This is a genomic window from Enterococcus plantarum (assembly GCF_001730295.1).
Taxonomy (GTDB): domain Bacteria; phylum Bacillota; class Bacilli; order Lactobacillales; family Enterococcaceae; genus Enterococcus_L; species Enterococcus_L plantarum.
Window position 1 is genome coordinate 1 of record NZ_MIKA01000015.1, and the last position, 41,333, is coordinate 41,333.

Here is a 41,333-nt window from a genome sequence, read left to right on the forward strand (position 1 = left end):
GGATGTGGGTGACCGATCCAAGTAAAGTCACACAAGCAGACGTTCAATTCAATGAAAAATATAAAGAATACCTAGATATATTGACGAAGCCAGAAAAGGGTTTGGTTGACGAGTATTTTCAAACAATTACAGAAGAATTGAAAACAGGGATCAATCAAAAAACAGGGAAACCATTAACGGATTTAGAAAAAGCGCAACGATGGTCGACCATCGCAAGTGCGATCGCAGCCGTAGCAATTGGTGCTTATTATGGAGGAAAAGGGTTCACTGGTAAAGAGGCAAACGTACCTAAGACGCCTACTTTAAAGGAAAATAAAGGCGGTAAGAATTATACACTGGATCGAGGGAAGAATAAAGGGAAAACTGGGTATAAGAAAGCCAGTGGGGCTAATCAAAAAGTAGTAGAGGAAATAACCAATCCTGTTTTAGAAGCTCCTAGATCTGGAAGCGGACTGAAAGTTGATGATATTAAACCAGTTAAAGGGAAAGGTTCTGTTTATGATATTGACCCGTTAACAGGAAAACCACCTACAAAACAAACTCAAATTATTATAGATGAATTTCCTAATGTTCCAAAAGCACATGGTTTCTCTGATATTATTGATAATTATGCTGGTTTAGCAGAAGTCACGGATTTAGGTAATGCTAAATTATATCAAATTCAAGGAAGCCAAAATGGTGTTATGGGACGTTTTGAGTGGATAATTCAAGACGGAAAAGTTACGCACAGAATGTTTGTCAGAAATCCAGAATTGAATGGAGTGCCTATAAAATAATGAATTATATCAATGAATTTAAAAAAAATAATATTCCTTTTTCTTGGAATGAGCTTAAAATAGGTAGATTTGGTTATTCAGAAAACGAATTTTATTTACAGGGTATACTTGATGATGAATTTGTAATGAAATACACCTTAGATTATCTATCTAAAAATGAAAATGAGGAAAATTCGTATGTGTGGGAGCTTGGAAGTCTATTTTCACCATATGACGAGAACGAAATATATAAGCTTCTTGATTTAATTGAAGATTCTAATGAAAAAGATTTGATGTCCTATTATAGATGGCGGTGGATTTTAGTCAATAATCTATTGAAGAAAATCTTAGATAAAGACTATGTAAATGCTTTGTTAGAAATTAGTGAATTCTGGCTTGATCTGAAATCCCCTTTCGATATGCCTTATCAATATCAAGGTGTGGAAAATGAATTAACCCCACAAGAATTTTATACTGAGGAACACTTATCTAAAGTTATTTATGACCATAAAAAATGGTTGGAAGATGAAAAAGAGAAGTTAAATTAATAGTTATCAAAATAAAAAAGGCACTCTACTATCTGATTGGAGTCGGATAGTAAAGCCTTGAATAGTAAGCGTGAACTCACTAATCAAGTTGCCAATAGCTAACAAAAGCTAGCTGTATTTATTGTACAGAAATTCAAAGGACTTTTCTAGTCTTTTCGAATGTTTATTAAGTGTACAATCATTTCAGCTAGAAAATGTAAAAGTTATTGAAACGGTATTAGTGAGTAAATAATAATCACTGATACTGTTTTTTCGTGTATCAAAATTAAAGGAGTGAGAAAAATGATTCAAACAGAAAATAAGCAAGCAGTTGAAAAAATCAGTCATCAAAATATTTACGCACTTTATGATGTATGGGAACAACTCCAATCATGGCAAGAAGTATTATCAGTGTTAGAAAAGTTTTTCGAAGATGAAAGCAGACCAATAAATAAGCAACAACTCAGTAGGCAATATCATGCTTGTTCTCGAATATTCATGATGTTCTATCTGGATTTTCGCTATTCTATGCAACAAATGGAAAAACAGTTATTAGAGTTACAAAGCAAGTAAAAGGTTTAGAGGGTTTAGAATGCTATTTTGCTAGATTCTGAGGGTGAAGAAAGAAGAGTTTAGAAGAACAGATTCAAGTACTAAAGCAAACGGTAGGCATGTTAGACTAAAAAAGCTCGAGGAACTAGCCAAAGTGATAGCTATTTTGTGAGTTCCTCGAGCACTGACAAATGCACATGCCTACTACTAAAAGTCAATGGCGATGAAATCGACGGAGTGAACCATTTACTTTTATTAGAGTGTTTTATGGATTGGAAGCGTCATTTTTTTCTTTTTCGTCCATGTCTTGCATAAATTTTTTTATGACGAGAACTTTCATCATTTCCATTTCTTCCTCGGTCATATTAAATTTATCTTTGCCTATTTCAAAGATAGAAAATAAGTTCTTTTTCATTTCGTCTGATAAGATTTGTGCTTCTTCTTTACTTAAATTTTTTAGTTCCTTTTCTGTAATATCTAAGTAATTAATATCTGAATTGCCTAAAAGATAGTCAACAGTGGAATTTAGTTCTGTCGCAAGTTCGACTACTTTATCAAGTTCGGGTTCTCTCTTTCCATTTTCCCAATTCGTATACGTTGCTCTATTAACGCCGACTAAATCAGCGATTGTTTGTTGTGTCATTTTTTTCTCGGTACGAAGCTGTTTAAGGCGTTCTGAAAATTTAGACATAGTTATCACCTTTCAAAAAAGTTTCAATATGACATTGAAAAATGTTGGCAATGTGTCGAAATGAAACTATAATTAGATTGTGTCAAATTGACACGTTAATTATAGCATGTTTACCTCTTGAATGAAAAGTAAGTTTTATGTTTGGTCGTGGTGCCATGAGCGCGACGCCGTCAAGGCAGGAGCGCAAGCAGTGAGTGCCAACGACCAAACCGAGCGAAGCTCGTTAGAGGGGCGCAAAGTAACACCGCCCTGACATTTACCAAAATTTGAATAGAAACGTTGATTTATCAGTATTTACAGCGATTCAAAAAGTGCATTGAAATGACCATTTTAGGAGGTGATAGGATGAAAAATAAAAAGCCCCCACTACTAATAGGGGGGTGACGTGCGCAAAATAGAGTAGAAGTATCTTGGAAAAGTAAATTTTTCCGAAAATGCCCTCACCACTAATAGGAGGGCTACGTGTACAAAACTGTACGATTACGATTTATAGTTGTAAGAAAAAAAGCAGAATTTCAAAAATAAGAAACTGAATTTCTTAGATTTAAAACTCTACCGTCGCAAGTTGAGTATACCATAATTTAAGAAATTCTCCAATTCAAGAAATTAGATAGGCTGACGCTTTCTTGCCCGCTACTCGTCAACATTGAGTATGTAGAGGCTTCAAACTGAGATTGCCACTATTTACTTGAATAGAACTGGAGGACTATGGATAGAACCAAGTATTTGTATGTAGGTATGGACATACATAAAGAAACCCATACAGCGGTATTACTGAATTACTTAGAAGAAAAACTAGGCGAAATCAAAATCAAGAACACGTTACAAGGATTTCACAAATTAGAAGATTATGTACTCAAACAAAAAGGGGAGCTGATACCTATTTTCGGATTGGAAGACGTCACTCATTACGGTAGAACTTTATCTATTTTTCTTTTAGATAGAGAGTATCCAGTAAAAGAAGTGAATCCGTCACTTTCCTATATGGAACGCATGAGTTATGCGAGTACACGAAAGAATGATACATGGGACGCCCAATGTATTAGTGCTGTATTAATGAGACGCTCCCACCTTTTGCCAGACGCCAACCCTCAAGACTATTACTGGACAATGCGCCATTTAGTTAATCGGAGAAATGCACTGGTTAAAGCAAGTACCAAACTAATGCAACAATTCCATGAACAGATACAAACAGCGTACCCGAACTATAAAGGATTTTTCAAAGAATTAGACTGTAAAACTTCTCTTACCTTCTTTGAACATTACCCGTCACCTAAGTATTTAGAACATGTATCAGAGGACGAATTAGGGTCATTTTTGAGAGTGCCAAGTCATAATACTTGTTCAACAAACAGAGCCCGTAAAATCCTTGATTTAGTGGCACAGGAGACGAGCAAAGAACGAGATTATCAATTTGCGAGAGATACAGTGATACAAAGCATTACAAGGCAGTTAAGAGCCTATCAACGAGAAATTAAGGAACTCGAACGAACAGAAAAACAAATGTATCAAAAACTAGATTATAAGCTAGAAACCATACCCGGAATAGATATTGTGACCGCTTGTGCCTTAGTCGGTCATATAGGGGATATTGAACGATTCTCTAGTTCAGACAAATTAGCGAATTATGCAGGTGTAGCCCCGTTACGTTTTAGTTCAGCGGGAAAAGGAAAAGATGTACAGAACAAGTCATAAGGGAACAGAAAACTATATTCAACGTTGTACTTTCTTGCGATACAACAAATTTATCTTACAAATAAGGGAGACCCTAGAAATCCAGTATTTCGGGCTTATTTCGAGCGGAAAGTTTCAGAAGGCAAAACAAAGATACAAGCGTTATTGTGTATTATGCGAAAATTGGTTAAGATAATTTATAGCATGATGAAGCAAAAAACAGCGTATAAATTGCCTGAAATTGAGGAGAAAATAGCCTGTTAAGAAAAGTGTGCTAAACTGTTGATATAACAATGTTTTAGCTAGTTTTTAACAAAAGTAGTTCTCCGCCCCGAGAAAGCCAGTGGGGCTAATGACTTTAAATTTGGAAGTAATTCAAAGAATCATTTGAAAAATGTAGAGGTGGTCAATACTAAAAAAGGGGTTGTTGGTGGTCATAATATGGATGATTTCAACAATGCACTTAAAAATCAAGGATTTAATCCAGAAGACTTGATTGTTTCAAAAAAACCACACCCAACTATTGATGGTATTTATGAAGTTGAATACAAAATACCTAGAAAAGATATGGCTGGTAATGTTGCGGAACCAATATCTTATAAGTATATTGAAAAACCAAAAACAGTTTATGACCCAACAAAAATTAGTGATAATTAAATGTATGAATGGGGGCAGACTGCCATGAATAATGGGAAAATCCAACCAGACGGTCGAACAATTATTGGAACTTCTCCAAACGGTGTAAAATTTATAGGCTATTTAAATGATGCAGGAGAAGTAACTAATTTTTTCCCTGTATTAAATTAGAATGATTGGATTGTGATACTATGGAAAATGAATTTCAAATTTTAAATGATAAGAAAAGTATAGATCAATTAATGTTAACCTATTTTTCAATAGTAAGTGGAAAAGATTTAGAAAGAGCTTTATCTGCTTTTAAAGAAAAAAAAGGATATGGAATAGAAATAGTTTTTGTTTCTTTTAAAAATGATTTAGATGACTACGATATGATGCAATTACCTAAAACATTAGATGATAATCATATTTTAGTTGAATTAGGTTCTCCAGCTGTCGAAGTAGATCAAATAGCGTATTTAGACTTTAAAACTTTTTATAATTATTTAGATGAAAATGTAAAAAAAGAAATTGAAAAAAATCCAGAAGAAACTGACTTAATAGGACTATTAAAAAAAGTTAAAGAAAGTTTAAGAATATGATTTTTATAAGATAAAAAAGGCATTCTATCACGAGATTGGTAAGTAATAGAGCCTTGAATAGCAAGGCCTAAACTCACTAATCAAGTTGCCAATAGCTAACAAAAGCTAGCTGTATTTATTGTACAAAAATTCAAAAAACTTTTCTAATCTTTTTGACTTTTTTTTATGAGTGGGTGAAAAAACACTGATCCGTTTTTTTCGTATGTCAAAAAATTGAAGTAGTAAAAAAGATTCAAATATAAAGTGAACAAAAAGTTAAAGAAATTAGTCATAAAGCTATTTGTACTGTGTACATTTGATCTTGGGAAATTAGATATGACCTGGGCCACTTCGATCGATGAACGGTGGAAAAATCGCGCTGAAGCAATCGAAAACAAACGAGCAAAAGAATTTGCGGAAGGGATGAAGGGTCGTTACCATTGTCGTGTCCAACTTGCCACAGGCGCTTACGTATGGATGTGGGTGACCGATCCAAGTAAAGTCACACAAGCAGACGTTCAATTCAATGAAAAATACAAAGAATACCTAGATATTTTGACGAAGCCAGAAAAGGGTTTGGTTGACGAGTATTTTCAAACAATTACAGAAGAATTGAAAACAGGGATCAACCAAAAAACAGGGAAGCCATTAACGGATTTAGAAAAAGCGCAACGATGGTCGACCATCGCAAGTGCGATCGCAGCCGTAGCAATTGGTGCTTATTATGGAGGAAAAGGGTTTGCTGGTAAAGGGGCAAACGCACCCAAAACGACTACTTTAAAGGGAAATAAAGGCGGTAAGAATTATACACTGGATCGAGGGAAGAATAAGGGAAAACTGGGTATAAGAAACCTAGTGGGTCTAAACTGACAGTAGAGACAACTACGAATAGTAAAATACCTACAATTCACAAGCCAAATACTGTGATAAAACGAGTCGATAAAAATGGTAATTTAATTAGTGAAAGAATTTTTGATGATAAAGGACGAGTAATTAAAGATATTCATCATACTGATCATGGCAATTCTAAAATGCATCCCAAAGTTCCACATGAACATATTTGGGATTGGTCAGATCCCAAAAAACCAAAACCATCAAAATAATGGATAGGAGATTGTTTATGAAAGGATTAATAATTAGTGAATTAAAAACAGGTTATGTAGCAAATATGGCAGAAATATTTAATATACTCCCGCAAAAAGAATTAGAAAAAATGTGGCTTATTAGTAACTACGAATGTAATATTTATCCATTTGAACAGATACCAATAGACAAAGACTATGTTTGGAGAAAGGGAACTGAACTAAAAGAGCTTTTTAATAAAGAAGAAATAATGTTTATTTGGGGAGTATTTACAAGTTTTCCAAGTAATACTGAACTAAATGATGTTTTACAGGTTCCACTACCAATAGCAGATGGAAATGAAACTTTGTGGAAGTCAAAAATAGAAATAATTCATCCTTTAGGAGATACAGAATTTATTTCATGGGATGGTACAGTTTTATTAGTTAAGTCAAAGGATCTAACTATTATTAATGAATTTATAAAAGAATATTCTTCTGTATCTAAAGATTTAGAAGAATATAATTCAAATTAAATAAAAAGGCACTTTATCACAAGACTGGTAATCGAATGATAAAGCCTTGACTAGTAAGCCATATCTCACTACTAAAGTTGCCAACAGCTAGCTGTATTTATTGTACAAAAATTCAAAGGACTTTTTTTGATGTACAAATCAGTTAAGTTGTCGACTATGAAAACGGAATGAAACTAAGACAGTATAGAAACTGATGACTATCTTGATTTAGTTGTGTTGCAAAGCTCTAATTTTAAACCATTCCTAAAAAAATATAGTATGATGGATATATCAACTATTGATCGTGAGGAATTCATATGAAAATCGGAATCATCGGCTTAGGAAATATCGCGCAAAAAGCATATCTACCTGTGTACTCTCAACTAAGAGACCAAGCAACGTTTATTTTATCCACCCGAAATGAACAAACCCGAAAAGAAATCAGTGAAAAATACGGCTTCAACGAAATGGTTGCTTCAACAGAAGAATTGATTCAGACTGGAATAGCAGCTTGTTTTGTTCATGCGGCAACCAAAGTGCACGGTCAACTAGTAAAACAACTACTAGAAGCGGGCATCCACGTGTTCATCGATAAACCGTTAAGTGAAAACCTAGCAGAAGTCAAAGAAATCCAAGCTCTAGCAGCAGAAAAAAAGCTGATTTTGATGGTAGGCTTCAATCGCCGTTTTGCACCGTTTGTGGACGAATTAAAAGCAGTTGACAATAAAAATATGCTGCTGATCCAAAAAAATCGAATAGCATCGGAATCTACAGCTAATTTTGTAATCTACGATTTATTCTTACATGTAGCTGATACACTTGTCTATTTACTTGATGATGATATTCGCCAGGTTCAAACAAAAATCATTGAGGAAGATGGTTTACTAAAAAGAGCGATTCTTCACGTAGAAACAGAAACTACGACAGCCATTGCTTCAATGAATCTCTACGCAGGAGCAAATACAGAAACTTACCAAGTAACAAGTCCAGAAGGAACGTTAGTATTGGAAAATCTAACAGATTTAACTAGCCAAAACTCGTTAGGGACACAACAAAAAAAATTTGGCGATTGGATAACTACATTAGAAAAACGTGGCTTTCAACAAATGGTGGAGGAATTTATCAAAGCAGTTCAAACTAATGATGGCACGTATTTAAAACAAGAAAAAGTCTTTACAAGTCATGAACTATGTGCTCAAATATTACGTAAGCATCAAGAACATATTTTATAGAGTCAGACTAGAAAGTTTCTCTTTGACATGCTAGAATAAAAAGGATGTTTGAAAGAAAGGAACGACTTTCGATGAATAAAATTGAAATGATGAATGAATTAACAGATATAACCTTACTATTTGATGAACCTTTGATGAATTTTACGTTTACTAAAACAGGTGGACCTGTGGATGTTCTAGCTTTTCCAAAATCAAAAGCGGAAGTGGCGACATTAGTCGAATACTGTAAAAGTCATGAAATCCCTTGGCTTGTCCTAGGAAATGCCAGCAACTTGATTGTCCGAGATGGCGGTATTCGCGGAATGGTAATTATGTTGGAAAATATGAAACAAATCTCTGTTTCTAAAAACCAGATCATTGTGGAAGCAGGAGCAAAATTGATCGATACAACTTATGTTGCTTTGGAGCATGATTTGACTGGTTTTGAATTTGCTTGTGGGATTCCTGGAAGTATCGGCGGCGCTGTCTATATGAATGCGGGTGCTTACGGTGGAGAGATTAAAGACGTTTTCACAAGTGTTGATGTGTTGTTGGAAGACGGGACGATCCAAACCTTTACAAATGAAGAGATGGCATTTTCTTATCGTCATAGTGCGATTCAAGATATGCACTGTATTGTATTAGAGGCGACTTTTTCGTTAAGCGAAGGGGAAAATAGCGTAATCAAAGATCAGATGGTTGAGTTGACTGCCTTAAGAGAATCGAAGCAACCATTGGAGTACCCATCTTGCGGCAGTGTCTTTAAACGACCAGAAGGACATTTTACTGGGAAATTGATTCAAGATGCTGGCTTACAAGGATTACAATGGGGCGGCGCTCAAATCTCAGAAAAGCATGCAGGGTTTATTGTGAATATCGATCATGCTACGGCTACTGATTATGTTGAATTGATTGCGCATATTCAACAAGTGATCAAAGAAAAATTTGATGTTGTATTGGAGACAGAAGTACGTATTATTGGTGAAGAGCGTTAAGAAAGAAACATTCGCTTCTGTTCTCACCGATTATCTAGGTGTCTTAGGGAGGGAGTGTGACTCGCGGAGTCATATCCCCCCCCTTTTTTTATAGTCTACTTTTACTCATGATCTTCTACAGTTAAACACTTTGTTTCACAATAATACCCTTTGCCACCAACAAACACTTTTTCTATATCCTTCTCGCTATTGGTGGATAATTTAACTAATATTTCAGAAGACGAGTCTAGAGAGTAACCTTGCTCAAATACATAGACATCTTTTTGCAGTGAGTGCTGTTCATAAAGGTAGCAAGCTAACGCACCGTTTGAAGTTCCAGTGGCTGCTTCTTCATTAATGTCATATAGTGGAGCAAAATTTCTACAGATTATTCGATCATCATTAACCGTATATAGATGCATTCCAACAACCTTATAATGTTTGCTGATTTCTTTAATTTTATCAAAATTGGGTTTCAGAGCATGTAATTGTGTTTCGGTTTTTATAGGAATTAAAATATCTTTTAAGCCTGTTGAGACAATTTGAATTGGATAGTTGGTGTCAATATCTTCAATGTCAAAACAATCGATGAACGCTGTTGGGGATAGAACATCATAGAATATCGGTTTGTTTTGCTCCATGAATATAGTGTCATCTTTTATGGTAATCGTAAGAACACCGCTATTCGTTTCAATCGTATAACGATTTCTGAAGAGTTTATTTAAGTGCATCAGTATCGTAAAAGAGGCAATTGTAGCATGACCACATAAATCGACCGCTTCTTTTGGTGTAAAATATTCAAGTTTATAATCAGCAATGTTAGATTCTGAGATAAATGCAGTTTCCGCATAGCCCAGTTGTTTAGCTATTGCCATTTTTTGAGCAATAGTCAATGGATACTCTATAAATACGACTCCGGCTTTATTACCGCCTTTATGATCTTTACTAAATGCACTTGCAACATATACAGTTTGTTTCATACGGTACCAACCTTTCTCACGATAGTAAATTGTATTATAGAAAGTATTATGTATAAATGAACTTTCGACAGTGAAGATAAAAAAAGAGGTTGGGTCAGAAGTGTTTAACTCCGAGAAATAAGAAGGAATTTACGAAAATTGCTCTTCAAATTTTTGTGAATTTCGGCTTATTTCCGAAGGAGTTGCTTCTGCGCCCAACGTTTAATCGGTTATTAAGAGCCTGAAACATAACCTTTTTAGTTATGTCCCAGGCTCCTTTTTTTACTATTTTATTCAGCATTTGCTTGTAAATCTTCAATTTCAACGACTTTAAGATTCTTACGCTCTAAATTCTCAACAATCACGGCACAAGTCTCTTCAGTTGTTTCTGCTGGCAATGTAATCAAGGTACGACGGATAAATTCATCTTCACCGATATCAAGCGTAATACAGCTGGCAATACTGCTGTGTTTCGCAATGATTTTCGTCATCGCAGCCAAATCGCCTTGCTTACCTGTTGTCGCAATTGTCAATACATAACTACCACGCTGAATATTCCAGGATTGAGCCAAGATATTCAATAACGTGCTATGGGTTAAAATCCCATAAAAATAATTATTCTCATCCAGTACAGCAATATATGGTAATTCTTTGATCGTGAAAAAGACTTTAAAGAATGATGTGTTTACAAAAATAAATTTAGTCGCGTTTTTTAATAAATAAGTTACTGGCAAACTCATGTCTCCACCGTTTGCTTTATGGCGGTAGATGTGCATTTTATAGATATTTCCTCTAAAAATCTTTTCCGATTCATCTAAAATCGGAACACAACGATACCCTGAGTCTTCAAGGATCGTCAACGCTTCTTCCAAAGTGCAGGATTCATTGACAGTTGTAAGATTTTTCTTTTTGATAACAACGGATTTTAATAACATATTTTGACCCCCCGTAGGTTAAATTCGTCTGACAACGTAATGATAACATAATTTGAAAGAAAACAATAGTTTATTGAGTATCCATTGACATTCTGGTGAAAGAATGATAATGTTATTGAGTAAATTTGTGAATAGAGGAGGTTGAACAATGGCAACAAAAAAATCAGCACTTGCTTGTTCAGATTGTGGCTCCAGAAACTATTCTAAAGCCGTCAGTGAAGGAAAACGTGGAGAACGGTTAGAAATCAAAAAATTCTGTAAATACTGTCAAAAATACACGTTACATAAAGAGACGAAATAGATATTGGAGGAGCTTAAATGAAATTTTTACGTAGTGTTAAAGATGAGATGAAACAAGTTTCTTGGCCATCTAAAAAACAATTACGCAAAGACACATTGGTTGTTATCGAAACATCCATTATTTTTGCGGCATTATTCTTCGTAATGGATACAGTGATCCAAACAGCTTTTGGTTGGATTCTTAAGTAATTCAAACTAGTATTTCATTGCAAACAGTGCTATAATAGCACATGAGGAAAAACTTCGGGGGACTGAGGTTTTTTTATTTTCACATGAGAAAAAGAAAATGAGTGCAAGGCAGTACTTGTGACTCTTAATGTATTGTTCCATCAACCAATAAACCCTAAAGGAGCCGAATCAGAAATGGAATCATTTGAAAAAAATTGGTATGTATTACATACATACTCAGGTTACGAAAACAAAGTAAAAGCGAATATTGAATCACGTGCACAAAGCATGGGCATGGGAGATTTCATTTTTCGTGTAGTCGTTCCAGAAGAAACAGAAACAGAAGTAAAAAATGGCAAGTCTAAAGAGATCGTTCATAAAACGTTCCCTGGTTATGTACTAGTGGAAATGACGATGACAGATGATTCTTGGTATGTAGTACGTAATACACCAGGTGTTACTGGGTTTGTCGGCTCACATGGTGCCGGAAGTAAGCCAGCGCCGTTATTGCAAGAAGAAATCAATCACATCTTGCGTTCAATCGGCATGAGCACACGTCAATCTGATTTGGATGTTGCTTTAGGTGACACAGTCCGTATTATTGAAGGGGCGTTTTCTGGTCTTGAAGGTGAAGTAACAGAAGTTGATGAAGAACGTCAAAAATTAAAAGTGAACATCGATATGTTTGGTCGTGAAACAAGTACAGAGTTAGACTTTGAACAAGTAGACTCAATCTAAAAAAATAAAAAGCTGAAGCAGACCTGCTTTGGCATTAAGAGAGTGGAGCAAAACGAACGATTGTTTTGCCCTACTCTCTTCTTACTATAGTGACGATTGAAAAGGTGATAAAATGAAAAAAATGAACTATTACTTGCTAACAATACTCTTTTTCTTCTTATTTTTTGCTGGATGTACGAACAAAAAAGTCTCCGAAAATGGAAACCAACAAGCTGTAAAGAATTCAACGACAAGTGAAACAATGAAAAAGACAGCTATCCCTACACTATTTATTCACGGATACAGTGGTGGTGAAAGTTCTTTTGGTCGCATGATTAAAAGGATGGATAGACATGCTTTTACAAAAAAAGAGCTAGTCTTGATTGTTAGTCCTACTGGTAAGGTCCAGGCGCAAGGGAACTTGACTGGCACAGAAAATAATCCTAGTGTCCAAATTTTGTTTGAAGATAATAAAAACAATGAGTGGAATCAAGCAGAGTGGATCAAAAATTGTTTGGCGTATATCCACGATAAGTATGGCATAACAGATGTTAATTTGGTTGGACATTCAATGGGGGGAGCAAGCTCTTTGCGTTATCTAACGAAATATGATGATGCAAGTCTTCCAAAAATCAATAAATTTGTCGGTATCGCAGCACCATTTAATAACTTTGTAGACTTATCTAAAGGAGAGTCGATCGAAGATGTTCTTAATAATGGTCCTAAAGTTCAGAGTGAACGCTATACTGACTATCTAAGCGGAATCAAGAAAGTATCGAAAGATATTAAAGTCATGATTATTGCAGGGGATATCGAAGACGGCAGCCTAAGCGATGGAACTGTTCCTGTAGCAGATGCATTAAGTGTGGTTTCATTACTTAAAGCACACGGAAATGACGTACAAGAAAAAATTTTTTATGGAAAATCAGCGCAACATAGCCAACTGCACGAAAATACAGAAGTCGATAAATGTATTATAGATTTTTTATGGAAATAAACCACGAAAACAAGCTTACTGGTAAAGGAGAAAGTCATGAAAATCAGAATGAAAGACATTGCAAAAATGGCCAACGTATCGGAAGCTGCGGTTTCTTTAGTTTTAAATGACAAACCTTCTAGAATCTCTGAAAAAAAGAAACAAGAAATTAAAGCAATTGCTAAAGAATTGAATTACGTTCCGAATATCGCAGCTCAAAGCCTTGCCAAAAAAGCGTCACAGACCATTGGTGTTGTTATTCCAGATATTGAGAATCCTTTTTTTTCGAAGCTTTGCAAACAATTAGAAGAAGGGTTTAGAACATTGGGCTATTTAACCATTATCGTCAATTCTAATGATGATTTTACTGTTGAAAAAAATCTGATTCAAATGCTGTTGAATCGTGGTGTTGATGGCTTGATCATTGCTTTGTCGAATGCGTCTTTTTCATTTAAAGCAGAACAAGAACAGTTTTTAAAAGAAATCGATGCACCGTTTGTTTTAGTTGATAGGCACGTTTCATTCACTGGGGTCAATCAAGTCTATTTTGATAGCGAAGCTGGTGGAAAACTTTCTGCAGAATATCTTCTAAAAAATGGTCATCGGAATATTGCCTTCATGACGGGAGATTTTAAAGTCCCGAGTACACTGGATCGACTTAATGGCTATAAACAAGCATTGGAAAGTTATGGTGTAAAAGTAAAAGAAGAATACATCATTGAAACGGGGTATCGTTTTAATTGCGGTATGGAAAAAGCAAAGGAACTTTTTGCGTTAACGGATGTAACAGCTGTTCTCACCTCCAATGATATGGTTGCTTTTGGTGTATTGAAACAGGCATTGAGCAACGGGAAAACGATCCCAGATGATCTTTCAATCATTGGGTATGACCGTTTGGAGTTAGCAGATATTCTTGGAATTTCATTAGCCACAGTAGAGCAAAATAGTTTGGCATTAACAGAACAAGCTGTTGGATTACTGAAGAATATACTAACTAGTCGAAAAGTAAAAACAGAAACAATCATTCTGAAACCAATGTTATTTAAAGGGGAAAGTGTCAAAAATTTAAAATAAGTATTGACGAAATTTAAATAAAGCGCTATCATAATGAGCAGATAGATTAAGCGGTTAATCTAAAAATACTTTTTTATTTCTGAAAAAGTATTTTTTTTATACTAATTAGGTAATGCGCTTAACCTAAGAAGGAGGAAGGATTTATGATAAGAGAAAAAAGACCGATCATCATCGACACAGACCCAGGAATTGACGACGCAGTAGCTTTATCGATTGCCCTTAATCATTCAGAATTAGACGTTAAGTTGCTAACAACTGTTGCAGGAAATGTAAACGCAAACAAAACGACAGAGAATACTTTGAAGCTAGTGTCCTTTTTTGATAAACAAGTACCTGTTGCAAAAGGCTGTGACAAACCTTTATTGATCCAACTTGAAGATTCAGCAGAAATTCATGGAGAAAGTGGGATGGACGGATACGATTTCCCGCAAGCTACAACAAAAGCTCTTGCTGTACATGCTGTTGAAGCAATGAAAGAGTGTATCCTTGGAAGTAAGGAGCCCATTACTCTAGTTCCAATCGCTGCATTAACGAATATTGCCTTACTTTTTAGTATGTATCCAGAAGTAAAGCAGAATATTAAAGAAATCGTTATGATGGGCGGTTCATTATCAAGAGGAAACACGAATACAAGCGCAGAATTTAATACGTATGTTGATCCACACGCAGCTCAAATTGTTTTCCAAGCAGGCGTTCCGATCGTAATGGTTGGCTTAGACGTAACCAGTACTGCAGTACTGACAAGAAATGAAACAGAAAAAATCAAAGAATTTGGAAAAGTTGGCAACATGTTCTACTCATTATTCCAGCATTATCGCGGTGGTAGTTTGCAGACTGGGTTGAAAATGCACGATGTTTGCGCTATTGCTTATTTAACAGATCCAGATTTATTTACAGTTCAAGAAACATTTATTGAAATCGCTTTAGAAGGTCCAGCAGCAGGTGCCACCGTAGCAGATTTGAAAATGAAATACCATGATACAACAAATGCAACAGCGTGTTTAGCTATCGATATCCCCGCTTTTCAGAATTGGGTCGTAACGAATTTAGAAAAAATAAATTAAAAAAGGGGTCATACTATGATCGAGTCATTATTAGTATTAATTGTTTTAGCTCTTGTTGCTTATTTGATTATTAAAAATTATCATCCGGCCTTAAGTTTGATCAGCGGTGCATTGATTTTGTTACTGTTTGCGGTGTTATTAGGGCACCCATTATACCCAGCAGGTGAAGGAACTGGCTTAGCATTTTTTGATATTTTCTTGAAATTTAAAGATACGATCATTGCCCAAGTTAGTTCGGCAGGAATTGTGATCATGATTTTGTTTGGTTACTCTGGCTATATGAATGTTATTGGCGCAAATCAAGTTGCTGTAAATAGTTTGGTTAAACCGTTACAAAAAATAAAATCAAAAGCATTATTTGTACCACTTGTTTTCTTAGTCGGTAACTTAATGTCTTTAGTTGTACCAAGTGCTTCTAGCTTAGCGATTATTTTGATGGCGATTTTATACCCAATGTTAGCAAGTATGGGAATTTCTTCTTTAACTGCGGCGGGTGTAATTGCCATGACAGCAACAATCATGCCTACACCTCTTGGAGCAGACAATGTTATTGCAGCTCAAACGTTAGATTATGATTTATTGACCTATGTTGCATGGAACGCTAAAATTTCGATACCTACTCTATTGATCATGGCTGTAGCTCATTATTTCTGGCAAAAATACTGTGATAAAAAAGAAGGTGAGTCTGCTTTTATTGCAATCAAAAATGATGAACTAGCTCAAAAAGAAGAAGTAGATACACCGAAAATTTATGCTCTTTTACCTTTGTTACCGTTGATTTTAATTTTGGTCGTCGGGATTACAAGCATGTTTGTGAAAGGGATTCAAATGGATATTTTTGTTTTGACATTCATTTCGTTTTTCATTGCTGTAGCATTTGAAACAATTAGGCATAGATCGTATAAAAAAATTCAAGACTCTGCTGCTGAGATGTTTAAAGGGATGGGACAAGGTTTTAGTCAAGTTGTGATGCTCGTTGTCGGTGGTTCTTTATTCACAACAGCAGTTCAGTCTTTAGGGATTATTGATAGTTTGATGGCCTCTGTTGAATCATCTGCATCAGCTGGATTAGTCACCACATTGATTTTTAGCGGTGCAACTACTTTATTTGGTATTTTAAGTGGTGGCGGATTGGCTATGTTTTATGCTGTGATCGAGTTGATTCCAGATATAGCATCTAAGGCTGGAATTGATGGGATTTTAATTTCATTACCAATGCAAATGATCGCAAACTTAGCAAGAACGATTTCTCCAGTAGCGGCAGTTGTGATGATTGTTGCATCGACTGTGGATGTCAGCCCCGTTCGTATTTTGAAACGGACAAGTGTTCCGACAATCATAGGAATTATTTGTGTTGTTGTATTATCGATTCTGTTACTTCCTTATTAAGTTGGTGAACTGAACCCTCTCGGAGATGAACAGAAATGAAAATAATGTTAGCCGAAATAAAAGATAGTAGAGAAATCAATGAGTTGTTTGAATGTGCAAAAAAATATATGAAACAAATGGATGTGCATCAATGGACGAAGCTTTATCCTAATGAAGACATCGTTCAGCAGGATATTTATAATGGATCGTTATATAAGTTAGTTGAGGGGCATAAGCTGACTGCTGTAGCTACTTTAGATAAGTTGGATCAAAAAGCTTATCGTTTAAGACGGATTGCAACAAATCCAAATGATTTATCTAAAGGTTATGCATCAAGTTTACTAAATGATATAATAAATAGAATAAAAGAAAAAAATGGAAAGCATATTTATTCAAGTACAAATCATTCTAATCGTAACATGCATTATTTTTTTAAGAAGCATGGTTTTGAAAAAATTTCAGAGTATACTGAAGCTGAAAGAGAGTATCTGGGTTCTTTCTATGAGTATTTGAAGAAAATATAAGTAAGGAGAGTCCGCGATGAACAAAGTAATAGTTTTAGGAAGTATCAATATGGATATGGTTATGGAAACAGACCGACTACCCAAAGTAGGAGAAACTCTTTTGGGGCAAAGCATCGACTATTATGTCGGCGGAAAAGGAGCGAATCAAGCAGTTGCAGCTGCTCGTGTAGGAGCAAAGGTGTCATTGATTGGGAAAATCGGTGATGATACATTTGGTTCTAAGGTTTATAAACATTTGGAACAAGAAAAAATTGATGTCAGTGGAGTGACATCCGAAAAAAATATTTTTACAGGAGTTGCCTCGATTTTTAAACTAAAGGAAGACAATGCGATTGTTGTATTGCCAGGGGCAAATATGTTGTTACAAGATATTGAGACGTACTTGACTGAAAACATTAAGTCTGATGATATACTATTGACACAATTGGAAATTCCAATCGAAACAGTAAAAAAAGGGCTGTCCTTAGCGAAAGCGAAGGGGGCAGTAACGATTTTAAACCCCGCGCCTTATGATGAAAAAGTTATCGATATGCTACCAGTTGTAGATATCATCACACCAAATGAAACAGAATTTGAAGGCTTACTAGGGTACTCAATTACGGATGAGGGACAATTTGAAAAGGAAATGTTGAACTGGTCAAGAACCCATAAGACGCAACTGATTGTAACTCGTGGGAGAGATGGGATCTCTTACACAACGGAGAATGAAGTTATTACGATTCCAGCTAAAGAAGTAACAGTTGTTGATACGACAGGTGCCGGAGATACATTTAATGGGATTTTAGCAGCATGCTTAGCAAAAGAAATGACGGTTTCAGAGGCCATTCAGCTTGCTGGAAAAGGTGCTACACTTTCTGTGACTAAACTAGGGGCGCAAACAGGGATGCCGACCTTGGAGGATATTGATCTATTTTAAATAAAAAAGTTTGTAGCAACCATCATTTCTTTTGATCATTGCTACAAACTTTTTTGATTATTTAGTGGGTGCTGCCGATTGATTGTCGAATAGTTCTTTTGTTAATCGTTGCGCAGTGGGAGTCACAGCTAAGCCACCTTCTGCTGTTTCTTTAAAAATTTGGGGCATTTGACGACCAACCTGGTACATCGCAGCTACGACTTCATCTGGTGGTATCACACTACGGATGCCTGCTAAAGCCATATCAGCTGAAATAAAGGCTTGTGAAGAGCCTAAAGCATTCCGTTTTACGCAAGGGACCTCGACCAAACCGGCCACAGGATCACAAATCAAGCCCATCATATTTTTTAAAGTAATTGCAATTGCTTGTGCGGCTTGATCAGCTGAACCGCCAGCGGCACACACTAAAGCGGCACTTGCCATAGCACTAGCAGAACCAACCTCCGCCTGACAACCGCCTTCGGCACCGCTGATCGATGAATTATTTGCGATCACGAGTCCAAAAGCTCCGGCAGTAAAAAGAAAGTCTAATTGTTGTTCATGTGTAAGGTGTAATTTTTCTATTGCCGCCATCAAAACACCCGGGACGACACCGGCGCTTCCAGCAGTCGGTGTTGCACAGATCAACCCCATATTTGCATTGACTTCATTGACTGCAACGGCATTTCGAACCGCTGTTAAAATTGTTTCTCCGCTTAAAAAGTTTCCTGTTTGAATATAATCATCAAGTCGAGTTGCATCACCACCAGTAAGGCCTGTTACCGAAGTCACACCGTCGACACCTTCTTGGATCGATTGCTTCATGACAGCAAGATTACGCTCCATCGTTTCAATGATTCGTTCGCGGCTATGTCCGTGATTTTCAATCTCTGTTGCAATCATCAATTCAGCAACGGATGGAAAATCTGTTGCTTGTTGTACTAATTCTTCTATAGATAGAAACATAACGAGTTTGCTCCTTTAATTTAAGTTAATCAAAATAATTTACACTGTAAATGTGAGGGATTTGAACTAATTTCATTGTAATATCACCAATATCAGCATGGTCGATTTCAATGATCATAATGGCTTTTTCACCTTTGGATTCTCGTGTTACAGTCATCGTGCCAATATTGATATCTGTATCAGAGAGTAGATTGGTAACTTTAGCAATCATTCCAGGCACATCTTGATGGACAATAATAAATGTAGGAGTCCCCATTGTTAAAGAAATTTTGAACCCATTCAATTCAGAGATTTGAATGTTACCTCCCCCTATTGAGATTCCAGTAACAGAAAGCTTTCGATCACCTTTAGAAACAAGTAATTTAACTAGATTTGGGTGCTCAGCTTTTTCTTTTAGTGGGACAAATAAAACTTCCATATCTTGTTCATGCGCAATTTTTAAAGAATCAGCAAGACGTTCATCATCTGGTTCCATATCCAATAAGCCACCAACTAAAGCAATATCAGTCCCATGCCCGCGATACGTTTTCGCAAAAGACTCATATAAATATATATCAACAGTATCTGGCTGTTCACCGAAAATACTTCGGACGATTTTACCGATACGGGCAGCACCAGCAGTATGAGAACTACTTGGACCAATCATAACGGGGCCGATGATATCAAAAACACTTTTATAACGTAGATTTTCCATTGTCTGTTCACCTATCCTTTAATTTAAATGTGAATCAGGATTTTTCTAACGAAAGTCTATCATAATTACAAAGAATAAACTAGAACAGCAATAAAAATGCGAGAAAAATTTATCTTTCTCTCATTTCTAAACGAAAATCTATGAAGAAAAAGAATAGAAAGGTATTGAAATTTAATAAGAAGCAGAGTATACTATTTAAGTGTGCATTTTTTGCATGCAGAATTTCTTTGATTCGTCAAAGAATGACGTGGGAGGAGAAATCTTCATCTCCAATTAACCACATCACGGACCCAAGGAGGTATGTCTCGTGGCAAAAAAAGTAGAAAAATTAGTTAAATTGCAAATTCCTGCAGGTAAAGCAACACCAGCTCCGCCAGTAGGTCCAGCATTAGGTCAAGCGGGTATCAACATTATGGGATTCACGAAAGAATTCAACGCTCGCACAGCTGATCAAGCTGGTTTGATTATTCCAGTAGTAATTTCTGTATATGAAGATCGTTCATTTACATTTATTACAAAAACACCACCAGCTGCAGTATTATTGAAAAAAGCTGCAAAAATCGAAAAAGGTTCTGGTGAGCCAAACAAAAATAAAGTAGCGAATGTTACGAAAGATCAAGTAAAAGAAATCGCTGAACTTAAAATGGCAGACCTAAACGCAGCAGACGTTGAAGCGGCTATGCGCATGGTTGAAGGAACTGCAAGAAGCATGGGAATCACTGTAGGATAATTTTTATTCTAAGGAACCCAAAGAAGTAGCTTCTCAGTTTATTTCATATTCAAAGATATGAATTACGTGGGAGGTTCGACCGTTATAACCACAATCAAGGAGGAAACAAAATGGCTAAAAAAAGCAAAAAAATGCAAGATGCATTAAAAAAAGTTGAAGCAACAAAAGTTTACCCAGTAGCAGAAGCAATCGCTTTGGCTAAAGAAACAAATATTGCAAAATTCGACGCAACTGTTGAAGTTGCTTATCGTTTAAATGTAGATCCTAAAAAAGCAGACCAACAAATCCGTGGTGCAGTAGTATTACCAAACGGAACTGGTAAAACACAAAGCGTTTTAGTTTTCGCTAAAGGCGATAAAGCCAAAGAAGCTGAAGCAGCTGGTGCTGATTACGTAGGTGACGCTGATATGGTTCAAAAAATCCAAGGTGGATGGTTTGGATTTGACGTAGTTGTAGCAACTCCAGACATGATGGCTGAAGTTGGTAAATTAGGTCGTGTCTTAGGTCCTAAAGGTCTTATGCCTAACCCTAAAACTGGTACTGTAACAATGGACGTAACAAAAGCTGTTAACGAAGTAAAAGCTGGTAAAGTAACATACCGTGTTGATAAAGCTGGAAACATCCATGTACCAATTGGTAAAGTTTCATTTGATAATGAAAAATTATTAGAAAACTTCAATACAATCAACGATGTATTGTTGAAAGCTAAACCATCAGCTGCAAAAGGTCAATATATCAAAAACATTTCAGTAACAACTACATTTGGACCTGGAATCCATGTTGACCAAGCTTCATTTTAATTAGAAAAGTAGCTCAAATTGCTCATACTAATAGAAAATAAGTAAAAAAATTATTGACTCAACTACCTTTCCCATGGTAAGGTAGTTGAGGTTAATAATTAACTGTACCGAAGACAGTAGGTGACGCAAGTCTTAATTTCCTACCGAGGACAATTGTTGATACATACAATTACGTCCCTCTATGTCAACGGTGGCATGGAGTTTTGTTGTTTTACACGACTTTTGAAAAAAAGACGATGTAAAACAATACTTGGCGAACAAAGTGAGCGAAGTTTCTTTAGAAGCTTTTAACTAACATATGGTAAACCAAACTCCACCATCAATTATCAGGAGGTGAAAATAAATGAGTGAAGCAGCAATCGCTAAAAAAGAAACCCTAGTCGAAGAAGCAACAGCTAAGTTTCAAGAAGCAGCTTCTGTAGTCATCGTTGACTACCGTGGTTTGACTGTAGAAGAAGTGACGAACTTACGTAAACAATTGCGTGATGCAAATGTCGAAATGAAAGTTATCAAAAATTCTATCCTTTCACGTGCAGCTAAAAAAGCTGGACTAGAAGGCTTGGACGAAGTATTTACAGGACCTACAGCAGTCGCTTTCAGTAACGACGATGTAGTAGCACCTGCTAAAATCATCGACGAATTTGCAAGTACTGCCAAAGCATTGGAAATCAAAGGTGGCGTTATTGAAGGTAAAGTATCTTCAGTAGAAGAAATGACATCTTTAGCAAAACTTCCAAGTCGCGATGGACTACTTTCTATGCTATTATCTGTATTACAAGCGCCAGTCAGACAAGTGGCTTACGCCGTCAAAGCAGTGGCAGAAAAAGAAGAAGAAGTTGCATAATTGCAGCCTAGTGACACACTAAATAAAAAATAATGAATTATTAAAACGGAGGAAACCATAATGGCATTGAACATTGAAAACATTGTTGCAGAATTAGAAGGCGCAACTATTTTAGAATTAAACGACTTAGTAAAAGCTATTGAAGAAAAATTTGACGTATCTGCAGCAGCTCCTGTAGCAGCAGCAGCAGGACCAGCAGCAGCTGGCGAAGAACAAACTGAATTCACTGTAGAATTAACTTCTGCAGGCGATCAAAAAGTTAAAGTTATCAAAGCAGTTCGTGAAGCAACTGGTCTTGGCTTGAAAGAAGCTAAAGCAGTAGTTGATGGCGCTCCTGCACCAATCAAAGAAGGCGTTTCTAAAGATGAAGCAGAAGCTTTAAAAGCTGCTTTAGAAGAAGTTGGCGCTTCAATCACAGTAAAATAATCTTTTCAAGATTAGATTTCAAGCTAGAATCCATTTGGATTTTAGCTTTTTTGTTTACCCAAATTGAATTTTTTGATACGATTCAAATAACGAATGATATGAGATGAAAGTGATAAAAAGATGATATAAACCCAATTTAAAATGCATTTCTTTCGCATGAAATTAAATAATCTGTTAGCATTATTAAGTAATAATTATTACATTTATTCTATTTATTTTAAGGAGGTCATATTATGCATTGGTTATGGGTTTTAATCGTAGGTGGCGTTATCGGAGCAATTGCTGGAGCAATCACTAGCAAAGGAAAATCAATGGGCTGGATCTTTAATATTATTGCAGGTCTTGTAGGCTCATCGATCGGTCAATCACTTCTAGGAAGTTGGGGACCTCAAGTTGCCGGTATGGCACTATTTCCTTCAATTATTGGTGCTGTGATTTTAGTTGCAGTTGTATCGTTCTTTGTAGGTAAAAATTAAATGTAGACCATAAGAAAAACTACTATAGAGAAATTTATAGTGGTTTTTCTTATGGTCTAAAATTTTTGACTTCACATACTATTTTATGTAAAAGAATTAAATCAAAAAATGATATGGCCAATCCAATATTTCTGACATAAAATAAGTATTTTTGCTTATCTAATTGTATCAGCATGTATTTTTTGCTAAGATTAGAAAGTTCATCAGCAATCGAAAAGTATAGAATGAAAGAATGATTACATGGTATGAGGAGTTACTTATTCCTTCTAATATTGAAAAAAATTGGCATTTATTTGATTTAGATCAGATGCATTTGATTATGCCACAAATAGTAGAAACAACGATTTTAGAAAAAAAGGAAGAAATTATTGGAAGCACCTATCGACAAGTGTAACGTGAAGGCAAACGTACCGAAACGTATATCGTAACGGACTTAGAACATGAAGACACGCCATCTAAAAAGCACAATAAAACTGGTTTTACTTTAGCAAAAATGATTGCAGTAGAATCGGCAATTACATTGATCAAGATTTCAGAGAATAAAACGAAGTTGATTTATAGTGGACAAAATAAAGGGATTAATTTTTTAGGGAAATTGTTTATGAAATTTAATAGCACTAAAAAGAATCAGCAAGTGGTAGATGATTTTATGCAAAGAGTAAAGGTGGAAGCCTTGAAGGAAAAGGATAAATAATCACTATTTTTATCAGTATTTTATCCATTTAAATGAAAGAAGAGCCTGGTACATAACTAAAAAGGGTATGTTTCAGGCTCTTAGCAACCGAATAAACGGTGGGCGCAGAAGCAACTCCTTCGGAAATAAGCCGAAATTGCTGTAAAACACAACAAGGAACAAGTTGATGTTGCACAGTACCTACTTGGTCACAAAAATTTGAAGAACAATTTTCGTAAATTCCTTCTTATTTCTCGGAGTTAAACACTTCTGCCCCAACCTCTTCTCTATTTGCCTATCTTTTAGTCAATTTCACGACAACTTCACATCGCGCCGTTTGTGGAAACATATCTACAGATTGTAGATACTTCACATCAAAGACTTTAGCCAGATCAACTAAATCTTTTGCCAGCGTTGACACATTACAAGAAATATAGACCATCTTTTTAGGAGGTTGCTTTAAAATGGCTCTCAGCAGTTTTTGATCCAAACCGGTTCTAGGTGGGTCAACGATGATTGCATCGGGTTTAAAACCACTCTGAAGCCATTTGGGAAGTAATTCTTCAGCAGTACCTACTTCGTAATGGGTATTTGTAACCCCTAGACGTTTAGCATTCATTTTAGCATCTTCGATCGCGGCAGGAATAATATCCATTCCTCGAACTTCTTTCGCTTGTTTAGCAATACTTAAACCGATAGTTCCGACACCGCAATAAGCATCCACAACGGTTTCATTCGTCTGTAAGTCGAGTGCTTTCAAGGCTTCACTATATAAAACTTCCGTTTGTTCTGGATTTAGTTGAAAGAAAGCTCGAGGTGATAGATCAAATGTTACTTCATTGATTTGTTCCTCAATACTTTCTTTCCCCCAGACATGGATCGTTTCATCACCCATAACAATCGAAGTCCGTTTATTTTGCACATTTTGCATAATGGAAACAACCTCTGGAAGATGTTGCGTGATTTCTTCAATCAAGGCTTTTTTCTGTGGAAATTTTACGGATTGCGTAATAAAAACAACTTGGACTTCATTTGTTTTGACCCCGACACGAACCATTAAAGTTCGGAAGATACCACTATTTTTACGTTCGTTGTAGATTGGTAATTGATATTTGTTCAGTAACTCTACTAAAGCATTCATTACCTTCGTTGTGGCTGGTTGTTGAACGAGACAATCGGTGATAGGAACTAAGCGATGAGAATCCGCTTGATAAAGGCCAGCCTCAATTTCTCCATCGATTTTCCTTAATTGAAATTGCGCTTTATTACGATAATTCCAAGGATTTTTCATACCGATTGTTTTGGATAGCTGATAATTCTCATAGTTTCTGGGTCTAAACTTATTTAGGGACTGTTTTAATAAATCTTTTTTAAAAAGTAATTGTGCTGGATAAGCTAAATGTTGCAATTGGCAGCCACCGCAGGCTTCATAAACAGGACAAGGCGGTACGACACGTTCAGGTGCTGGTTTTACGATTTTTTTTAATTGTCCTTCAACAAAACGAGGAGCTATTTTTGTAACTTCGACAGAAACATCTTCTTTCGGTAATGCACCTGGAACGAAAACAATTGTTTTTTTGTAGTAGCCAATGCCTTCACCGTTGATACCTAAACGTTTTATTTTTAAAGGAATCGTTTGTCCTTCTTTTAATAGTTGTGTGGTCATAGTTCCATCCTTTTGATCCGTAGATCTCTTAATCAAATATAGCGATAATTATTATTTTAGCACATTTTACCTAGTTTAGCTTCTGTCAAATATATGTTATAGTAGAATATATGTTCTCACTAGAAAGGCGGAGAAAGATGGAAACAATCACAAAAATTACAAAAGACAAAGGTCAATTTTATCTTATCTGGCTATCTTCAGGAGAAAAATTACGTGTATCTGAGGATACGTTAGTCCGACAACGGTTGTTAAAAGGACAAGAATTGTCTGAAGAAATGGTCGAGAAAATAAAAAAAGCAGGATCTTATGATGTAGGCTTACAACTGTCCTTAAATTATTTAAGTTATCAGTTGCGCTCAAAAAAAGAAATTTTAGATTATTTGAAAGACAAAGAAATTTTGACAGAAGATCGAAAAAAAATCGTCATTCGATTAGAAGAAATGAACCTTCTAGATGATAAAATATTTAGTGAAAGTTACGTCCGTACGCTGATGCGCACGAGTGATAGAGGACCCAAAATGATTGAACAACAACTAAAAAGAAAAGGCTTGAATGACGAAGACATTCAACATGGGTTAACTTTTTATACTATGGATGAACAAGTAGAAGTAGCAAAAGCAACAGCTGAAAAGGCAATGAGACGTTATCGGACAAAGAGTTTCAAAGATGCCTTGCAAAAAGTTCAAATGCATTTGATGCAGAAGGGATTTAATCGAGAAGTGATCGATTTGGCTTTGGAAGAACTCTCATTCGAAAAGGATGAAGATCAAGAATTAGATGTAATCAGAAAAGAAGGCGATAAATTATGGGAGAAACACCGTAAATTGGATGCCTATAAACGCCTAATGAAAGTCAAACAAGGGCTTTTCCAAAAACGTTTTGACTCAGATTTAATTCAGCAATATTTTGATGAAAAGGAATTAGAGAATGAAGAATGAAAAAAATTGGGAAACATGGAGTGATGAAGAACTTTATTCATTCCAAGAGGAATTTATTGCTTGGTATGAAAAAGAAAAACGAAATTTACCTTGGCGAGTCAATTTAGATCCATATCGTATTTGGATTTCCGAAATTATGCTGCAACAAACGCGTGTGGATACAGTGATCGAGTATTATTATCGTTTTATGGAGTGGTTTCCCACAATCAAAGATTTAGCCGAAGCACCAGATGATCGTTTATTGAAAGCATGGGAAGGGTTAGGGTATTATTCAAGAGCCAGAAACCTAAAAGTAGCCGCTCAGCAGATCATGACAGACTTTGACGGTCAGATGCCCGAGACGATTGATGAAATCCGTCAGTTAAAAGGAATAGGGCCATACACTGCAGGTGCAATTGGCAGTATTGCCTTTCAAATCCCAGAACCTGCAATCGACGGTAATGTAATGCGAGTGGTCAGTCGTTTGTTTGAAATCAGTGATGACATTGCCAAGCCTAGTAGTCGTAAGGTTTTTGAAGCAGCAATGTACAAAATCATCGATCAACATCGTCCTGGAGACTTTAATCAAGCGATGATGGATCTTGGTTCTTCGATTTGTACACCAACATCTCCTAAATGTGAAGAGTGTCCGATTCAATCATATTGTTTAAGTTATAAGAACAATACAATGACGAATTATCCAGTCAAAACTAAAAAGTTAAAACCTAAAGATATTTACTATATCGGTGGCATCATTGAAAATAAACAGCAGGAATTTTTATTACAGCAACGTAATACCAGAGGGCTGTTAGCAAATATGTGGCTATTTCCGATAGAAGAAGTCAGCAAAGAACGTTTTGAATTTCTGAAAAAAACTGGTGTGAAAGAAGAAAAGCAATTATCACTTGATTTTGAGGAATCACTGTTAGTTGCGGAAGAAAATCCAGAAATTTTTGACCAATACACTCATGTAGTTTGGCAAAAACGAATATTAGGAGAAGTAACACATATTTTCAGCCATTTAAAATGGCATATTTTAGTTTTCTATGGACGAAAAACAGGAGAAACTATTACTGATGAAAATCAAGCTTGGGCAACAAAAGACGAATTTTCAAATTATGTTTTTCCAAAACCACAACAAAAAATGGTAGAACTATATAAAGAAGAATTTGGAACTACAGAATAATTTTTGGTGCGAACCCCAAGTGGACATAAAATCTCTAGGGGATCCGCACCAAAATTTTACTGGTTTTAGCTAGGAAATAGACTTTTTCTCATTTTAATTTAATGTTATACTGTGTTTAGTGATGGAATAGTGGAAATATGTCATGTATTTCAACTATTTTCACGGTCTAGCTCTGTTTAGAGCTAGTGGATTGAAATGAACGTCCCGTTATTTTCTATTGTTAAGTTACCATGTCTAGCTCTGTTTAGAGCTAGTGGATTGAAATAAAAAATACCGATGAAATTTTGAAAGAGTATAATATCGTCTAGCTCTGTTTAGAGCTAGTGGATTGAAATTTCTACATCCTCATAACGCCATTCAGCGATAAAGTCTAGCTCTGTTTAGAGCTAGTGGATTGAAATATCATGTGGCAGCCGCCGTGTTTCAAAGCATACTTGTCTAGCTCTGTTTAGAGCTAGTGGATTGAAATATTCAGGATCTCATCTTGCTTTTCGTCACCTGTTGTGTCTAGCTCTGTTTAGAGCTAGTGGATTGAAATGTTTCCTCATCCTCGGTAAATTCTGTGATGTAGAGGTCTAGCTCTGTTTAGAGCTAGTGGATTGAAATGGCGTACGTAACCATTGGACCCAACGGCTGAAAAGGTCTAGCTCTGTTTAGAGCTAGTGGATTGAAATAAAATGACTTTGACAATCAAAATCGTAGCTTTCCGTCTAGCTCTGTTTAGAGCTAGTGGATTGAAATGTTTAATATTTGATCGGGTGTTTTTTGGTGCATATGTCTAGCTCTGTTTAGAGCTAGTGGATTGAAATCAAGCCTGTTAATATCCCTTTAATGTAATATTCTGTCTAGCTCTGTTTAGAGCTAGTGGATTGAAATCGTTTATAAATGATTGTAAAGTTGACGGTTTAACGTCTAGCTCTGTTTAGAGCTAGTGGATTGAAATACGTTTGCAAATTTTACAACGTAAAAAATCAAGAACGTCTAGCTCTGTTTAGAGCTAGTGGATTGAAATTTTGTCAGATTGCCAATGAACTGTTGCAGAATTGGGTCTAGCTCTGTTTAGAGCTAGTGGATTGAAATGATCGGCAGATCGTCGACATCTTTATAATCACTCGTCTAGCTCTGTTTAGAGCTAGTGGATTGAAATGGCGCTAGTTTAGCGGTTGCTTTAGCTTGGTTGATGTCTAGCTCTGTTTAGAGCTAGTGGATTGAAATGCCAATGTCTAAACCATCAAATATATTTGGTGCGTCTAGCTCTGTTTAGAGCTAGTGGATTGAAATCTATGTTTAGTAAACAAATTTAACAACTATTTTGTCTAGCTCTGTTTAGAGCTAGTGGATTGAAATATAAAATCACCTCCGTTATTTACATCTCAATACTGTCTAGCTCTGTTTAGAGCTAGTGGATTGAAATTTGCAAATCCTCCACGGTAAATGGTCCGTCTGAAGGTCTAGCTCTGTTTAGAGCTAGTGGATTGAAATTGTTGGTAAAAAGCCAAAACTACATTGATTGATGTCTAGCTCTGTTTAGAGCTAGTGGATTGAAATACATGTGTAAATTTACAAAAATACACATGTGAATTGTCTAGCTCTGTTTAGAGCTAGTGGATTGAAATTAGTATTTCTTGGGGAGATGCTGATGATTTTAGGTCTAGCCCTGTTTAGAGCTAGTGGATTGAAATCAAAAAATGGCAGGTTTAAATCCAGATGGCTATTTGTCTAGCTCTGTTTAGAGCTAGTGGATTGAAATCCTTTCCTGTTTTTCTTAATGGCAGGAGTCTTGTTGTCTAGCTCTGTTTAGAGCTAGTGGATTGAAATACCACAATTACTGTGCGGATCAGCGCTTTTCTTGTCTAGCTCTGTTTAGAGCTAGTGGATTGAAATCTTTATTTTTGCTGGTGATCGTATCATTTTCATGTCTAGCTCTGTTTAGAGCTAGTGGATTGAAATCTTTATTTTTGCTGGTGATCGTATCATTTTCATGTCTAGCTCTGTTTAGAGCTAGTGGATTGAAATCTTTATTTTTGCTGGTGATCGTATCATTTTCATGTCTAGCTCTGTTTAGAGCTAGTGGATTGAAATCTTTATTTTTGCTGGTGATCGTATCATTTTCATGTCTAGCTCTGTTTAGAGCTAGTGGATTGAAATTCTTTCGTTACACCAATTATATATCCTATCCATGTCTAGCTCTGTTTAGAGCTAGTGGATTGAAATTAAAGTTATGGTTCAAATGCAATTGGCAGTCGAAAGTCTAGCTCTGTTTAGAGCTAGTGGATTGAAATATCTGGGGAACTCGTGGCCAAACGTTAGGAGCTGGTCTAGCTCTGTTTAGAGCTAGTGGATTGAAATTTGGTATAACCTCATATCTGGGTACACCGGCTGCACGTCTAGCTCTGTATAGAGCTAGTGGATTGAAATAAACGTTACTCGATCAAATGAAGTTCCGTATCAGAAGGTCTAGCTCTGTTTAGAGCTAGACCTTCTTAAAATCTATTCCAATGTCAGCCTCCAAAAACTAAAATCGAAGGGTTTATTTTAAAAGATATTTCTCATTACTGTAAGAAACCAAACTACTTAGTATGCAAAGTTGAAAATTATGATATAATTATGTTGATATCGGTGTAATGAACACCCAAACGAGAAATTAGCAGCTTTTAGAAGCGATTTTTCGTACTAGGGAAAGTTGGGGGACTATGGCAATTCCAAAAGAAGGTGAATTTGTAACGATCCAAAGTTACAAACACGATGGGCATTTGCATCGAACATGGCGAGATACTATGGTATTAAAAACGAGCGAGTATTCTTTAATCGGTGTCAACGATCATACATTGGTAACAGAGTCTGACGGGCGTCGTTGGGTTACTCGTGAACCAGCTATAGTTTATTTCCATAAAAAATACTGGTTCAACATAATAGCGATGATTAGAGAAAAGGGGGTTTCTTATTACTGCAATCTGGCGTCACCGTATCTTTTAGATGATGAAGCATTGAAGTACATTGATTATGATCTGGATATCAAAGTTTTTCCTGATGGTGAAAAACGTTTATTGGATGTGGACGAATACGAATTTCACAGTAAAATTATGGATTATCCAGAAGATATCGATTTTATTCTAAAAGAAAATGTTAAGACGTTAGTCGATTGGATTAATAATGGAAAAGGTCCATTCTCTGAAGCTTATGTAGATATCTGGTATCAACGTTACCAAGAGTTAACAAAAAAATAGCCATTGTAAGATGTGAAGTCAAAAAAGAGCTTGGGACGTAAGTCCTAAATAAAACCAGATGTTAGTCAAATTGATTATCATCTGGTTTTTTCTTGTACACAAATAGAATCTCTAGTTAAAATAAAAGGAATTACAAAAATAAACAAGCATGTTTTTTTAGTTAAAATTATATGATGAACCACGTTTTTCTTCTTTAAAACGTTAGCTATCAGTTCGAAAAAAGTTGTGCGATCGTTCTAAATGAGCTTATTCAGATTTTTCCAGAATAGTGTTCTTTTAATTTTCACTATCAAGATATCCCTTTTTTCAAAAAAATGATAATAAAGACGATTTTATCTGTGTATATGCAACCTAATGTTTCAATTAAAGAGCACTTCTTGGTAGATTCAAGTAAAAATGAATTTAGCAGGTTTTTTTTTGAAATCAATTAAAAATTCAGGATGGGAAATCTGTTTAATAAGCTGTAGTGATCATTTGATAAACTGTTTTAAAAAGGATAGTAAGTTCTGAAAAAATCAACTTGAAGAGATGCGTATAAGGACATTCTCAGTCGCTTTCTTAACAAGCTAGAGTTTGCTTTAATTAAGTATTTCCTATCTTTTGTTCGTAAAATATCTATTTTCAATTACATAAGTCTTATAATTCCAGAAAATTTTCTTCTTAATTTAACAGGCAAATCTTCTATAAAATACGGCTCCAATGTGTAATCCTTGGAATGAAAAATGTGAAGTAATATCTCAAATTAATATTATAAATATATTTAGTTAATTTAAAAAAACATTAAGTTTGTTTACTCTAAAGTATTGAGAATTTTAATAACAATTGTTGTCAAGTATCATTTTAGACTGTTGTTATAAAAAACTAAATGAGTAAATTAACTTTTCTACAATTATTCTAGCGAAAAACTATAGTAGGAAAGAGGAGGATTCACAAAATGAGTAAAAAAAAATATGTACTTTCTACAATAAGCTTACTATCAATCTTATTATCCGTTACGTGTTATTTCTTTAATACATCAGCAATTTTTGCTAAGAGTGAATACAATGGAGACAAGTATGTGATAAATACGCAAATCACCGATAGTTCAAGTACCATTATCGGAAACAATGGTACTATGGAAATAAATGAAATTTATAACTTAGATTATGAGTGGCGTATTCCGGATAATACGTATAAAAATGGAGATATTTTAGAATTTTCTATTCCAAAAGAATTTAAAATTGTACAAAATTTTAAATTTAATTTGTATAAGGATGGAAATGAAGTGGCTCGCGTCACTATTTTAGGGAACGAAGATGCTGGATATTATATCAAGATGCAGTTTACTACGAATTATGTTGAAACGCATTCAGAAGTTTCTGGAACATTTAATTTGAGTTATGTATTAAATGAGAAATACATCCAAACAGATGGAGATAATACAATTGTTTTACCGGATAAAGAAATAGTGGTCCATGTACCTAAACCTGATGAAGGAACTCCTGGTGGGGGCTCTGGTGTAGGCGCGGGAGATACAAACTGGAATAAAAAAGAAGGGGATGCTATTTTAGCGAATTTGCCAGAAAGTCCGAATGAGACGAGTACAGTGTTCAATTGGAATATTGGTTTGGGGAGAAATACGCTATTAGGCAAAGCAAGCTCTTTTGATGAAATTAAACATATTTATATTGAAGATACACCCTACGATCAAAAAATGGTTTCTTTCGGAGACATTTCACCAGGGTGGGCTGGTTCGTATGCTTTTGAAGGAGGATTTTTTACCTCCCTACCGTGGGAATATGGTGGTGTAAGTCAAGAAAAAATGGGATTGATGCGTGATCCACTGAATACATATTATTCTGGATTTAAAACAGATATTTTACCAACTGTTCAAAAATATGAAAAACTTGCACAAGACAATAATTCTGAATTTAAACAATATAAATTGGAATATTATACGACACCATTGAACGAAGTTTTGGAAGACACAGAATTTACAAATGATGCGACTATTACCATAGTATATAATGATAATTCTGAAAAAGTTTGGAAATTATCTGAGTCTCAAATGTACAACGTGGCTGAGGGGACCATTACCGGGAAAACAGCAGGAGTTGAATTTCAAAAAGTTGATGGAACCACTAATCAGGGATTGGGCTCAGCAGTTTTTGATTTGTATAAAAAAAATATCACTGGGAATTATACTAAGGTAAAAAGTAACATCACTTCTGGTACAGATGGTAAAGTCAAAGTAGACAATTTAACAACTGGTGATTATTATTTTAGTGAAATACAGGCTCCATCAGGATATGAACAATCAAAAGATAACTTATATTTTACCATTGAATCAAAGGATTTAATGGAACCAAACCAATCCATTACTTACAAAAATGTTGGAACATTTAAAAACGAACCAGAAATGACAAAAACAGCTATTTCGGTAAACAAAGTCTGGGACGACCAAAATAATCAGGATGGTAAAAGACCACAAAGTATCACTGTTCAATTGTATGGTAATAATATAGCTGTTGGTGATCCTGTTATATTAAATGACTCTAATCAGTGGAAGTATGAATGGGTTGACTTGGATGAAAAAGCTAATGGACAATTAGTTTCTTATACGGTTAAAGAAATATCTAATGTTTCAGGATACCAAACAACTACAAAGGTAGATAAAGAGGGTACAATCGTTATAACGAATACACATACACCTGAGACGACAAAGGTTTCAGGCACAAAAACGTGGGATGACAAAAATAATCAAGATGGCAAACGACCGGAAAAAATAATCGTAAATCTATTAGCGGATGGCATAGAAATTGATCAAAAAACAGTAACTGCAGATAATAAATGGAACTACGAATTTACAAACTTACCAAAATATAAAGAGGGACAATTGATTCACTATACAGTGACAGAAGACCATGTGCCAGATTATTCCACAGAGATCAATGGGACTTCGATAAAAAATAGTTATACTCCAGGACAAACTAGTGTAACAGTAACAAAAGCATGGGATGATGCAAATAACCAAGATGGCAAACGGCCGAATGGTATCATGGTTCAACTTTATGCTGATGGAAAAGCACTCGGAGCTCCTGTTCAATTGAATACTGCAAATCAATGGCAACATACTTGGGCAGAGCTAGATGAAAAAGCAAATGGAAAAGAAATCATTTATTCTGTGAAAGAATTAGATGTGATTGATGGCTATGATATGGCGGTGGATACAAGCGACATAGGAAATATCATCATAAAAAATACGCACGTACCAGAAAAAATAGTGATCACCGGAACAAAGACCTGGGAGGATAAAAATAATCAAGATGGCATTCGTCCTAAGGAAGTAACGGTAAATTTACTGGCTGATGGAGAAAAGGTAGCCGAAAAAGTGGTGACAGAAGCGGACAATTGGGAATATGCTTTTTCAGACCTCCCTAAATATAAAGAGGGGAAAGAAATACAGTATACTGTGACAGAGAATCATGTACCAGAATATTCTGTAGAAATCGACGGCACCAATTTGATCAATCATTATACACCGGGCCAAACTAGTGTAACTGTGACGAAAGCGTGGAATGATGCTGACAATCAAGATGGCAAACGACCAGAAAATATTATGGTTCAATTGTATGCCAATGAGAAGAAACAGGGAGAGCCTGTTAGCTTGAGCGACAAAAATTTATGGCATCACACATGGACAGAATTAGATGAAAAAGCCAATGGACAAGATATTATTTATTCTGTAAAAGAAACTTCAATAGATGAAGAATATGGAATAACAATCAACAGTGAAGATCTTGGCAATGTCATCATTACAAACTCTCACGTACCCGAAACAATTGAGCTGACAGGCACAAAAACATGGGAAGATAAGGACAACCAAGACGGTAAACGTCCAGAGTCCATTACAGTTCTCTTATTGGCAAATGGGGTGCCAGTAAATGAGCAAGACGTAACCGCGGCAAACAATTGGCAATACACGTTTACGAACTTACCTAAGTATAATAATGGAAAAGAAATTATTTATACGGTAATGGAAAATCAAGTGCCTGAGTATTCAACTGAAATTGTCGGCATCGATTTAATAAACCGTTATACTCCTGGGAAAACAAGTGTAACAGTAAATAAAGCTTGGGACGATGCTGATGATCAGGCGAAAAAAAGACCGGAAAAAATTAGCGTTCAGCTATATGCAAACGGAGAAAAACACGGAGAAATTGTAACACTTTCTTCCGCAAATAACTGGCAGTATTCTTGGACGGAATTAGATGAAAAAGTAGCAGGAAAAGAAATTGACTACACAATCAAAGAAGTGGATATTCCAGAAGGGTATACAGCGACAATGAATGATGTGACCAAGCATGGAATCCTTTTGACTAATACGTATCAATCTGATCCTCCTACCCCAGATTCGCCAGAGAAAGAAATACCAACTAAACCGACGAAGAAGATTGGCACAATAATACCTTCATTAGGAGAAGTCACGACGATAGGGTCAATACTTTTTGGAATTGTAGTGCTGATGTTGGCTAGTGGGTTATATTTACGGAACAAACGCCACTAAAATGAGATAGTCTAATTACTCAATTGACGTGGGGCATACGTACTAAAAGAAAATCCAGATACCAGTCAATTCGATTGGCATCTGGATTTTCTTATATTTAAAAGGTATACAAAAATCTAAGTCATTTCTTATATAGGTATTAATTTCAGTTAGAAAAATATTGAGTTTACCCTTGGTCAATGAATTGAAAGTATACCTGAAGGATGTACCGACCCCAAGATTTTTCATAATTATAAAGATTTAGTCATTTGATAATGCTCGATATTCGCATCTAGGAACATGTCCCCTTCTTTGACATAACCCATACGTTCGTAAAAACCAAGTGCAGTTATTTGAGCACCTAAAGTTATAGTATTATATCCTTGTTCTTTAGAGAACTGCTCAGCATTTTTTACGATCAACCGTCCGTAATCTTTCCCTCTGTAGCCTTTTTTGACAGCCATTCGTTGTAATTTTATAAGATTCTGTTCAAGGGGTAATAAACGGCAAGTTGCAATTGCTTCATTATCATCATCATATAAAACAAAATGAATACAAACTGCTTCATATTTATCGAGTTCAATCTCACCAGGAACGCCTTGCTCCAACATAAAAACGTGACGGCGAATTTTCACTGCATCTAAATAGATAGCACTCATAGTATCTCTAGTGTGGACGATTTTCATATAGCACCTCAATTATAATTATTTTATTTATTATACATCAAATAAGCAGACAGTAGAACATTACTAAAAATGAAAGGTTATTTTTTTAATGGCATAAGCAGTTTGCAATATAAATAAAAAATTCGAAAGGTCATGTTTACAAGGATTACAGATGAAATCGTATAAAAAATCAAAGACGTAATCGGTAAAGGGAACTTAGGAAAAGCCAAAAATTATTTTGAAGAGCATAAAAATAATCTTCTGTAAATTTGATTCAATACTTTAAATAAAAATAGGTACAAAGAAGTATTGCTATGTTATTTAGGAAAGGTTATGCTAAAATCTATTAAGGAGCAATTATTATTTCATGAATAAAACAAAAAAGCACAATTTTTAATGTTAAGGGAGGATCTTCTTTGTTTGAAAAATTAAGACAGTCAAAATTATTTTTTTGGTCAGCAGAATTACTAGTAATTGCAACGTTGATTTTTGTCTCGAGTAAAATCAATTTTGTATTTGCACCAATCGGTACATTTTTCTCAACCTTATTTGCACCAGTATTAGTAGCAGGATTTTTGTATTATATCTTAAATCCAATTGTCAATTTACTAATGAAAACGAAAATGAAAAGAATTTTTGCAGTTCTTCTTGTTTTATTGATATTAGTAGTAGCTATTGTGTTGATACTAGTCAGTGTGATTCCTAAGTTAGCATCTCAGCTTGCTAGTTTAGCTTCAAGTATGCCGACTGTTTTCAGTAATGTAGAGGCTTGGGTCTACCGAATGGCTGAGCTACCATTATTTAAAGAGGTTGATTTAACAAGTTATATAGAGAAATTGGATATATCATATGGAACGATTATTCAACAGTTTTTAAGCGGCTTATCAAATAGCTTAGGTTCAGTTGTGTCCACAGTGGCTTCGACGACGATCGTTATTTTCACAGCACCATTTATTTTATTTTATATGTTAAAAGATGGGGACCGATTAGGACCATCGATCGAGCGTTTTTTACCTGAAAAACGCCAAGAAAGCATCGCTGATTTGTTAAACAAAATCAACAAAACATTGGCAAATTATATTAGCGGGCAAGCGATCGAATGTTTATTCGTCGGTACTTTTACTGCGATTGGTTATTCTTTGATTGGCGTTCGTTATGCTTTTTTATTCGGTGTAATTGCAGGGTTCACCAATCTGATCCCGTATCTTGGTCCTTATCTAGGACTGGCGCCAGCTGTTTTTGTAACTGTTTTTGATGAACCGATCAAAGCCGTATTTTGTTGTGTTGTTGTTTTAATTGTCCAACAAATCGATGGGAATATCATTTATCCGAATGTAATTGGAAAATCTTTACAAATCCATCCATTAACGATCATCATTGTTTTACTAGTTGCCGGAAACATCGCGGGACTATTGGGCATTTTCTTAGGCGTTCCATTTTATGCGATTGTAAAAACCGTAGTGATTCATGTAATGGGAATGATTCGAGAAAGCAAAAGTGAAAAAATTGTATTGTCTGGTGAAGGAAATGAGATAACAATGAAAGAAAAATGACATCGATTATTGAAATTAATCGATGTTTGTGATACGATTTTAGCGTGACTACTTATAGTGGTCACGTTTTTTATCAAATGGATTAGTAAACAGTTTATTACTAAATGAAATTGGAAAACGAAATACAACGTTTTTCGAATAATTTTAAGAGGAGAGAGTGCACATTATGAATGCTGACCCCGAGAGTCAGTCGCTTATCGCGCAAATTTTATTATTGATCGTTTTAACATTGATCAATGCGTTTCTTGCTGCAGCGGAGATAGCAGTAGTTTCAGTCAACAAGAATCGTATCGAACAAAAAGCAGAAGAAGGAGACGCGAAAGCGAAGAAGTTATTAAAGATTCTACAAGATCCTACGAGCTTTTTATCAACGATTCAAGTCGGTATCACGTTAGTTAATATCTTGTCTGGAGCATCCTTAGCTGATACTTTATCAGCAAGATTGGCACCTGTTCTTGGTGGCGGAGCTGCTGCAAAAAGTATAGCAAATATTATTATTTTAGCTATGTTGACCTATGTTTCCATTGTTTTTGGTGAATTATATCCAAAACGAATCGCCATGAACAAGTCAGAAGAAGTAGCGCAAGCAACTTCTGGATTCGTGCGAGTATTAGGCGTAATTGCTCGACCATTTGTGTGGTTGTTATCTGCTTCAACAGACTTACTTTCAAAAATTACACCAATGACATTTGATGATGCTGATTCAAAAATGACACGTGACGAAATGCGTTATATGTTGGAATCAGAAGGTGTTTTAGATAATGATGAATTAGAAATGCTTCAAGGTGTCTTTTCTTTAGATACGAAAGTTGCTCGTGAAGTTATGGTTCCACGAACCGATGCTTTTATGATCAATATTGAAGACGATATTCAAGAGAATATTAATGCTATTTTATCCGAAAACTATTCAAGAATCCCAGTTTATAACGAAGACAAAGATAAAATTATCGGTGTTCTTCATACTAAAAACTTATTAAAAGCAGCCCATAAATTAGGCTTTGACAAAATTGAATTAAAAAATATTATCCAAGAACCATTATTTGTCCCAGAAACGATTTTTATTGATGATTTATTATATGAACTAAAACGAACTCAAAATCAGATGGCGATCCTATTGGATGAATATGGTGGTGTCGTTGGTTTGGCTACATTAGAAGATTTATTAGAAGAAATTGTTGGAGAAATCGATGATGAGACGGATGAAGTAGAGAACTTGTATGATAAGCTCAGTGAGCATGAGTATTTAGTTCAAGGTAGAATGCTGATTGATGAATTCAACGAAGCATTTGGCACAGATTTGCATATGAGTGATGTCGATACAATGGCAGGTTATCTGATAACCGCTTTAGGTACGATTCCTGATGAAGGGGAAAAATTGTCATTTGATGTTGGCAACATTACACTGACTTCTGAAGAAATGGAAGGAACGAGAGTTTTAGCATTAAAAGTTGTTTTCCATGACGAAGAAATCGTTGATGAAGAACCTGAAGAATACCGTCGTTTTTTCCGTAAAGAAATGGAAGATGACGAGCCAAGGAGATAAACCAAAAGAAGGAACAGAAGTAGTGAAAGCTGCTCATGTTCCTTCTTTTATTTAACTACTGTAAACTGTTATGTAGGAAAAATTAACGTAAGAGAACGTTTCAATGATTTTATGAACGGATAAATAATCAAAAGCGAATATTAAGGCCTTATTACATCTAGTTAGGAGTGAGACTTAAATTCGTTGCGTGTTTATTTAGTCTCTGCGATTTTTTTAGAAACTTAGTTAAAGACTTTGAAAACTAGGGTAATTCCATGATATACTACATTAGTTGAAGAATAAAGAGCAGGGAGAATTTTCCAATGTAAATAGCTTTTAAATAAACCAAGATAAATAAATGAAGTCTTTTCAAGAAAAAATGATAGATTGGAGCAACGAATGAATAATCCGCATTTAAAAGAACAAGTAGATAGCCGCCGCACGTTTGCCATTATTTCCCATCCGGATGCTGGTAAAACAACGATTACAGAACAGCTTTTACTATTTGGAGGCGCAATCCGCCAAGCTGGAACTGTAAAAGGAAAGAAAACAGGAAATTTTGCAAAATCTGACTGGATGGAAATCGAAAAACAAAGAGGAATTTCTGTAACCAGTTCAGTGATGCAATTTGACTATGATGGGAAACGCGTAAATATCTTGGACACACCTGGACACGAGGATTTTTCAGAAGACACGTACCGTACTTTGATGGCTGTGGATAGCGCTGTTATGGTAATCGATAGTGCCAAAGGGATCGAAGCCCAAACCAAGAAATTATTTCAAGTTGTAAAAAAACGTGGGATTCCAATTTTTACGTTTATCAATAAATTAGATAGAGATGGTCGAGAACCGTTAGAGTTACTTGAAGAATTAGAAGAGTTGCTAGATATTGAATCATATCCAATGAATTGGCCGATTGGTATGGGAAAAGGGTTGGAAGGATTATATGACATCTACAATAAGCGTGTAGAAGTTTACCGTCCCGAAACCAATAATGGCGAACGTTTCATTCCATTAGTGGATGGTGACATTCCAAGTGATTTGCCATTGCATAAGGATAGTGTTTACCAACAAGTTTTAGAAGAAGTTGAATTGTTAGTTGAAGCAGGTGACGAGTTTGATACGGAGAAAATTGCTCGCGGTGACCAAACACCAGTCTTCTTTGGTTCAGCCTTAACCAACTTTGGGGTCCAAACAATGTTGGAAACTTTCTTGCAATTTGCACCATCACCATATGGACATAAGACAGAAGACGGACAAGAAGTCAGTCCTTATGAAGAAGAATTTTCAGGCTTTGTGTTTAAAATCCAAGCAAATATGAATCCAGCTCATCGAGATCGTATTGCTTTTGTTCGTATCTGTTCAGGAACCTTTGAACGTGGAATGGACGTTACACTTGGTAGAACCGGTAAAAAAATCAAGTTAAGTAATGTGACACAATTTATGGCTGATGCTAGAGAAAATGTCGAAGAAGCCGTAGCTGGGGATATTATCGGGATCTATGATACAGGGAATTATCAAATCGGAGACACGTTATTTGAAGGGAAATTAAAAGTTCAGTACGAAGAATTACCCTCATTTACACCAGAGTTGTTTATGAAAGTCAGTGCCAAAAATGTGATGAAACAAAAATCATTCCATAAAGGCATTTATCAGTTGGTTCAAGAAGGTGCGATCCAGTTATATAAAACGTATTTAACGGAAGAGTATATCATTGGGGCCGTTGGGCAATTGCAATTTGAAGTATTCCAACACCGTATGCTGAATGAATACAATGCAGAAGTTATTATGACACCAATGGGTTCAAAAATCGCACGTTGGATTGATCCAGCTGATTTGGATGAACGTATGAGTTCAAGTCGTAATATTTTGGCAAGAGATCGCTTTGATCAGCCATTATTCTTATTTGAAAATCAATTTGCGATGCGTTGGTTTGCAGATAAGTATCCTGATGTTGAATTGAAGAGTTTGATGTAGGGTGACCAATAGGAAACGACAATGGTTTTGAGTTGTTGCTAAAACTATTGATTATTAAATGAAGTTATAAAAAAAGTGGCTCTTTGTCAACTAATGTTGGTGAAGAAATCCAAAGAATTAAACCACTAATGAAGCCTAGAGGGAAATTCCTCTAGGTTTTTTTATTTGATTGAAAAAGAACAGTGCCAAAGCATAAAGTAATTCTCAATTTAAAATTATAGAAGTTACGGAAGCCATAGGCGTTTCTCTTTAGTACTTTTATATGGTTATTCAAGCATTCTAATGGTCCGTTGGAATAAGGCAAATTCAACGCATTTTTAATGCCCGTTTGAACTTTTTTAAAGGTAGTA

Annotated in this window: 42 protein-coding genes, 4 pseudogenes, 1 CRISPR repeat array and 1 other annotated feature; of the genes and pseudogenes, 37 read left to right on the plus strand and 9 right to left on the minus strand. The window is 35.6% G+C overall.

All coding sequences use genetic code 11. The annotated features are described in order from the left end of the window. The 3 genes from BCR22_RS15395 to BCR22_RS07410 all read left to right on the plus strand — a co-directional run. Positions 1 to 776, plus strand: a 776-nt coding sequence (locus BCR22_RS15395) for a hypothetical protein (protein ID WP_205634353.1), incomplete at its 5' end; no start/stop codon positions are given. Further along, positions 776 to 1,303: a DUF2247 family protein gene (locus tag BCR22_RS07405; RefSeq protein ID WP_069654312.1), complete on the plus strand. Its 528-nt coding sequence runs from the start codon at positions 776 to 778 to the stop codon at positions 1,301 to 1,303. The genes BCR22_RS15395 and BCR22_RS07405, both read left to right, overlap by 1 nt. Positions 1,304 to 1,585: 282 nt before the next feature. Then, a complete protein-coding gene (locus BCR22_RS07410) occupies positions 1,586 to 1,855 on the plus strand; it encodes a hypothetical protein (RefSeq protein WP_083241775.1) in 270 nt (89 codons plus the stop codon). A 244-nt stretch (positions 1,856 to 2,099) separates the two neighbouring features. On the opposite strand, the gene BCR22_RS07415 is transcribed toward BCR22_RS07410, so the two are convergent. Then, positions 2,100 to 2,525: a helix-turn-helix domain-containing protein gene (locus BCR22_RS07415; RefSeq protein ID WP_069654314.1), complete on the minus strand. Its 426-nt coding sequence runs from the start codon at positions 2,523 to 2,525 to the stop codon at positions 2,100 to 2,102. Between the two features lie 708 nt (positions 2,526 to 3,233). Between BCR22_RS07415 and BCR22_RS07420 the strand changes: the two genes are divergently transcribed. The 9 genes and pseudogenes from BCR22_RS07420 (at position 3,234) to murB (ending at position 9,177) form a co-directional block, all read left to right on the plus strand. After that, positions 3,234 to 4,220, plus strand: coding sequence for an IS110 family RNA-guided transposase (locus BCR22_RS07420; RefSeq protein WP_205634354.1), 987 nt, complete (start codon positions 3,234 to 3,236; stop codon positions 4,218 to 4,220). Positions 4,221 to 4,583: 363 nt separating this feature from the next. After that, positions 4,584 to 4,856 (plus strand): annotated as a pseudogene (locus tag BCR22_RS15570) (CdiA family toxin C-terminal domain-containing protein); the annotation flags it as partial. Between the two features lie 24 nt (positions 4,857 to 4,880). Beyond that, positions 4,881 to 5,006, plus strand: a complete 126-nt coding sequence (locus BCR22_RS15575) for a hypothetical protein (RefSeq protein WP_205634356.1) — start codon at positions 4,881 to 4,883, stop codon at positions 5,004 to 5,006. Positions 5,007 to 5,026: 20 nt separating this feature from the next. Then, a complete protein-coding gene (locus tag BCR22_RS07430; RefSeq protein WP_069654315.1) occupies positions 5,027 to 5,416 on the plus strand; it encodes a hypothetical protein in 390 nt (129 codons plus the stop codon). A 315-nt stretch (positions 5,417 to 5,731) separates the two neighbouring features. Next, entirely contained in the window at positions 5,732 to 6,265 is a 534-nt protein-coding gene (locus BCR22_RS07435) for a hypothetical protein (RefSeq protein ID WP_069654316.1), read from the plus strand. Positions 6,266 to 6,318: 53 nt separating this feature from the next. Further along, positions 6,319 to 6,498 (plus strand): hypothetical protein, encoded by a 180-nt coding sequence (locus BCR22_RS15400; protein ID WP_069654317.1) that lies wholly within the window; start codon positions 6,319 to 6,321, stop codon positions 6,496 to 6,498. A 17-nt stretch (positions 6,499 to 6,515) separates the two neighbouring features. Beyond that, on the plus strand, positions 6,516 to 6,992 hold the full coding sequence (locus tag BCR22_RS07445; protein ID WP_069654318.1) for a hypothetical protein: 477 nt from the start codon (positions 6,516 to 6,518) through the stop codon (positions 6,990 to 6,992). A 296-nt stretch (positions 6,993 to 7,288) separates the two neighbouring features. Further along, on the plus strand, positions 7,289 to 8,203 hold the full coding sequence (locus BCR22_RS07450) for a Gfo/Idh/MocA family protein (protein WP_069654319.1): 915 nt from the start codon (positions 7,289 to 7,291) through the stop codon (positions 8,201 to 8,203). 71 nt (positions 8,204 to 8,274) lie between these two features. Beyond that, positions 8,275 to 9,177 (plus strand): UDP-N-acetylmuramate dehydrogenase, encoded by a 903-nt coding sequence (murB, locus tag BCR22_RS07455; protein WP_069654320.1) that lies wholly within the window; start codon positions 8,275 to 8,277, stop codon positions 9,175 to 9,177. A gap of 101 nt (positions 9,178 to 9,278) precedes the next feature. Here murB and BCR22_RS07460 read toward each other — a convergent pair whose 3' ends face one another. Continuing rightward, entirely contained in the window at positions 9,279 to 10,136 is an 858-nt protein-coding gene (locus BCR22_RS07460; RefSeq protein ID WP_069654321.1) for a PhzF family phenazine biosynthesis protein, read from the minus strand. Between the two features lie 269 nt (positions 10,137 to 10,405). Next, positions 10,406 to 11,050: a cyclic di-AMP binding protein CbpA gene (cbpA, locus tag BCR22_RS07465; protein ID WP_069654322.1), complete on the minus strand. Its 645-nt coding sequence runs from the start codon at positions 11,048 to 11,050 to the stop codon at positions 10,406 to 10,408. A 148-nt stretch (positions 11,051 to 11,198) separates the two neighbouring features. Here cbpA and rpmG point away from each other — a divergent pair, with 148 nt between their 5' ends. From rpmG to rbsK, 9 genes are all read left to right on the plus strand, one after another. Further along, the gene (gene rpmG / locus BCR22_RS07470; RefSeq protein WP_010760564.1) at positions 11,199 to 11,351 is read left to right on the plus strand and encodes a 50S ribosomal protein L33; all 153 of its coding nucleotides are present in this window, start codon (positions 11,199 to 11,201) and stop codon (positions 11,349 to 11,351) included. A 17-nt stretch (positions 11,352 to 11,368) separates the two neighbouring features. Further along, a complete protein-coding gene (gene secE / locus BCR22_RS07475) occupies positions 11,369 to 11,539 on the plus strand; it encodes a preprotein translocase subunit SecE (RefSeq protein ID WP_025872850.1) in 171 nt (56 codons plus the stop codon). A gap of 174 nt (positions 11,540 to 11,713) precedes the next feature. Next, entirely contained in the window at positions 11,714 to 12,256 is a 543-nt protein-coding gene (gene nusG, locus BCR22_RS07480) for a transcription termination/antitermination protein NusG (protein WP_010773265.1), read from the plus strand. A 112-nt stretch (positions 12,257 to 12,368) separates the two neighbouring features. Beyond that, positions 12,369 to 13,232, plus strand: coding sequence for an alpha/beta fold hydrolase (locus BCR22_RS07485; RefSeq protein ID WP_069654323.1), 864 nt, complete (start codon positions 12,369 to 12,371; stop codon positions 13,230 to 13,232). 36 nt (positions 13,233 to 13,268) lie between these two features. After that, a complete protein-coding gene (locus BCR22_RS07490) occupies positions 13,269 to 14,285 on the plus strand; it encodes a LacI family DNA-binding transcriptional regulator (protein WP_069654324.1) in 1,017 nt (338 codons plus the stop codon). A 143-nt stretch (positions 14,286 to 14,428) separates the two neighbouring features. Then, a complete protein-coding gene (gene rihC / locus BCR22_RS07495; protein ID WP_069654325.1) occupies positions 14,429 to 15,349 on the plus strand; it encodes a ribonucleoside hydrolase RihC in 921 nt (306 codons plus the stop codon). A gap of 15 nt (positions 15,350 to 15,364) precedes the next feature. Further along, a complete protein-coding gene (gene dcuC, locus BCR22_RS07500) occupies positions 15,365 to 16,738 on the plus strand; it encodes a C4-dicarboxylate transporter DcuC (protein WP_069654326.1) in 1,374 nt (457 codons plus the stop codon). A gap of 35 nt (positions 16,739 to 16,773) precedes the next feature. Then, positions 16,774 to 17,241, plus strand: a complete 468-nt coding sequence (locus tag BCR22_RS07505; RefSeq protein WP_069654327.1) for a GNAT family N-acetyltransferase — start codon at positions 16,774 to 16,776, stop codon at positions 17,239 to 17,241. Between the two features lie 16 nt (positions 17,242 to 17,257). Next, positions 17,258 to 18,157: a ribokinase gene (gene rbsK / locus BCR22_RS07510; RefSeq protein ID WP_083241777.1), complete on the plus strand. Its 900-nt coding sequence runs from the start codon at positions 17,258 to 17,260 to the stop codon at positions 18,155 to 18,157. A gap of 57 nt (positions 18,158 to 18,214) precedes the next feature. On the opposite strand, the gene sdaAA is transcribed toward rbsK, so the two are convergent. Beyond that, positions 18,215 to 19,102 carry an L-serine ammonia-lyase, iron-sulfur-dependent, subunit alpha gene (gene sdaAA, locus BCR22_RS07515; RefSeq protein WP_069654328.1) on the minus strand — a complete coding sequence of 296 codons (888 nt, stop codon included), beginning with the start codon at positions 19,100 to 19,102 and terminating at the stop codon, positions 18,215 to 18,217. A 25-nt stretch (positions 19,103 to 19,127) separates the two neighbouring features. Further along, on the minus strand, positions 19,128 to 19,796 hold the full coding sequence (sdaAB, locus tag BCR22_RS07520; RefSeq protein ID WP_069654329.1) for an L-serine ammonia-lyase, iron-sulfur-dependent subunit beta: 669 nt from the start codon (positions 19,794 to 19,796) through the stop codon (positions 19,128 to 19,130). Positions 19,797 to 20,103: 307 nt separating this feature from the next. Between sdaAB and rplK the strand changes: the two genes are divergently transcribed. The 7 genes from rplK to BCR22_RS14995 all read left to right on the plus strand — a co-directional run bounded on the left by rplK (position 20,104) and on the right by BCR22_RS14995 (position 23,766). Beyond that, the gene (gene rplK / locus BCR22_RS07525; protein WP_025872839.1) at positions 20,104 to 20,526 is read left to right on the plus strand and encodes a 50S ribosomal protein L11; all 423 of its coding nucleotides are present in this window, start codon (positions 20,104 to 20,106) and stop codon (positions 20,524 to 20,526) included. 110 nt (positions 20,527 to 20,636) lie between these two features. After that, complete coding sequence (gene rplA, locus BCR22_RS07530; RefSeq protein ID WP_069654330.1) at positions 20,637 to 21,326, plus strand: 50S ribosomal protein L1; 690 nt, start codon at positions 20,637 to 20,639, stop codon at positions 21,324 to 21,326. Between the two features lie 89 nt (positions 21,327 to 21,415). Beyond that, positions 21,416 to 21,543: a sequence feature (ribosomal protein L10 leader region), on the plus strand. Between the two features lie 126 nt (positions 21,544 to 21,669). Further along, positions 21,670 to 22,170, plus strand: a complete 501-nt coding sequence (rplJ, locus tag BCR22_RS07535; protein WP_069654331.1) for a 50S ribosomal protein L10 — start codon at positions 21,670 to 21,672, stop codon at positions 22,168 to 22,170. Positions 22,171 to 22,230: 60 nt separating this feature from the next. Continuing rightward, the gene (gene rplL, locus BCR22_RS07540; RefSeq protein WP_010760579.1) at positions 22,231 to 22,596 is read left to right on the plus strand and encodes a 50S ribosomal protein L7/L12; all 366 of its coding nucleotides are present in this window, start codon (positions 22,231 to 22,233) and stop codon (positions 22,594 to 22,596) included. 233 nt (positions 22,597 to 22,829) lie between these two features. After that, the gene (locus BCR22_RS07545) at positions 22,830 to 23,072 is read left to right on the plus strand and encodes a GlsB/YeaQ/YmgE family stress response membrane protein (protein ID WP_010765775.1); all 243 of its coding nucleotides are present in this window, start codon (positions 22,830 to 22,832) and stop codon (positions 23,070 to 23,072) included. 232 nt (positions 23,073 to 23,304) lie between these two features. Continuing rightward, a complete protein-coding gene (locus BCR22_RS15405) occupies positions 23,305 to 23,466 on the plus strand; it encodes a hypothetical protein (protein WP_167351515.1) in 162 nt (53 codons plus the stop codon). Between the two features lie 99 nt (positions 23,467 to 23,565). Then, complete coding sequence (locus BCR22_RS14995) at positions 23,566 to 23,766, plus strand: hypothetical protein (protein WP_083241778.1); 201 nt, start codon at positions 23,566 to 23,568, stop codon at positions 23,764 to 23,766. Between the two features lie 72 nt (positions 23,767 to 23,838). Here BCR22_RS14995 and BCR22_RS15940 read toward each other — a convergent pair. Together BCR22_RS15940 and rlmD are read right to left on the minus strand one after the other, a co-directional pair. Then, a pseudogene (locus BCR22_RS15940) lies at positions 23,839 to 24,036 on the minus strand (hypothetical protein). Positions 24,037 to 24,040: 4 nt separating this feature from the next. Next, positions 24,041 to 25,411, minus strand: coding sequence for a 23S rRNA (uracil(1939)-C(5))-methyltransferase RlmD (gene rlmD / locus BCR22_RS07555; protein ID WP_069654332.1), 1,371 nt, complete (start codon positions 25,409 to 25,411; stop codon positions 24,041 to 24,043). A 137-nt stretch (positions 25,412 to 25,548) separates the two neighbouring features. On the opposite strand from rlmD, the gene recX reads away from it, so the two are divergent. From recX to BCR22_RS16095, 6 genes and pseudogenes are all read left to right on the plus strand, one after another. Further along, entirely contained in the window at positions 25,549 to 26,349 is an 801-nt protein-coding gene (gene recX, locus BCR22_RS07560) for a recombination regulator RecX (RefSeq protein ID WP_069654333.1), read from the plus strand. Continuing rightward, the gene (gene mutY, locus BCR22_RS07565) at positions 26,339 to 27,514 is read left to right on the plus strand and encodes an A/G-specific adenine glycosylase (protein ID WP_069654334.1); all 1,176 of its coding nucleotides are present in this window, start codon (positions 26,339 to 26,341) and stop codon (positions 27,512 to 27,514) included. Before recX ends, mutY begins: the two co-directional genes overlap by 11 nt. Positions 27,515 to 27,678: 164 nt before the next feature. Then, positions 27,679 to 29,932: a CRISPR direct-repeat array (repeat unit 33 nt; unit sequence GTCTAGCTCTGTTTAGAGCTAGTGGATTGAAAT). A gap of 275 nt (positions 29,933 to 30,207) precedes the next feature. Then, positions 30,208 to 30,741 carry a biofilm phosphatase Bph gene (gene bph, locus BCR22_RS07570; protein ID WP_069654335.1) on the plus strand — a complete coding sequence of 178 codons (534 nt, stop codon included), beginning with the start codon at positions 30,208 to 30,210 and terminating at the stop codon, positions 30,739 to 30,741. 1,114 nt (positions 30,742 to 31,855) lie between these two features. After that, positions 31,856 to 33,064 (plus strand): annotated as a pseudogene (locus BCR22_RS16085) (SpaA isopeptide-forming pilin-related protein); the annotation flags it as partial. 93 nt (positions 33,065 to 33,157) lie between these two features. Then, positions 33,158 to 33,412, plus strand: a pseudogene (locus BCR22_RS16090) (Cna B-type domain-containing protein); the annotation flags it as partial. Further along, entirely contained in the window at positions 33,413 to 35,287 is a 1,875-nt protein-coding gene (locus tag BCR22_RS16095; protein ID WP_476729619.1) for a Cna B-type domain-containing protein, read from the plus strand. Between the two features lie 230 nt (positions 35,288 to 35,517). Here the strand turns inward: BCR22_RS16095 and BCR22_RS07580 are convergent, their stop codons facing one another. Further along, positions 35,518 to 35,952 (minus strand): GNAT family N-acetyltransferase, encoded by a 435-nt coding sequence (locus BCR22_RS07580; RefSeq protein ID WP_069654337.1) that lies wholly within the window; start codon positions 35,950 to 35,952, stop codon positions 35,518 to 35,520. Positions 35,953 to 36,347: 395 nt separating this feature from the next. Here BCR22_RS07580 and BCR22_RS07585 point away from each other — a divergent pair, with 395 nt between their 5' ends. The 3 genes from BCR22_RS07585 (at position 36,348) to BCR22_RS07595 (ending at position 40,983) form a co-directional block, all read left to right on the plus strand. Continuing rightward, positions 36,348 to 37,484, plus strand: a complete 1,137-nt coding sequence (locus tag BCR22_RS07585; protein ID WP_069654338.1) for an AI-2E family transporter — start codon at positions 36,348 to 36,350, stop codon at positions 37,482 to 37,484. A gap of 166 nt (positions 37,485 to 37,650) precedes the next feature. After that, the gene (locus BCR22_RS07590; protein WP_069641009.1) at positions 37,651 to 39,027 is read left to right on the plus strand and encodes a hemolysin family protein; all 1,377 of its coding nucleotides are present in this window, start codon (positions 37,651 to 37,653) and stop codon (positions 39,025 to 39,027) included. A gap of 378 nt (positions 39,028 to 39,405) precedes the next feature. After that, on the plus strand, positions 39,406 to 40,983 hold the full coding sequence (locus BCR22_RS07595) for a peptide chain release factor 3 (RefSeq protein ID WP_069654339.1): 1,578 nt from the start codon (positions 39,406 to 39,408) through the stop codon (positions 40,981 to 40,983). Positions 40,984 to 41,134: 151 nt separating this feature from the next. Here BCR22_RS07595 and BCR22_RS15005 read toward each other — a convergent pair. Continuing rightward, on the minus strand, positions 41,135 to 41,333 hold a 199-nt coding region (locus BCR22_RS15005; protein ID WP_141706552.1), incomplete at its 5' end, for a transposase.

Excerpts from the sequence above, each read along its gene's own strand:
- BCR22_RS07420 (WP_205634354.1), top strand. The coding sequence starts at position 3,234 with ATGGATAGAACCAAGTATTTGTATGTAGGTATGGACATACATAAAGAA.
- rplA (WP_069654330.1), top strand. The coding sequence starts at position 20,637 with ATGGCTAAAAAAAGCAAAAAAATGCAAGATGCATTAAAAAAAGTTGAA.
- sdaAB (WP_069654329.1), bottom strand. The coding sequence starts at position 19,796 with ATGGAAAATCTACGTTATAAAAGTGTTTTTGATATCATCGGCCCCGTT.
- BCR22_RS07430 (WP_069654315.1), top strand. The coding sequence starts at position 5,027 with ATGGAAAATGAATTTCAAATTTTAAATGATAAGAAAAGTATAGATCAA.
- BCR22_RS07580 (WP_069654337.1), bottom strand. The coding sequence starts at position 35,952 with ATGAAAATCGTCCACACTAGAGATACTATGAGTGCTATCTATTTAGAT.
- BCR22_RS07595 (WP_069654339.1), top strand. The coding sequence starts at position 39,406 with ATGAATAATCCGCATTTAAAAGAACAAGTAGATAGCCGCCGCACGTTT.
- BCR22_RS07590 (WP_069641009.1), top strand. The coding sequence starts at position 37,651 with ATGAATGCTGACCCCGAGAGTCAGTCGCTTATCGCGCAAATTTTATTA.
- BCR22_RS07485 (WP_069654323.1), top strand. The coding sequence starts at position 12,369 with ATGAAAAAAATGAACTATTACTTGCTAACAATACTCTTTTTCTTCTTA.
- rpmG (WP_010760564.1), top strand. The coding sequence starts at position 11,199 with ATGGCAACAAAAAAATCAGCACTTGCTTGTTCAGATTGTGGCTCCAGA.
- rplL (WP_010760579.1), top strand. The coding sequence starts at position 22,231 with ATGGCATTGAACATTGAAAACATTGTTGCAGAATTAGAAGGCGCAACT.
- nusG (WP_010773265.1), top strand. The coding sequence starts at position 11,714 with ATGGAATCATTTGAAAAAAATTGGTATGTATTACATACATACTCAGGT.
- BCR22_RS07505 (WP_069654327.1), top strand. The coding sequence starts at position 16,774 with ATGAAAATAATGTTAGCCGAAATAAAAGATAGTAGAGAAATCAATGAG.
- BCR22_RS07445 (WP_069654318.1), top strand. The coding sequence starts at position 6,516 with ATGAAAGGATTAATAATTAGTGAATTAAAAACAGGTTATGTAGCAAAT.
- BCR22_RS07460 (WP_069654321.1), bottom strand. The coding sequence starts at position 10,136 with ATGAAACAAACTGTATATGTTGCAAGTGCATTTAGTAAAGATCATAAA.
- murB (WP_069654320.1), top strand. The coding sequence starts at position 8,275 with ATGAATAAAATTGAAATGATGAATGAATTAACAGATATAACCTTACTA.
- recX (WP_069654333.1), top strand. The coding sequence starts at position 25,549 with ATGGAAACAATCACAAAAATTACAAAAGACAAAGGTCAATTTTATCTT.
- BCR22_RS07545 (WP_010765775.1), top strand. The coding sequence starts at position 22,830 with ATGCATTGGTTATGGGTTTTAATCGTAGGTGGCGTTATCGGAGCAATT.
- BCR22_RS07450 (WP_069654319.1), top strand. The coding sequence starts at position 7,289 with ATGAAAATCGGAATCATCGGCTTAGGAAATATCGCGCAAAAAGCATAT.
- rplJ (WP_069654331.1), top strand. The coding sequence starts at position 21,670 with ATGAGTGAAGCAGCAATCGCTAAAAAAGAAACCCTAGTCGAAGAAGCA.
- rihC (WP_069654325.1), top strand. The coding sequence starts at position 14,429 with ATGATAAGAGAAAAAAGACCGATCATCATCGACACAGACCCAGGAATT.
- BCR22_RS07410 (WP_083241775.1), top strand. The coding sequence starts at position 1,586 with ATGATTCAAACAGAAAATAAGCAAGCAGTTGAAAAAATCAGTCATCAA.
- BCR22_RS15575 (WP_205634356.1), top strand. The coding sequence starts at position 4,881 with ATGAATAATGGGAAAATCCAACCAGACGGTCGAACAATTATTGGAACT.
- cbpA (WP_069654322.1), bottom strand. The coding sequence starts at position 11,050 with ATGTTATTAAAATCCGTTGTTATCAAAAAGAAAAATCTTACAACTGTC.
- bph (WP_069654335.1), top strand. The coding sequence starts at position 30,208 with ATGGCAATTCCAAAAGAAGGTGAATTTGTAACGATCCAAAGTTACAAA.
- rbsK (WP_083241777.1), top strand. The coding sequence starts at position 17,258 with ATGAACAAAGTAATAGTTTTAGGAAGTATCAATATGGATATGGTTATG.
- dcuC (WP_069654326.1), top strand. The coding sequence starts at position 15,365 with ATGATCGAGTCATTATTAGTATTAATTGTTTTAGCTCTTGTTGCTTAT.
- BCR22_RS15405 (WP_167351515.1), top strand. The coding sequence starts at position 23,305 with ATGATTACATGGTATGAGGAGTTACTTATTCCTTCTAATATTGAAAAA.
- BCR22_RS07435 (WP_069654316.1), top strand. The coding sequence starts at position 5,732 with ATGACCTGGGCCACTTCGATCGATGAACGGTGGAAAAATCGCGCTGAA.
- sdaAA (WP_069654328.1), bottom strand. The coding sequence starts at position 19,102 with ATGTTTCTATCTATAGAAGAATTAGTACAACAAGCAACAGATTTTCCA.
- BCR22_RS14995 (WP_083241778.1), top strand. The coding sequence starts at position 23,566 with ATGATTGCAGTAGAATCGGCAATTACATTGATCAAGATTTCAGAGAAT.
- rlmD (WP_069654332.1), bottom strand. The coding sequence starts at position 25,411 with ATGACCACACAACTATTAAAAGAAGGACAAACGATTCCTTTAAAAATA.
- BCR22_RS07405 (WP_069654312.1), top strand. The coding sequence starts at position 776 with ATGAATTATATCAATGAATTTAAAAAAAATAATATTCCTTTTTCTTGG.
- BCR22_RS07490 (WP_069654324.1), top strand. The coding sequence starts at position 13,269 with ATGAAAATCAGAATGAAAGACATTGCAAAAATGGCCAACGTATCGGAA.
- secE (WP_025872850.1), top strand. The coding sequence starts at position 11,369 with ATGAAATTTTTACGTAGTGTTAAAGATGAGATGAAACAAGTTTCTTGG.
- mutY (WP_069654334.1), top strand. The coding sequence starts at position 26,339 with ATGAAGAATGAAAAAAATTGGGAAACATGGAGTGATGAAGAACTTTAT.
- BCR22_RS07415 (WP_069654314.1), bottom strand. The coding sequence starts at position 2,525 with ATGTCTAAATTTTCAGAACGCCTTAAACAGCTTCGTACCGAGAAAAAA.